Genomic DNA, 57671 nt, shown 5'->3' with positions numbered 1-57671 from the left:
CAGCGGCGCACCCTGGCCGAAGCGGCACTGCGCTCGATTGCTGCCTCAACGGCGCAGGCACGCGGCGACGATTTCCTGCGCATCCTGGTGCGCGAACTGGCCGAAGCACTCGATGTGCAGTATGTGCTTGCCGGCCAGCTGATCGGCCAGCTTGATGGCGGGGAAGGCATCCGCACGCTGGCCTTCTGGGGTGGCAAGGGCTACCGGGACAATATCGAATACAGCCTGCAGCACACACCCTGCGAAGAGGTAACGCAGCAGGACATGTGTTTTCATGGAAACGATATCCAGCGCCGCTTTCCGCTCGATGCCATGCTGGCCGACATGCGCGCCGAGAGCTATATCGGCATGCCGCTGCTCGATACGGAAGGACGCACCCTGGGCATCCTGTCGGCCATCGACACGCGGCCCATCGACGAAGACAAGCGTCTGCTGGCGCTGTTGCTGCTGTCGATTTTTTCGGCCCGTGGTGCGGCCGAGCTGCAGCACCAGGAACGCACGCGCCAGCTCGAAGATATCGTGCGCCAGCGCAGTGAATCGCTGCTGGCGGCCCAGGCAAGCTTGCTGGAGCAGGAGCAGATGGCGGCACTCGGCTCGCTGGTGGCCGGTGTCTCGCACGAAGTCAATACGCCGATCGGCGTGGCGCTGACGGCGGCGTCGAGCATGGGCAGCTATGCCGACCAACTGGTGTGCATGCTGTCGGCGCCGAAGGTCAGCCGTACCGAGCTGATCGACATCGCCAAGGCTTTGACGGGCGCCGCCGCGCTGGTCGAGCGCAACCTGACGCGGGCGGCTGAGCTGATCGGTAATTTCAAGCAACTGGCGGTGGACCAGGCCAGCGAATACGTCACCGATCTGGTGCTGCACGACTATGTGCACGGCCTGGTTTCGGCGCACAGCCCCGAGTTGCGCAAGTCGACCTTGCAGGTGCACATCGAGATCGATCCGGCTTGCCGGGTGCGCCTTGAATCAGGCAAGTTGTCGCAGATACTGTCGAACCTGCTGATGAACAGCGCCCGGCATGGCTACCCGAATGGTGGCCCCGGGCAAATCACCATCCGCGCCAGCCTGGAGGCACCGGTGAACGGCATACCATGGCTGTCACTCGAATTTTGCGATGACGGCATCGGCCTGGCGCCAGCCGTGCGCGAACACATGTTCGAACCGTTTTTCACCACCAAGCGCGGCAAGGGCGGCTCGGGCCTGGGCATGCATATCGTGCATACCATCGTGCAGCAGCTGGGCGGCCAGGTGCGCGCCATCGACGGCGCTGCCGGCTGCCATATTCACATCAGGCTGCCGCTGGCAGCCTGATGGCTGGTCTTATTTGGCGGCTGCGATAGCCAGCGCCACCGCTTCGGCCACCTTGATGCCATCGACCGCCGCCGACAGAATGCCGCCGGCGTAGCCCGCGCCTTCGCCGGCCGGAAACAGGCCGCGTGTGTTCAGGCTTTGCAGGTCATCGTCGCGGCGCTTGATGCGGATCGGCGACGAGGTGCGTGTTTCCACCCCCGTCAGCACGGCGTCGGCCTTGTAATAACCCTTGATCTGCTTGTTAAAGGCCGGAAACGCTTCGCGCAGCGCCGTGATGGCATATTCGGGCAGGGCCGGCGCCAGGTCGGTCAGGTGCACCGCCGGCTTGTAGGACGGCACCACGCTGCCGAACTCGGTCGAGGCGCGGCCGGCCACGAAGTCGCCCACCAGCTGGCCCGGCGCGTCGTAGTTGCCGCCGCCCAGTGCGAACGCGCGTTCTTCCAGCTCGCGCTGCAGCGCGATGCCGGCCAGCGGGTCACCGGGATAGTCGGCCGGGGTGATGCCGACCACGATGGCGCTGTTGGCATTGCGTTCATTGCGCGAATACTGGCTCATGCCGTTCGTTACCAAACGGCCCGGCTCGGACGCGGCTGCCACCACCGTGCCGCCCGGGCACATGCAGAAGCTGTAGACCGAGCGGCCATTGCTGGCGTGGTGCACCAGCTTGTAGTCGGCCGCGCCGAGGATAGGGTGGCCGGCGCTGGGGCCGAAGCGGCAGCTGTCGATCAGGGATTGCGGGTGTTCGACGCGAAAACCGATCGAAAACGGTTTTGCTTCGATATACACGCCGCGCTGGTGCAGCATTTCAAAGGTGTCGCGCGCGCTATGGCCGATCGCCAGCACCACATGGTTGCTGGCGATGGTCTCGCCGCTGGCCAGCACCACGCCGCGCACCTGGCCGCCGTCCGGACCTGGCACGATATCGATATCGACCACCTTGCTCTCGAAACGGTATTCGCCGCCCAGCTGCTCGATATTGGCGCGCATTGCTTCCACCATTTTCACCAGGCGGAAGGTGCCGATATGCGGCTTGCTGACATACATGATCTCTTCCGGTGCGCCGGCCTTGACGAATTCTGTCAGCACCTTGCGCCCGTAATGTTTCGGATCCTTGATCTGGCTGTACAGCTTGCCGTCCGAAAAGGTGCCGGCGCCGCCTTCGCCGAACTGCACGTTCGACTCCGGGTTCAGTTCGCGCTTGCGCCAGAAACCAAAGGTGTCCACGGTGCGCTCGCGCACCTGCTTGCCGCGCTCGAGGATGATCGGGCGCAGGCCCATTTGCGCCAGGATCAGTGCGACGAACAGGCCGCAGGGGCCAGTGCCTATGACGATCGGACGCGGCTGCTTGCTATGGCCGGCCAGCTGCTCGCCGCCGGCGACGAATTTGTACTCGGTGTCGGGCGCCGGCATCAGATGGATGTCGTGTTTCAGGCGCGCCAGCACGGTTGCTTCATTGCGCACGTCGACGTGCAGCGAATAGATCAGCACCACCGCGCTGCGCTTGCGCGCGTCGTAGCTGCGCTTGAAGACGGTAAAGCCGAGCAAATCGGTGGCCGGAATGGCCAGGCGAGCCAGGATGGCGGCGCTCAAGGCCGCTTCGTCGTGTTCGAGGGGGAGTTTTAATTCGTTCAGTCGCAACATGATATATGTCTGAAAAATTGCCGGGCTCCGTAGTTAGCGGAGAATCTGCGGACCCGATTGCCGGGCGGTGCATGCCGCGCTGCAACATGGTCCAGAACCCCTATTTTAACCCGCAACGCCCAGCCCCAGAAGTGCGCCGTTGCCGTTGCCGTTGGAATATGTGGAAAATCTTTGTTGCCCCTCGCTTGGATGAATGCACCAAAGCGGTGAAAATACTATCCATTGCAGTGCTTTAATAGTAAATAGCGCACCATCATAATGCGTCGATTTTTTTTGCATTGCAACAACTGTTGTTTTTACATCTGTATCAATTTGTTTCGTTGACATGCAAACCCTCTCCGTGATTTGATGAAGTATTGTTACAGGCTGATCGTTTAATTAATTGGTGAAGTGAAGTATTAAAAACTGCATATTTATATAAGAAATTTATTTCCTCGCATATCTCGTTCATATTAAATCGCCTGTTGATGTTATATCCATCGTCTGTTGTCGTTGCATGATGTAATGCGTCTGAATATGGCATTATTACAGTGTTTTCTTGATTGATGCGTGCCGTTTTTCTGGCGGCACGCATTCGCCTTTCTCTGCCCGCTTTCCTTTTTTTATTTCAATGTTGCGCAAATGGAACAGTCGTTCATGCGTTATTGACCAGTTGGCTGCAATATGTTCCGATGTGACCTTGGTTATATTTAATTGCAGATATAACCGTTGAATGCCTTGCTTGCAAAGCAGAGCAGGATAAAATGGTGTTGGCAACAACTGGCTTTAATATGAACGCGTAAAAACGCATAAGGCGCAAACAAGACTGCTTTATAAAAGCGGTAATGCCGTGCTCATAACTATATATAGGGAACCACATGTTAAGAAAAACTGTTTTAGTACGGGCTTTGTCGATCGCATTCAGCGCTTCGGTGCTGGCAACTGCAATCGTGCCGGTCGTCATGGCGCAGTCGAACGCTACCGGTAACATCATCGGTAAAGTCGCGCCGGACGCCAGCGCGTCCATCTCGATTGTCGGTACCGACAACGGGCTGAAACGGGTAATTTCACCCGATGCGAGCGGCAGCTTCCGCATCACTTCTTTGCCTGTTGGTAACTATAAAGTGACCTTGCTGAAAGGCAGTTCCGTGGTTGGCGCGCAAGACGTGGAAGTACGCATCGGCCAGGAAAGCGAGGTGTCCCTGCAGCCGTCGGCGCAACAGGTGCAGACTGTCAACGTGACAAGTCGACGACGCGCCATCGACGTCACCAGTTCCAACTCCGGTTCCTCGTTCAATTCGCGCGAGTTGGCCACCTTGCCATTGGCGCCATCGGTCGCCAATATCGTCCAGCTCGCCGGCGGCACCACCCGTGCCGACTCGCGCTACGGCAACAACGCTGCCAGCTTCGGCGGCTCAAGCGCCTCCGAGAACGCGGCCTACATCAACGGTTTCCCCGTTACCAGCAGCCTGTACCAGGTCGGTTACTCCTCGCTGCCATTCGGTTCGATCGCGGAGGCACAGATCATCACCGGCGGCTACGGCGCGGAATTTGGCCGTTCGACTGGCGGCGTGGTCAATATCACCACCAAAAGTGGCACCAACAACTGGGAATTCGGCGCGGGCTTCACGTATGCCCCCGATTCCCTGCGCGGTACGGCGAAGAACATCAAGTTCCAGAATACGGGTGCCAATCCGAATACCGATGGCACAATCTACAACTACAAGGCAGGCGACAAACAAACCGAGCGCGTCTACAACGCCTTTGTCAGCGGCCCGCTGATCAAGGACAAGCTGTTCATCTACCTGGGTGGCGAGTTCACCAAGATGGACCGCGAAACGGCCCGCCTGGCGTCGACCAGCACGGTCAATGGCCAAACCGGCTGGCTGGTGCAGAAATCGGAAGTTCCACGCTATATCGCCAAAATTGATTGGAATATTACCGACAACAACCGCCTGGAATACACGCATATTGCGGATGAGTCGAATGTCGATGATGCCTACTATGGTTTCGACTACGGTACCAAGCAGCGCGGCTATGTACAGAACGGCGGCGCCAAGTTCAAGAACTATTCGGCCGGTATCCTCGGCCTGACCGCTACCGGCGCCGCACTGGCGGCAGCACAGGGTTCGAACGTCGATATCCTCAAATACACCGGGTACATCACCGACGATTTCACGGTACAGGCCCTGATCGGCCAAGCCAAGACAGAACGCGTGCAAGATCCGTTCGGTTATATCGCCGGCCTGCGTCCGATTGTCGCCTCTCCTGGCAACCAGGTGCCTGGTGTGAACTACAATCCATCGCAGGTACAAGGTTTCAGCTCGGCCTTGCTGCGCGAAGGTGCCAATGATGTCAACAAGGGCTACCGTCTTGACCTCGAGTACAAGCTGAACAAACAGCACACCATCCGTGGTGGTCTCGATCACAACAAGATCACGGCTTTGAACGGCACCGAATCGGCTGGCGGCGGCACCTGGACCTACCTGAAGACCAATCCGAATACCGTTTTGTCCGGCCACAATATTTCCCCGGCAGCGGGTGGTGGCTACGGCGTCGGAGGTTACTATGTGCGTGAAAATATCCAGCGCGGCGGCTCGACCCCAACCGTCAAACAGTCGGCGCAATACCTGGAAGACCGCTATCAGGTGACCGATGACCTGGTCGTGACCCTGGGTGTGCGCAATGAGTCGTTCGACAACCTGAACGGTAGCGGCGAAACCTTTGTCAAACAGAAAAACATGGTGGCGCCACGCCTGAACGCGGCCTGGAATGTATATGGCGACGGTTCGCTGAAATTGTTCGGTACGGCCGGCCGCTACTTCATGCAGCTGCCAGCCAACATGGCCGTGCGTTTCGCCGGTGCGTCGCTCAATACCGACCGTTTCTACACCTACACCGGCGTCGATCCTGTCACCGGCGCGCCGATCGGCCTGAACCCGATCAGTAATGTTTTGTCGGCGAACAATGAGTTTGGCCAGGAAAAACGCGCCAATGAATTGTCGGCAACCAACCTGAAAGCCCACTACCAGGACGAGATCAACCTGGGCTTTGAAAAAGTGCTGTCGGCCAAGTTCAACGGCGGTATCAAACTGACCTACCGCAAGCTGAAAAACACCATCGATGATTATTCTGACCCACGCGCCATCTCCGCCAAGCTGACCGGTGCCGAGAAAGAATACTTCGATGACCATGGCTGGAACGGCGCACTGTTCAATCCGGGCAAAGACAATACCTTCATGATCCCGGTCGGCCCGAACGGCGCCCAGCGCGCAGTGACCATCACTGCCGCCGATGCCGGTTTCCCGGAAAAAGCCAAACGCACCTATACCTCGCTGGAATTCATGCTCGAGCATCCGATGCGCGATGGCTGGTACGGCAAGGCGAACTACACCTGGTCGCGCAGCGAAGGCAACCAGGAAGGCCAGACCAAGTCGGACAACGGCCAGGCTGACGTGGGCTTCAGCTCCGGCTGGGACTTCCCTGAAACCATGTTGAACGCCAGCGGCTTGTTGCCGAATAACCGTACCCACCAGTTCAAGGCCTACGGTTACTACGAGTTCACCAACCAGTTTGGCATGGGCGGCAATTTGCTGGTCGCCAGCGGCCGTCCAAAATCGCGGACATGTAATATTCCGTCGGCGCTCGACCAGGATGGCCTGGGCCTTTCCCAGTACGGTTCGATCTTCTTCCTGTGCCCGGATGGCGCCAACGGCCGTGGCGCCCTGGGTACCTTGCCGACGGAAGCGCGCCTGGACTTGAACTTCATGTACAAGCCACAGCAGTTGAACGGTCTGGTGTTCAAGGTTGATGTGCTCAACGTGACCAACCGCCAGGTGGCGCAAGCGATCGATGAAGGCTACAACACCAGCGCCGCCGGTACCGCCATCAGCCCGACCGCCCTGATGGAAACGGCCTACTCGGCACCGCGCAGCGTGCGTCTGTCGGCCCAGTACAGCCACAAGTTCTGATGTAGTCAAACCGCCGGCAACTGCCGGCGGCAGCCTGAAAGACAACGCCCCGCCAGCTGCGAAGCTGGCGGGGCGTTTGCCTCTATGCCGACGATGGCCCTTTTACATGCCGCTCCACGAGGCGCCGAGGATGGCCAGCGCCGCCAGTCCCGCCGTTTCCGTGCGCAGGATACGTGGACCCATCGACAAACCGACAGCGCCTGCCGCCATGGCCGCACTTTCTTCGGCCTCGGTAAACCCGCCTTCCGGCCCGACCATCAGTGTGACTGCCTGCGGTGGCTGCTGGCGTGCCCAGTCGGCCAGCGACTGTTCCGCACGCGGCGTCAGGATGATGCGCTGGTGCAGGTCCTGTTGACGGCTCCATTGGTTAAAGTCCTGCAGCGGTGCGAGTTGCGCCACGCGGTTGCGCCCGCTTTGTTCCGAGGCCGAGACGATGATGGCCTGCCAGTGCGCCAGCTTCTTTTCCGCCCGCTCGGCGGACAAGCGCACCACGCAGCGCTGGGCCGCCAGCGGCACGATGCCGGCCGCGCCCAGTTCGATCGCTTTTTCGATGATCCAGTCCATTTTCGACGCTTCGGGCAGGGCTTGCGCCAGGGTTACGGCATACGGCAGCTCGACCTCGCGCGCAATATGGGCTTGCACCTCGGCGGTCACGCTGCGCTTGGCGACCGAGACGATGCTGGCTTGCACTTCGCCGCCCTCGCCATTGAAGAGGGTGATCAGTTCACCGGGCGCCAGACGCACTACGGCGATATGGTGGGCGACGGCTTCCGGCAGGGCGATGGTGGTGCCGGGGATTAGTGGCTGGGGGCAGTAAAAACGTGACATGCAATTCCTGGATAGGGCTGATTGAAGATCAATAAGGCGGCAAAGTATAGCGAGTTAGCGTGGCAGTACGCTGCAATTCTAATTTGCACGCCCCCAGTCTGGTAAAATACTTGACTACAAAAGCGGCCGGCCGCCTGTCCGCGCTGCTGCAAACGAATTCCAAACTCGCGACTGACCCACACCACCATGACAACTTTGCCCCCAACGAACAAAATGGCCAATGCGATCCGCGCACTGGCAATGGACGCTGTACAAAAGGCTAACTCCGGCCATCCTGGCATGCCGATGGGCATGGCCGAGATCGCAGTTGCCCTGTGGAGTGGGCATTACCGCCACAACCCGGCCAATCCGAAATGGCCTAACCGCGACCGTTTCCTGCTGTCCAACGGCCACGGCTCGATGCTGCATTATTCGCTGCTGCACCTGACCGGCTACGAGCTGTCGATGGATGACATCAAGGCCTTCCGCCAGATGCATTCGAAAACCCCGGGCCACCCGGAAGTCGACATCACGCCCGGCATTGAAACGACCACCGGCCCGCTGGGCCAGGGGCTGGCCAACGCCGTCGGCATGGCGCTGTCCGAGCAGTTGCTGGCCGCCGAGTTCAACAAACCGGGCCACGACATCGTCAACCACTACACCTACGCATTCGTTGGCGACGGCTGCCTGATGGAAGGCATTTCGCACGAAGTGTGCGCGCTGGCCGGCACGCTGGGCCTGAACAAGCTGATCGCCCTGTACGACGATAACGGCATTTCCATCGACGGCAAGGTTGAAGGCTGGTTTACCGACGATACCCCGGCCCGTTTCGAAGCCTATGGCTGGAACGTGATCCGCGCCGTCGACGGTCATGACGTCGCTGCTGTCGACGCCGCCATTACCAGCGCCAAAACTTCCTCGAAGCCGACCCTGATCTGCTGCAAGACCATTATCGGCAAGGGTTCGCCGAACCTGCAAGGTGGCGACAAGGTCCATGGCGCCGCCCTGGGCGACAAGGAAATCGCCGCCGTGCGCGAATACATCGGCTGGGATTCTGCCCCGTTCGAGATCCCTGCGGACCTGTACACGGCCTGGGATGCGAAAGAGCAAGGCGCGGTGCTGGAAAATGACTGGAACGAGCGTTTCGCCGCCTACAGCACGGAATTCCCGCAACAGGCAGCCGAACTGTCGCGCCGCATGAAGGGCGACTTGCCGGAAGCGTTTGAAACCGCACTGGCCGCAGCGATCGCTTCCTGCGTCGAGAAAAAAGAAAACATCGCCACCCGCAAGGCCAGCCAGAACGCCATCCAGGCACTGGCCTCGTCGCTGCCGGAATTCCTCGGCGGCTCGGCCGACCTGACCAGCTCGAACCTGACCAACTGGAAAGAATCGATTCCTGTGCGTTCGGGCAAACCGGGCAACCACGTCAACTATGGCGTGCGCGAATTCGGCATGAGCGCCATCATGAACGGCATCACCCTGCACGGCGGCTATATTCCGTTCGGTGCAACGTTCCTGACGTTCTCCGACTACAGCCGCAATGCGCTGCGCATGGCCGCGCTGATGAAACTGCGTTCGATCTTCGTGTTTACCCACGATTCGATCGGCCTGGGCGAAGACGGCCCGACCCACCAGTCGGTAGAGCACATCTCGTCGATGCGCCTGATCCCGAACCTGGACAACTGGCGTCCGTGCGACACGGTTGAATCGGCCGTGGCCTGGGGCGCTGCTGTACGCCGCAAGGATGGCCCGTCGACCCTGATCTTCTCGCGCCAGAACCTGCCGTACCAGGAACGGTCCAATGAAACGATCGCCAATATCTTCCGCGGCGGCTATGTGCTGAACGATGTGGCTGACGCAAAAGCAATCCTGATCGCCACCGGTTCCGAAGTGGAACTGGCGGTCGCCGCCGCCAGCGCGCTGGCCTCGGAAGGCATCAATGTGCGCGTGGTCTCGATGCCGTCAACCGACGTGTATGACCGCCAGGACGCTGCTTACAAAGCAAGTGTCCTGACCAAAGGCGTGCCGCGCGTTGCCATCGAAGCGGGCGTGACCAGCTTCTGGTACAAATATGTCGGCCTGGAAGGCGCCGTGGTCGGTATCGATACCTTCGGCGAGTCGGCTCCGGCCGGCGTGCTGTTCAAGCATTTCGGTTTCACCGTCGAGAACGTCGTGGCGAAGGTCAAGGCGGTGATCGCCGGCTAATGTAGTTGCGCCGCCAGCGTCCCGCAGATGGGCGCGGCGGCGAGCAGATTTTTAATGTGCCAAGTCCTTTCTATTTCAATCAGGAGCAGAGTATGACGATCAAAGTTGCAATCAATGGCTACGGCCGCATCGGCCGCAATGTATTGCGCGCTTTCTACGAAGGCGGCAAGAAACAGGACATCCAGATCGTTGCCATCAACGACCTGGGCGATGCCAAATCGAACGCCCACCTGACCCGCTACGACACCGCGCACGGCAAGTTCCCGGGCACTGTGACCGTTGAAGGCGACAACATGATCGTCAACGGCGATCCGATCCGCGTTTTTGCACAGCGCAATCCTGCTGAAATTCCTTGGGGCGAGCTGGGTGTGGACGTGGTTCTGGAGTGCACCGGCTTCTTCACCACCAAGGAAAAAGCGTCGGCCCACCTGAAGGGCGGCGCCAAGAAAGTCATTATCTCGGCACCAGGCGGCAAGGACGTTGACGCCACCATCGTGTTCGGCGTGAACCAGGACGTATTGAAATCGACCGACACCGTCATCTCGAACGCCTCGTGCACCACCAACTGCCTGGCCCCGCTGGTCAAGCCGCTGAACGACGCCATCGGCCTGGAAACCGGCCTGATGACCACCGTGCACGCCTACACCAACGACCAGGTGCTGAGCGACGTGATGCATGAAGACCTGCGCCGCGCCCGTTCGGCCACCATGAGCATGATCCCGACCAAGACCGGCGCCGCCGCTGCAGTTGGCCTGGTGCTGCCAGAGCTGAACGGCAAGCTGGACGGTTTCGCGATTCGCGTGCCGACCATTAACGTCTCGCTGGTTGACCTGTCCTTTATCGCCAAGCGCGACACTACGGTCGAAGAAGTCAATGCCCTGATGAAGGCCGCTGCCGAAGGTCCTTTGGCTGGCATCCTGACCTACCAGACCGAACCGCTGGTATCGATCGACTTCAACCACAACCCGGCTTCGTCGAATTTCGATTCGACCCTGACCAAAGTGTCGGGCCGCCTGGTGAAAGTATCGTCGTGGTACGACAATGAGTGGGGTTTCTCGAACCGCATGCTCGACACCACCGTCGCGCTGATGTCGGCCAAGTAAGTCTTTCTCGTACTTTCCAGGAACCCGGGCTAGCCCGGGTTTTTTTTCGTCCTGAGCATTCTGTTAGTGCATCGACTCAAAATCAATGCAAACCGTTTATTCGGTATGTATTGAAAAAAACTTGTTGCAAAAAGTTAATTTTCATTAAAAATGCAACAGAAAATGGCCGATTTAGTTGGAGATAATCGAAATTCTGCGATTTCCTTGGTTCTTCTTGACAAGATTTTTCACGTTACAGATACTTACATGTGTCAAAAATATGACAACAAGAGTGCAAGTGTCTGTGATCCAGCCGCTTGATTTTCACAAAAATAACGAGTTGAGGTTGGTAAAATAATGATAGTGAAAAAGCCAAAGTTAAGCCGTGTAAGCCAAGCGGTGTTTATCGCGCTGAGCACGCTGGCCGCAAGCAGCCATGCACAGACCAGCACCGCCGCTTCAGAGCCAGTCATGCAACGTGTGGAAATAACGGGCTCGAACATCAAGCGCATGGATACAGAAACAGCGTCGCCGGTCACGGTGGTACGACGCGACGAGATCAAGGCTACCGGCGCCAACACGGTGCGCGAGGTCCTCGATACCCTGACCTCGTTTGATACTGGCACTTTGCGCGACGACGGCTCGTCCAACAGCTTTGCAAGCGGTGCTTCGGGTGCTTCCATGCGCGGCTTGGGCAAGGGTGCAACTTTGGTACTGGTCAACGGCAAGCGCGTATCGAATTACGCCTTCGCCGATGGTGGCAAAGAGACCTTCGTCAACCTCGATGCGATTCCAGCCGATGCTGTCGAGCGCATCGAAGTGGTCAAGGACGGTGCCTCGGCCGTGTATGGTTCCGACGCCCTGGCCGGCGTAATCAATATCATTACCCGCAAAAGCTATCAAGGCGTGACCGTTAGCGCCAACTACCAGCAAGCGCTGGAGAAAAGCATCGGCAAGCAATCCACGGTTGGCCTGCTGGCCGGTTACGGCGACCTGGAAAAGGATGGCTATAACGTGTTCTTCAACGTGGAAGGCTACAAGCGCGACGGCTACAAGCTGGCCAAGGTGATCGACATGTACCCGTCATGGCACAAGGATGTGTACAGCCCGGCATTCGGCGACCCCAGCCTGTATTCTTTCCCTGGCAACCTGAACCAGGCGGCCAGTGGCGGCAACCCTGCCGTGCGTCAGGCCGTCAAAGGCTGCGCGGTAACCAATTCGAGCAACTTGTGCACGTCTGACCTCACGGGCATCAATCCATGGTCCGATGGTGCGGAACGCGTCAACCTGTACAGCGCGCTGCATTTCAAGCTCAGCGATACAACGCGTGGTTTTGCCGAGGTATCGTATTCGGAAACGCGCACGGACTATGAACCACTGCCGTTTGCCATGGCTGCCGGCTCGCCATGGAGCTGGTTCGATGGTAACAAAAAGCAATCGCAACTCGTGCAAAAACCGCGTTTGCCCGCCAACTCCGCCTATAATCCCTACAACTTCCCGGTGGGTCTCGACTATCGCTTCCTGGACTCGAACCTCGATTGGTCGGCGCCATCGAAGGCCACTCAGTATCGCGTGATGGCTGGCTTGGAAGGCAGTTTCGGTGCGTGGGAATGGAAATCGACCATCGGTCGCACCGGCGGTGACGGTACCTCGCGCAGCCGCGGTCCGCACCGCGATCGCATGCCTGCCGCCATCGTTAGTGGCGAATACAAACTTGGCGGGCCCAATAGCGACGCCTTGTTGAACAGCATGTTCCCGGTGATCGGCACGGATGCCGAATTGTCTACCAATTTTATCGACGGTCAGCTGAACCGGGAACTGATGCAACTTCCAGGCGGAGCGTTGTCTCTGGCATTGGGCGCCGAACTGCGTCAGGAAAAAATGTACATCAAGTCGCTCGACAACGTGATGAACGCCGAAATCATCGGCCAGGGTTCGCTGTGGATCGATGGCCAGCGCAATCTGAAAGCGGCCTATGCCGAGTTGAATGCGCCCGTACTGAAAGGCCTGGAACTGAATGCCGCCGTGCGCGTGGACAAGGCTCCAGGTTTCTCGTCGCACTTGTCGCCGAAATTCGGCGCGATGTGGAAAGTGACGCCCAAGCTGATGTTGCGTGGTACGGTCGCCGGTGGTTTCCGCGCGCCGAATATTCCTGAAACCCTGGGCAAGGTTGGCCTGACCGGCTTCTTTAACTCGCAGCTTGATCCGAAGCGTTGCGATACTGCCACCAAGATCCGCGATATCTTGCGCACCGGTACCGCCGCTGACCGTTCGGACGCCACTACGGCCTACAACTCGGGTTGCCTGACATCGATTCCCGTCATGATTTCGTCGAGCTCGACCTTGAAACCTGAAACCTCGCGCAGCATCACGCTGGGCTTCGTCGCCGAGCCGATCAAGAACTGGAGCGTTGCACTTGATTATTTCAAGATCGAACGCAAGGACGAGATCAATTACCGAGATGTATCGTACGTGCTGGCGCGTGAAGACAATGCGGGTTATTCGGACAAACTTGTGCGTAATACGATCAGCGATACCGACCGCCGCTTTGCCGCTCGTGCCAATGAACTCAGGCCCGGTTCGAACATTAGCTGGGGCGTCGGCACCCTTCAGTCGATGCTGTTGAGCTATGAGAACTTCGGCAAGACGGACACACAAGGCATCGATATCGACCTGAACGGTCGTATTTCGGCCGGCGACTACGGCACCGTGACGCTGGGCCTGGCAACCACCTATGCGCTCAAGCTGCGTTACTGGGATATCGATGCCAATCAGTACCGTCCGAACACCATCGGTCTGCTGGGCAACCCGCGTGTTGTGTCGGTCTTCAGCACCGCATGGCGCAATGGTCCGCTGACGGCCGGCGTGCGCGTCAACTATACTTCCAAGCAAGCGCTGAACTACGATGAAACGGACCAGGAGACTTGGGGCGAAGCAGGTTGCCGTGCCCGCCTTGAAGGCGTTGGCCGTACCAACCTGCCATGCAACGTGGCCAGCGATGTACGTACCGACCTGAACTTTGCTTACACGGGCATCAAGAACCTGCGTCTGCTGGCCAACATCAACAATGTCTTTGATCGCGACCGTCCGATCAACGTGCGTACCGGCTATTCGCTGCGTCCACGCACGCTGAAAGTCGGCGCGGAATACACGTTCTAAGGTTGCGAGTATCAGCCTGCTTGCAGGCTGAGTGACGGAACAAAAGCGCAGTGTGGTTTTCCACACTGCGCTTTTTATTTCCTGGTGCCGAACTGGCGCCGGTGAAAACGCCACAGCATGCGCAAGTCATGCCAGACGGGCATGCCGGCTACGGTGGCCAGCACGCCGGCCAGGATGATGGTGGCGGCGGGAAAGCCGATATGCTTGAAGGCCAGCGCGCCGCTGACGCCGCCGATAAAAAAGCAGGCGATCAGGGCGCTGTGCGTGAGCAGCTTGGCGCGGTTGACGCGCACCATGTCGCCAGGTAGTTGGCGGCGGTTGTAATACAGCATTTTTCCCATTTCAATGCCGATATCGGTCGACAGGCCCGTCACATGCGTGGTGCGGATGGCGGCGCCCGAGATCTTGGTGATAATGGCGTTCTGCAAGCCCATCACAAAGCACAGCAGCAAGATGGTGACGGGGCCCAGCACATTCGGCATGGCCGCCAGGTAGTTGCCCGTCAGGCCGAAGACCAGCAACAGCAGCGCTTCGAGCAGCAAGCTCAGCGCGAACTGGCTGTGCAAGCGCCGCCGGCGGCCCCAATTCACCATGATGGCGGTCACGGCAGCGCCGCTGACGAACGCCAGCCAGGCGCCGAACGCGGCCAGCGCCACCGTCACATTGCCCAGCGCCAGGTCGTCGGCCATGCCCGAGATAATGCCCGTCATGTGCGAGGTGTAGCCGCCGATGGCCAGGAAGCCGCCGGCATTGACAGCGCCGGCCACCAGCGCCAGCACGCAGCCCAGTTGCAAATTCGCTCGCGCGTCGCGCGTTGCCCCGCTCAGCCGTATCAGGTAGTCGAGGGGCATGCGGGGCGGGGCGTGCGGCTTACTTGTAGATGCCGGAGCCGACGATCATATTGTCGACCCGTTCGATATAGCCCGATTTTTGCTCGACTACCTTGGTGGTGGGGTTGGGCCACTTGAAGTCGACCCAGCCGCGTCCTTCCTTGCTGCCGGCGGTGGCGATCAGCGCGCGGATCACGGCCTTGCCTTCGTTGTCCTTCATGTCGATCAGGTTTTTGCCGACCATCTTGGGATTGTTGCCGTGTGCCAGGGTGACACCATTCATGTCATATACATAGATATACAGGTCGCGGTCATGGAAGCTGGTGTTGGCCGGGTCGGAAATCGCCGCAAACGCTTTTTCCTTGCCGTCGGCCTTGATCATGGCCACCGCGCGCTTGGTCATGGCGATGGCTTCATCGGCCGTGCCCTTGGGCGCCGCCCATGCCGCCGCGCTGGCGCACACCATGAAGCCGGCGAGAAGGGCGTGCACGCCCGCTTTTACACATGTATTCATTGCAGTCTCCTGGAATAATTTACCACCCCGTGGGCAACCCCGGCGCGGCCTGTACGGCACTACTGGGAGGTAGGATTGCCTGTTTGTATCATACGCGGCTATAGCGGTTATGCAATCACGCTGGCAAAGATGGTGTGCCATAAATGCATCACCTGGTCGGCATGCACTTGCACGCGCTCGGGCGCCACGCGCGCCAGGTCGTGCCCTTGCAGGCGCAACTGGTGCTGCAGCTTGCGCAGCGTGCGGTAGGCGTCGGCCACGCCAGCGGCCAGGGTGGCGTCGATCAGTCCCAGTTCGCCGCACAGGCGCAGCAGGGCAATGTTGCCCGAGTTGGCTGTCAGCTGCGGATACTGCGCCGCATGCTGCAGCACCAGGTATTGCACCATGAACTCGATATCGATCATGCCGCCCGGATCCTGTTTCAGGTCAAAACTGCCGGGGCGCGGCGGATGGGCGTCGATCATGCGCTTGCGCATCGCCACCACCTCGCCCTTGAGCGGGCCGTTTTCCGGCCGCTCCTTGCGCAGGATGGTGTTGCGGATGCGCTCGAAATGCTTGCCGATGGTGACGTCGCCGGCGCAAAAGCGCGCCCGCGTCAGTGCCTGGTGCTCCCACACCCAGGCCGCGCTGCTTTGATAGCGCTCGAACGCCTGCACGCTCGACACCAGCATGCCGGAGGCGCCGTCCGGGCGCAGCGCGATATCGATATCGAACAGGATGCCGGCCGAGGTGTGCGACGTCATCCAGGTAATAAAGCGCTGCGCCAGCTTGGCGTACAGGCCGGGCGCTTCCTGGTCGTCGTCGTCGAACAGGAAAATGACGTCGAGGTCGGACACATAGCCCAGCTCCTTGCCACCGAGCTTGCCATACGCGATGACGGCGAATTTCGGTACCTCGCGGTGGCGCGTGGGCAGGGTTTGCCAGACGGCCTGTACCGTGGCGGCAACGATGATGTCGGCCAGCTGCGACAGATAATCGGCCAGTTTTTCCACGCTCAGTTCGCCTGCCAGGTCTTGCGCCAGGCACTGGAACAGCTGGGCGTGGTGGGTTTCGCGCAAGATATCCATCTGCCGCTCGGTGTCGCCTGGTGCGTCGTCGAGCTGGCGCTGCAGGTCTTGCGCCAGCGCGGCCGGGTCCGGCACGCTGTGGCGGATGCGTTCATCGAGCAATTCGTCGAGCAGGATGGGGTGCTGCGTGAGGAAGGTTGCGGCCCAGCCGCTGGCGCACACCATGCGCACCACGCGCTCCAGGGTATGCGGGTATTCGGTCAGCAGCGACAGATAGGCCGAACGGCGCGCGATGGCCTCGAGGAAATCGAGCAGCCGGCCCAGCGTGGCCAGCTGGCTGGCGTTGCCGTTCGACGCAGAGCAGTCAGTGATCAAAGGCAGGGCCGAATTGACCAGCGCGACCAGGCGCGTGCGGCTCGCTTCGGGCAGCGACTGCAGGCGTGGCGCCTGCCAGGTGGCCAGCAGCCGGCGCGCGCACGAGGCTGGCTCGTGAAAGCCGAGGGCGGCAAAGCGCGCCTCGATGGCTTCCTGCTGGTCCGAGGCGGCGCAGTCGTTCGAGGCCTGCGGGTCGATGCCGGTATCGGCCGGCGGCGCGCCGCTGGTCTTGTCGCTGAACATTTCATCGAACTGGCCAGCCACAAACACGCGGTGCGCTTCAAGCCGGGCCAGCAGCGTGGCCGTATCTGGCAGGCCCATCATCTGCGCCACGATCAATCGGTCGTCCTCGCTGGCGGGCAGGGTATGGGTCTGCGCATCATCGAGGTATTGCAGCCGGTGTTCCAGGTTGCGCAGGAAGCTGTACGAGGCCAGCAGTTTTTCCACGATGGCCGGCTCCAGATAGCCTTTTTCTGCCACCGTGCGCAAGGTGGCGCGCGTGGAGCGCTCGCGCAGCTCGGCGTCGCGCCCGCCGCGTATCAACTGGAATACCTGCGCCAGGAATTCGATTTCGCGGATGCCGCCGCGCCCCAGCTTGACGTTGTTGCTGCGGTCCGGGTGCAGCCGCTCCTGGCGGTTGACCTCGGCGCGGATCTGGCCATGCATGTTGCGGATTGCATCGATCACGCCGAAGTCCAGGTAGCGGCGGAATACGAACGGGCGCACGATGGCGTCGAGCGCAGCGATGTCCTCCGGCTTGCCAGTGACGGCGCGCGCCTTGACCCAGGCATAGCGCTCCCATTCGCGGCCTTGCACGATCAGATATTGCTCGACCATCCCCAGGCTGGCCGCCAGCGGCCCCGAGTTGCCGTTCGGCCGCAGCGCCATGTCGACGCGGAAGGTGAAGCCGTCCTGCGTGATTTCGGCCAGGGCGGCGATCAGCTTTTTGCCCATGCGAATGAAAAACTCGTGGTTCGACAGGCTGCGTTGGCCCGGCTGCGTGGCCTGCGTGTCGCCGTCTTCCGGGTAGACGAAGATCAGGTCGATGTCTGACGAGACATTGAGTTCGCCACCACCCTGCTTGCCCATCGCCAGCACCATCAGTTCCTGCTGCTGGCCCGATTCTTCGCCCACCGGCATGCCATGCGCGGCCACCATCTCGGCCATGATGGCCGCGCAGTGGCGGCCGATGGCAAAGTCGGCAAATTCGGTCATGGCGGTGACCACCTCGTGCAGATCGGCCTGGCCGTCCAGGTCACGCGCGATCAGGCTGCATACCAGCAGGTTACGCAGCTGGCGCATGGCGCGTGCCAGCGGCAATGGGGGTGTCACGGCATTGGCAAGGCGCTCCAGTTCAGCGGCAAAATCGAGCCCGTCGAGTGGCGCGCTGACCAATTGCGCGGCTTGCGCGGCGCGTTCCGGGGCGGCATTCTTCCAGCGTTGGTAAAAGCGCGAGGCGGAAGTCAGGGACGGGTGGCTCATGGCGGCGGTTTCTATGGTGTTGATCGGTTATCGTGGCTAAACTGCGTACTTTGTCGCCGGGCTTGCCTGCGCACGGCAGCCGATGCGGTAAAATTGGGCCGCTGCACAGTTTGCCCGGCACTGCCTGGCAGTGTGCGTGCTGTGCCGGACGATGGTAAGGGAGGCGCAGTCGGGATGCAAGCGCAAGCATGACGCCAGCAGCATGGCAAACCCCAGGAAACCAGGCGATTTTGCCATTATTTGACGCCAGGCCAGTTTATTAGCTTATTGATGCAAAAATCGCCAGAAGCAAGCCCGACAGAACATATGCCGCTGGCCCTGCGCTGGCGGCGGCTGCGCGCCGCCTGGCGCATGGCCAACCTGGCCACCCACCATCTGCTCGGTTTTGCCGTCAAAGCGGTGGTGCTGGCGTATTTCGCGTTTGCCGTGCTGTTCCTGTTTCTGCGCTACGCCATCTTGCCGAATATCGATTATTACAAAGGTGATATCGAAAAGGCCGCCAGCCGGGCGTTGGGCAACCCTGTCAGCATCGCCCGCGTGTATGCCTCCTGGCATGGTTTGCGGCCCAATCTGTTCTTCGGCGATGTTACCCTGCGCGACCAGGCGGGCCGGCCGGCCTTGAGCGTGCCCAGTATTTCGGCCACCGTGTCGTGGTGGAGCGTACTCGGTTCGGTGCGTTTCGAACGGCTGGAAATCACGCGTCCCGACCTGGCAGTACGGCGCAGCAAGGATGGCACCCTGTATGTGGCCGGCGTACTGATCGACAACAAGCAACAGGGCGACGGCAAGGGCGCAGACTGGCTGCTGTCGCAGCATGACATCATTATTCGCGACGGCCGTGTGCGCTGGACGGACGAGCTGCGCGGCACGCCCGAACTGGCGCTCGGGCAGGTCAACCTGCTGCTGCGCAACCGTTGGCGCAGCCACCGCCTGGGCCTGCATGCCACGCCGCCGGTCAGCCTGGCTGCGCCTATCGATGTGCGCGCCCACTTCACCCATCCCGCCTTCAGCACGCGCATTTCCGATGTGTCGATGTGGAAGGGCGAATTGTATGCCGACCTGAAAAATGCCGACCTTGCCGCCTGGCGCGCTTATCTCGACTATCCATTCGAACTGAGTCAGGGCAAGGGCGCCTTGCGCGCCTGGCTGAACCTCGACCATGCGCGCCTGGCCGGCTTCACGGCCGATGCCAGCCTGACCGATGTGCAGGCCCGGCTGGGCAAGGACATTCCCGCGCTCGACCTGCTGCGCGTCAGCGGACGCGTCTCGGCCAGGGAAAACCTGTCGGCCTCGGCGCCCGACGGCAAGCCTACTTTTGGCGCCAACGGGCATCAGGTGGAACTGGCCAATTTCGCGCTGGAAACGCGTGACGGCCTGAGCCTGCCACCGACCACCTTGTCCGAACGCTATGTGGCCGCCACCCGACGCCAGCCGGCACAGACGCAGATCACGGCCAGGGCGCTGGACTTGCAGACCCTGGCCGCGCTGGCCGAAAAATTGCCCTTGAGCGTGGCGCAGCGCGCACAGCTGGCGGCCCTGGCGCCGCGTGGCCGCCTGCAGGATTTTTCGGCCGAGTGGCACGGCGATGTCGCCAGCGCCAGCAGCTACCGGCTGCGCGGCCGGCTGCTGGGGCTGGGGCTGAACGCCCAGCCGGCGCGCCTGGCGAGGGAAAAAACCGCCAGCAGCCCGGCGCAGGCGGCCGCGCCGGCGATTCCCGGCTTTGACAATCTCAGCGGCAGCATTGACGCCAGCGAGCAGGGCGGCCAGATCGAGATCGATGCGCAGGACTTGTTGCTGCAGTTTCCTACCTACCTGCTCGATCCGGCCTTGCCGTTCGAACAATTCCAGATGAAGGCGCACTGGTCTTTCGAAGCGGACAATATGCTGCAGGTAGACCTGGCGCAGCTGACGTTCAGGCAGCAGGGCTTGCGCGCCAGCCTGCGCGGCACGCACCGCATGCCGCTCGACGGCAAGAACCTCGGCCAGGTCGACCTGACCGGCATGCTGGACAACTTTGAAATCAATACCATCGGCCGCTACTTGCCGCTGCAAACCCCCGAGCACCTGCGCCACTGGCTGACCGGGGCGCTCGAAGGCGGCGTGGCACGCGACGTCAGCCTGCGCTTGCGCGGCGAACTGGAACACTTTCCGTTCAAGGGCGACACGCCCGCCCAGCGCAAGCAAGGCGAATTCCGCGTGGCCGGCAAGCTTGACAATGGCAGGCTCAACTATGCGCCCGGTGAGTTTGCCGAAAGTGGCCCCCTGGCCGGCAAGGCACCGCTGTGGCCGCAAGCGGAAAAGATCAAGGGCAGTTTTGTATTTGAGCGCGGGCGCATGGAAATTCACGGCGACACCGCCACCACCGGCGGCGTGGCGCTGACCAACGTGAAAGCCGTGATTCCCGACCTGACCGTGTTCGACACCCTGCTCGATATCGAAGGCAATGCGGCCGGGCCTATGCAGGAGTTGCTCAAGTACGTGAGCGCCAGCCCGGTGCTGGGCTGGATCGACCATTTTACCGATGAAACGACGGCTAGCGGCAATGCCAGGCTTGCATTGAAACTGCACCTGCCGATCGAGCGCATGCTGGACGCGAAAGTGCAGGGCGGCTTGCAACTGGCCGGCAACGACGTGGTGCTGTTCAATGACATGCCGCCCGTGCTCGGCGTGCAGGGCAAGATCGAGTTCAATGAAAAAGGTGTCAACCTCAATGGACTGAACGGTAATTTGCTCGGTGGGCCGCTGGCCATTTCGGGTGGCAGCCAGCCTGACGGCTCGATCCAGGTCAGGCTGGCCGGCGCCATGACGGTCGACGGCTTGCGCAAAACCTACCCCACACCCGTGGTACAACGGCTGGCCAAACACCTTAATGGCAGCGCACGCTACAACGGCCTGATCACGGCGCGCGACCATCAACTGGTGGTCAGCGTCGACAGCAGCCTGGCCGGCCTGGGCCTGGACTTCCCGGCGCCGTTGAAGAAACCGGCCGCCGACAGCATGCCCGTCAAATTTACCCTGGCGGCCAATGCCGCCAATGCGGCCGGCTTGCGCACCGACGAGATCCGCATCGCATTGGGTAGCGGCCTGGCTGCGCGCTACCAGCGCCAGAAGCAGGGCAAGGAAGCATGGCGCCTGGTACGTGGCGGCATCGGCGTCAACACGCCCGCGCCCGAACCGGACTCCGGGATGATGCTCAATGTGAACCTGAAGAGTTTTGATGTCGACAGCTGGATCGCTGCCGGCAGCGCGATTGCCGGCAGCGGCGGCGCCGACAGTGCAGCGGACACCGGCGACGCGCCCGATATTGCCCAATACATCGTGCCCGACATGATGGCCGCGCGCGCCGGCGAACTGATGCTGGGCGAGCGCAAGCTGGAAAACGTGGTGGTCGGCGCGACCCATCAAAAAGACGTGTGGCAGGCCAATATCGACGCCAGACAGGTGTCTGGCTATGTCACCTGGGTGGAAACGCCGTCCGGCCTGGGCAAGATGACGGCGCGCCTGTCGTCGCTCATCATTCCCGAGTCGGCCGCCAATGACGTGAAAGACCTGCTTGAAGGTAAAAGCAGCGCGCAATCGATCCCTTCGCTCGATATCGTTGCCGAACGTTTTGAATTGTTCAACAAGCAGATCGGCCGGCTGGAATTGCAGGCCTATAACACCATGGCCGCCAGCGGACGCGAGTGGCGCATTGGCAAGTTATTGCTGGCCAATACCGATGGCGCCTTGAGCGGCAACGGCAAATGGGTAGTCAAGGATGGGCAAAGCACCACCAGCCTGCGCTTTGGCCTCGATATCATCGATGCCGGCAAACTGCTCGACCGTTTCGGCTTTGCCGACACCGTGCGCCGTGGCAAGGGAAAAATGAGTGGCGACATCGCCTGGAATGGCTTGCCCTATGCGCTCGACATTCCGAGCCTGTCGGGCCAGATCGAGATGAACGTGGAATCGGGGCAGTTCCTCAAGCAGGATCCGGGTGCGGCCAAGCTGCTGGGCGTGCTCAGCCTGCAAGCCCTGCCGCGTTTGCTGAAACTCGATTTCCACGATGTGTTTTCGGAAGGGCTGGCGTTTGACGGCATCACCGCCAACGCCAGCATCAAGCGCGGCGTGGTGACCACCGACAACCTCAAAATGCATGGCGTGGCCGCCACCGTGCTAATGCATGGCTCGGCCGATATCGCCAACGAAACCACCAATCTGCACGTGGTGGTGATTCCCGAATTCAACCTGGGCACGGGGCCGCTGGTGTATGCGCTGGCGGTCAACCCGGTCATCGGCCTGGGCAGTTTTCTCGCGCAATTGTTCCTGCGCGCGCCCATGATGAAGGCGCTGACCTATCATATGCAGATCGCCGGACCGTGGAAGTCACCCGTGGTGACCAAGCTTGACGGTGGCAAATTGGAGCCTGTCGCGACGCCATTGCCGGCAGCGGCGGCGGTACAGTAGTCGAACACCAAGCAGGGGATATCGATGCACACAGTGGCCGCAATACAAATGATTTCCACGCCATCGGTCAGCGAAAACCTGGCCACCGCCAAACGCCTGGTGGCGCAGGCGGCCAGCCAGGGAGCGATGCTGGTGGTGCTGCCCGAATACTGGGCCGTCATGGGCCAGCATGAAACCGACAAATTGAGCCACGCCGAGCAGCCCGGTAGCGGTACCATCCAGGACGCCATGGCGCAGATGGCGCGCGAGCACGGCGTCTGGCTGATCGGCGGCACCTTGCCCCTGGTCTCGCACGAGGCCGGCAAAGTGCTCAACACCACCCTGGTGTACGACCCACAAGGCGCACCTGCCGGCCGCTATGACAAGATCCATCTGTTCGGTTTTACCCGCGACGCGGAGTCCTACAATGAGTCGCGCACCATCGTCGCCGGCGCCGAGGTGCGCAGCATCGATACGCCCCTGGGCAGAGTCGGCCTGTCGATCTGCTACGACCTGCGCTTTCCCGAGCTGTACCGGGCGCTGGGCGAGTGTGCGCTGATTGTGGTGCCGGCCGCCTTTACCCACACCACTGGCCGCGCCCACTGGGAGGTGCTGCTGCGCGCGCGGGCGATCGAAAACCAGTGCTATGTGCTGGCCTCGGCCCAGGGTGGCGTGCACCCGAACGGCCGCCGCACCTGGGGCCACAGCATGCTGATCGATCCGTGGGGCGAGGTGAAAGCCGTGCTGGACGAAGGCGAAGGCGTGGTGAGCGGACAGATCGATCCCGTGTTCCTGGCCGGCGTGCGTGAATCCTTGCCCGCGCTGGCGCACCGCACCATGTAATTGTGTTGGAGAGTAAACCATGATCCCGTTTGAACCGAATCTGTCCAGCCTGGCCGTGGCGCGCGACATTTTGCTCACGCCCTTTGGCCTCGACGAAGACAAGCTGCTCAAGGCGCTGGGCACGATGTTTGCGCACAAGGTCGATTACGCCGACCTGTATTTCCAGTCGACCCGCAGCGAAGGCTGGAGCCTGGAAGAGGGCATTGTCAAGACCGGCAGTTTTTCCATCGACCAGGGCGTGGGCGTGCGCGCTGTTTCCGGCGACAAGACGGCGTTTTCGTATTCCGACGAGATCTCCGAGCGGGCCCTGCTGGAAGCGGCGGCGGCCACGCGCACGATAGCGCGCGTCGGCACCGGGAAAATAAAAATCGCCGGCAGCATGCAGCCGCAGGGCGGCCGTTCCTTGTACCTGCCCAACGATCCGCTGGCCTCACTGGACGCTACGGCCAAGGTGCAACTATTGGAACGCGTGGAAAAGATGGCGCGCGCAAAAGACCCGCGCGTGGTGCAGGTGATGGCAGGCCTGGCCGGCGAGTACGACGTGGTCCTGGTGCTGCGCAGCGACGGCGTGCTGGCGGCCGATATCCGCCCGCTGGTGCGCGTGTCGCTGACCGTGATCGCCGAGCAGAATGGCCGCCGCGAAACGGGATCGGCTGGCGGCGGTGGACGCTACAGCTATGACTATTTCAGCGACGAGGTGCTGGAGCAGTATGCGTCCGACGCAGTCAGCTCGGCCCTGATCAACCTGGAAGCGCGGCCCGCACCGGCCGGTCCGATGACCATCGTGCTGGGACCGGGCTGGCCCGGCATCCTGCTGCACGAAGCGATCGGCCATGGCCTGGAAGGCGATTTCAACCGCAAGGGTTCGTCTGCCTTTGCCGGCTGCATCGGCCAACGGGTGGCGGCGAAAGGCGTGACGGTGGTTGACGACGGTACGTTGCAAGGCCGGCGCGGCTCGCTCAATATCGACGACGAGGGCAACCCCACCCAGTGCACCACCCTGATCGAGGACGGCATCCTGAAGGGTTATATCCAGGATACCATGAACGCGCGCCTGATGAAAATGCCGGTGACGGGCAACGCGCGCCGCGAATCGTTCGCCCACCTGCCGATGCCGCGCATGACCAATACCTATATGCTCGGCGGCGACAAGGACCCGGGCGAGATCCTGGCGTCGGTGAAAAACGGCCTGTACGCCGTCAATTTCGGCGGCGGCCAGGTCGACATTACCAATGGCAAGTTCGTCTTTTCGGCCAGCGAGGCCTACATGATCGAAAACGGCAAGCTCAGCTACCCGGTCAAGGGCGCCACCCTGATCGGCAATGGCCCCGATGTGCTCAACCGCGTCTCCATGATCGGCAACGACATGCGCCTGGACTCGGGTGTAGGCGTGTGCGGCAAGGAAGGCCAGAGCGTGCCGGTGGGGGTGGGGCAGCCGACCCTGCGCCTTGACGGCGTGACGGTCGGCGGCACCGCCTGAACAAGCCGGCTACACGCCGGCTTGTACCTGGCTTCAGAATTTGTACGAGGCCTTCACGTACAGGGTGCGACCCAGCGGGTCCGTGTAGCGCGGATCGTAGCCGGTCTGGAATACCGTGCCCTGGTTGGTGAACGGCGGGTTCTTGTCGAACAGGTTTTTCACGCCGACCGTGACGTCGGTGTTTTTCCAGCCCGAATAGGCACCCGACAGCGAGAAAGTCGAATACGCTTTCACGTTCTGCTCAAAGCCGGCGTCGACAAAATTCTGGTCGCGGTAGCCGCTCATGAACTTGTTAGACAGGTTGGCGCTCCAGTCGCCCAGCGCCCACGTCAGCGAGGCGTTGTGTTTCCAGCGGAAGACAGGATTGTTGTCCGCATACACGCCAACGTTTTCGATATACTCGCCGCCGGTTTCGTTCTGGTATTTGTAGCTGTGCACCCAACTGCCGTCGAACTGGAAGGTGAAGTTGCCGTAGCTGCTACGCGGCAAGCGCCAGGTGAAGCTGGTGTCGATGCCCGAGGTATGCACTTCGCCCAGGTTGTCGAGCACGGCGTTCACATATTGCAGCGTCTTGCCATCGGCCGAATACACAAAGGTCGACTGGTATTTCTGGAAGTTGTCGAACAGCGTCTGTTCGGCCACGGTGCCGATCTTGTCGCGAATCTTGATATTGAAATAATCAAGCGACATGGTCACCGAATTGACGGGTTCGAACACGATGCCGGCGCTGAAGGTTTTCGATTTTTCCGGCTTCAGGTTGGCATTGCCGCCGCTGCGGATAAATTGCTGCTGGCCGCAGGCCACGTTCGGGTTGGCGCCGGCCACGGCCGTGCCGCCCGGGCACAGCGCCGGATCGTCATATGAGTTGTTGGTGAACGTGGTGGTGGCCGGGCCATGCAGGTCATACAGGGTCGGCGCGCGGAAACCGGTGTTGTACGAGCTGCGCAGCAATACCTGTTTCGTCGGCTGCCATCGCAGGCCGACCTTCGGATTGAAGCTGCCGCCCACATCGTTGTAGTGGTCGTAGCGGGCCGCCAGCGACAGTTCCAGGTCCTTGTGCAGCGGCACGCTCAGTTCCGAATACACGGCGGCGATATTGCGCGAGCCGGCCTGGTCCTGCGCGTCAGCGTAGCCCGAGCTTTGCGCCTGCGAGGCCAGGTCGCGGTTGACGCTGTATTGCGCCTTGTCATGGCGGAACTCGGTACCGACGGCAAAGCCGACTGCGCCGGCCGGCAGGTTGTAGATTTCGCGGCTGACCTTGGCATCGACGCCGGTGCTGGTCATCTTCGCGCCCAGGTATTCACCGTGCAGCTGTGCCGCGTCCAGGTAGGCCGCGCCAGCAACCGATTGTTCGCCGAACGGGTTCAGGGTGCCGTCGAGTACGCCGGCTTTTACCAGGCTGTCGTTGGTGTAGCCGTTGACAAACGCGCTGGCGGCCTTGCTGATCGAATATGTCAGGCCGACGTTGTAGTCCCAGCCGCCTATCAGGCCTTCGGAAGCGAGCACCAGGCGATCCGAGGTACTGGTGTCAAACCCCGTGCGCTTGCCGGCTGCCACCGTGCGCCAGTTGAGCGTCAGGTCTTCGCCGGTCAGGCCGGCCACGCCCGGCACATTGCCGTTGCCCGGGTAATACGGGCTGGCCGAGGTCATGCTGATGCCCGTCAAGGGTGACGGCGCGATGTTCGAAGTGCTGGTGCTGCGCGAATGCAGGTATTCGACGGTGGCGATATTATCCTGGCTCAGCTTGAAGGTGGCCTTGCCCAGCAGGGATTCCTGCTTGGTTTCCGGAATGTCGTCGATGTACTTGGTGGTGTCGGTGCGGCAGGTGCCGCTGGCGGTGGTGATCAGGCCCGTGCCGGGGCAGTTCGAGGCCGCGTACGGATTGCCCGTTACGCCATTGTCCGAAAAGAAGTTGGCTGGCTGCGAGGTGCCGCTGCTGTTGTCGACGCCACGGCTGGGGATCACGCTGGTGCTGGAAAATGCGCGCGAGGCGGCCGCCAGCGACGACTGCTTGTGCACGTCGGCGACGCCGAAGAAATTGTAGCCGTCGGTGGACAGGTTGCCGAAGCCGCCCGACAGGTTGATGCGCGACTCTTCGCCACCGCCGCTTTTGGTCGGCGCATAGTGTTCGACGCTGACGGTGGCGCCCTGTACCGAACGCTTGGTGATGAAGTTGATCACGCCGCCGATGGCATCGGTGCCGTAGATGGCCGAGGCGCCGTCGCGCAGCACTTCGACCCGGTCCAGCGCCGACAGCGGGATGATGTTCAGGTCGACGGCAGCGCCGTTGAACGGATGGCTGGCGATGCGCCGACCATTGAGCAGCACCAGGGTCTTGTCGCTGCCCAGGCCGCGCAGGTCGGCGCTCGACATGCCGCCCGTGCCGGCGCCCACCGACTGGCTGCTGCCGACCGAGCTCTGGTTCATCGGGATGGTGTTCATCACTTCCTGCGCGGTGGTCAAGCCTTGCTTGATGAAGTCTTCTGCCTTGATCGAGGTGATCGGCAGCGCTGTTTGCGATGACAACCGCTTGATGCTGGAGCCAGTCACTTCCACTTTTTGCATCTCGCCGTCGGCCTCGCCGGCCAGGCTTTGTGCCTGGGCGGCATGCATGCCCAGCGCCAGCGAACTGGCAAACATGAGGCGCAGAGATCGGGACAACGCGCTTTCTATCATCATGGCTAACACTCCTGAGGTAATTCTTGAGTTTGATTGTTCGGCTAGGCGGATACGTCGCCGATGCGATGTGCTTGCCATCCTCCTGGGATAGCGAACGCAGCCATCAAAACATGTGAAAAGTGACGCAGCAATGACCAGAAAATCAAGTGTGAAAACGAACAACAGTCGCCAAATATCACAGATGTAAAGAGGGATTCGTGCAGCAAGGCCCGCGCACGGCAAAGCACCAGGGCATTGCAGAATGGCTGGCGCTGGCAGCATGCGGGGTGCGGGGTAGCTTTAATAGTTGAAATGCAACGCTTACATTTGGACACAGTTCACATGGTTTTTTTGCGCCAGGCATTGGCTGGCGCGAATGTAAAGTTAGGTAAGGAAAGAGAATAGTGCGCAACTTTTTGCGGTTTTCTTCCCACTTTGCCACCTGAAACGCCAGCCAACTGCGGCTTTGCCGACAAATATGCTTGCCAAGCTTTGCGGTATGGGTTTATAGTCGTTCATCACTTACGGATGACTCGCATGTTCGCTCGCCACTTTTTTACCGCCTATTTTTACTTTAGCAATTCCAACCCAAAGGCGGTGGAGTAGCGGTCGGTTCACGTAGCAGCAAAAACGAGATCCCAGCAAATTCTGAAAAACCGCCACTGATGGCGGTTTTTTTTTACCCAGATGTTTTACCCCTGTTCAAATTTTGGAGAAAATAATGCCCCGCACCGATGATTTGCGTATTCGCGAAATGAAGGAATTGACTCCGCCGTCCCACCTGATCCGCGAATTTGCCTGCTCGGAAGCTGCTGCCCAGACGGCGGCCAATTCCCGCGTGGCGCTGCACCGCATCCTGCATGGCCAGGACGACCGCCTGATGGTGGTGATCGGACCCTGCTCGATCCACGACACCAAGGCGGCGATGGAATATGCGCGCCTGCTGGTCAAGGAACGCGTGCGTTTCGCCGGCGAACTGGAAATCGTCATGCGCGTGTATTTCGAAAAGCCGCGCACCACGGTTGGCTGGAAGGGCCTGATCAACGACCCGTACATGGACAACAGCTTCCGCATCAACGATGGCCTGCGCATGGCGCGCGAACTGCTGCGCGACATCAACGAACTGGGCCTGCCGGCCGGCACGGAATTTCTCGATGTGATCAGCCCACAATATATTGCCGACCTGATCAGCTGGGGCGCGATCGGCGCGCGTACCACCGAGTCGCAGGTGCACCGCGAACTGGCGTCGGGGCTGTCGTGTCCGGTCGGTTTCAAGAACGGCACCGACGGCAATGTGAAAATCGCCGTGGAAGCGATCAAGGCCGCCTCGCAGCCGCACCATTTCCTGTCCGTTACCAAGGGCGGCCACTCGGCCATCGTCTCGACCAATGGCAATGAAGACTGCCATATCATCCTGCGCGGCGGCAAGACGCCCAACTACGACGCGGCCAGCGTGGAAGAAGCTTGCAAGGCGATCGCCGCGCAAGGCCTGGCGTCGCGCCTGATGATCGACGCCTCGCATGCGAACAGCTCGAAAAAGCCGGAAAACCAGGTGCCCGTCTGTGCCAATATCGCCGCGCAAGTGGCCGGCGGCGACGACCGCATCGTCGGCGTGATGGTCGAATCGCACCTGGTGTCGGGGCGCCAGGACCTGGTGCCGGGCAAGGAACTGGTGTACGGCCAGTCGGTGACCGACGGCTGCATCGACTGGAGCGCCAGCGTGGCGGTGCTGGAAAACCTGGCGGCAGCGGTGAAGCAGCGCCGCTTGCACGGCGACAAGGAGTAATCGCGCCAGCATGAAAAAAGCCCGGGAAGCATGAGAGCTTCCCGGGCTTTTTTAGTTCTTCGCCGGTATCGGCTTAGAATTTGTACGTGGCGCGCACGTAGAAGGTACGGCCCAGCGGATCGGCAAAGCGCGGATCGTAGCCGGTCTGGAAGGTACCAATCTGGTTACTGAACGGTGGATCTTCGTTCAGCAGGTTCTTCACGCCCACGGTCAGTTCCGTGTTCTTGAAGCCCGAGTAGGCGCCCGACAGCGACCAGACCGAGTACGCTTTCACGTTCTGTTCGTATTGCGCGTCGACATAGTTCTGGTCGCGGTAGCCGCTCATGTACTTGTTCGACAGGGTGGCGTTCCATTTGTCCAGGTTCCATTGCAGCGAAGCATTATGCCTCCAGCGGAACACCGGTGCGTTGTCGCCATACACGCCGACGTTCTGCACGAATTCGCCGCCGCGCTCGTTCTGGTACTCATACTTCCTGACCCAGGTGCCGTCAAAATTGAAGGTAAAAGTACCGTACTGGCTGCGTGGCAGTTTCCAGTTCAGGCCCAGGTCGATGCCCGAGGTATGCATTTCGCCCAGGTTGTCCAGCGTCGCCACCACGTATTCGAGCTTGGTGCCGCCGTTCGAATAGATGAAGTTGTCCTTGTACTTGTCGTAGTTGTCGAACAGCGTCTGTTCGGCCACGGTACCGATCTTGTCGCGCAGCTTGATCTGGAAGTAGTCTAGCGACACCGTCAGCGACTTGACTGGCTCGATGACGATACCGGCGCTGAAGGTTTTCGATTTTTCAGGGCCGACGTCCGGATTGCCGCCGGAGCGGATATATTGCTGCGCGCCGCAGGCCACGTTGCCGTTGGCGCCAGGGGCTGCCACGCCGCCCGGGCACAGGCGCGGATCGTCGTACTTGTTGGCGGTGAAGGTCTTGCTTTGCGGGCCATGCAGGTCATACAAGGTCGGTGCGCGGAAGCCGGTGTTGTACGAGCTGCGGAACAGCACTTCGCTCGTTGGCTGCCAGCGTACGCCCACTTTCGGATTGAAGCTGCCGCCGACATCGTTGTAGTGGTCATAGCGCGCTGCCAGCGACAGTTCCAGGTTCTTGACGACAGGAACACTCAGCTCGGAGAAAATCGCGCTGATGTTGCGGCTGCCTGACTGGTTCTGCGCTTCGGCGTAGCCGGAGCTCGATGCCTGGCCAGCCAGGGCGGTGTCGACATTGTATTCAGCCTTGTCCCGGCGGAACTCGGTACCGACGGCAAAACCGACGGCGCCTGCCGGCAGGGTGAACAGTTCGCGGCTGATCTTGGCGTCAATCGCCGTGCTGGTCATCTTGGCGTCAAGGTACTTGCCTTTCAGCAGGGAATCGTTCAGATAGGCCTGGCCGGCGGCGCTTTGCTCGCCGAACGGGTTCAGCAGGCCACTGCCGATGCCGTCGATGATGCGCTGGTCGGCCAGGTAGCCGCCGGTAAAGGCACTGGTGGCCTTGCTGATCGAATGGCTCAGGCCAGCGTTGTAGTCCCAGCTGCCCAGCACGCCTTCGGATGCCAGTACCAGGCGGTCCGAGGTACTGGTGTCAAAGCCGCTGCGCTGGCCCGAGGCCACCGGACGCCAGCTGATGTCAAGCGGGCCGCCGGACAAGCCAGGCACGGCTGGCACGCCAGCGCTGCCGCCCGGGTAGTAAGGCGAGCTCGACGGCATCAGCGCGCCGATGTTCGACATCGGCGGCGGCGAAATGCGTGCTTCGTTGGTGCTGCGCGCATGCAGGTATTCGACGGTGGCCAGGTGATCCTGGTTCAGCTTGAAGCTGGCCTTGCCGAGGAAGGACTCCTGCTTGGTTTTCGGAATTGTCTGCATGTACGGCGTGACATCCATCGCACAGGTGCTCTTGCCCGAGGTGTTCTTGTACAGGTTAGGGCCGACGCAACCGGCGGCGAACGCCGGGTTGCCGGACACGCCATTGCCGGTGTCGTAGAAGTTGGCAGGGAAGGGCGTGCTGCTCAGGTTGTCGACACCCTTGCCCGGGATATAGCCGCTGGCCGAGAAGTCGCGGTCGCTGGCGTTCAATGCCGCCTGGCGATGCACGTCGACGACGCCGAAGACATTGAAGCCATCCTTGTTCAGGTCGCCGTAACCGGCCGACAGGTTGATGCGCGACTCGTCGCCGCCACCCGATTTTTGCGGTTCGTAATGTTCTACCGTGACCGAGCCGCCCTTGACCGAGCGCTTGGTGATGAAGTTGATGACGCCGCCGATGGCGTCGGTGCCGTAGATGGCCGAGGCGCCGTCGCGCAATACTTCCACGCGTTCCAGGGCCGAGATCGGAATGATGTTCAGGTCGACCGACGAGCCGTTGAACGGATGGCTGGCGATGCGACGGCCGTTCAGCAGCACCAGGGTCTTGTCGCCACCGATGCCGCGCAGATCCGCCTGCGACTGGCCGCCCGTGCCGGAGCCGACCGACTGCGAGCTGCTTTGCGTGCTCTGGTTCATCGAGATCGTCGACAGCACTTCCTGCGCTGTCGTCAGGCCCTGCTTGGCGAAGTCATCGGCCTTGATCGAGGTGATCGGCAATGCCGTCTCCGACGCCAGGCGCTTGATGCTCGAGCCCGTTACTTCCACGCGCTGCATTGGCGCTTCTGTTGTTTCTTGCGCATAGGCGGCATGCATGCCAAGAGCAATGCTGCCAGCAAACATGAGACGCACAGTGCGCGACATTACATTTTCGACCATTATCGTTAATTCCTTATTTTTGTAATAAATGCGGCAATTATTTTGAGATAACTTGTTGCCCATCGATAATTAATTTGCTTGAGTTCAATTAGACCAATGAAAATTTGGAGTTTTTTCAGGCTCGTCATCAAAACATTCACGCCATAAATTGTCAAATTCGCGCAGGATTTTTGGACAAAACGCAACATTTTTTTGTTAGTTTTACATTGCTTCAGTAATAAATTATCGCGCGCCCTTGTCAGGCCAGCTCAGGCGCGTAAAATAAAACGGCGACTGGCATCACTGTCGGCGCCGTCCTGTTGTTCAGCCCTTCCGTATTGATCCCGCCCCCGCTCGCTTTAAAACGTATGCCGCCACGCCACTACCAGGCGCTTGAACGTTGACCAATAAAAAAGGCGGTGATCGCTCACCGCCTTGCAGGCTTGTTACTGAATGCCGGAACTTAGTTGAACGTGTAGCTGGCGCCCAGTTTGAAGTAGCGGCCAATCGCGCCGCTGGCGTCCATCGGGTTGTAGCTCATGCCGCCATACGTCAGCGGATCAAGCGGTGCGATCTTGTCGGTCACGTTGTTGATCGACGCGTACAGTTGCACGTGCTTGCTGACGTTCCAGCGCGTCGACAGGTCGAGCGTGGTGAACGAGGCGATCTTGCAACCGTTAGGCGCATCGGCACCGCTGGCCAGTTTCGAAGCGCAACCTTCGCCGGTAAACAAGGTGTTTTTCATCTCCGAACGGTAGTTGACGACGCCACTGAGATTCCAGTTGCCGATGTCCCACGAGCCAGTCAGGTTGATCTTGTTTTTCGGCGTGCCGGCGCAGTTCGACGTGTCGCAATTGCCGTGCGTGCCGGCATACTGATAGCGTACCGTGTCCGACTCGGCGCGCACCCACGATGCCACGTGGGTCCAGGTCAGGCCGAACATGGCGCGGCCGTAGTCGCCCAGGCGCACGCGCTGTTTGAGGTCGAGGTCAACGCCCTTGATTTCCGTGAAGCTGGAATTGCGATACGGCGCTTTCGTGATCAAGAGAGTACCCGTGCCTGGCACGACGACACCATTGATGGTCAGGTTGTTGTCGGCGCGAATCGCGGTCGGCAGCGCCGCAGCCTGGTTGTACGGCAGCGGGTTGATCTCGTCTTCACGCTTGATCTTCCAGCCGTCCAGCGACAGGCTGGTGCCGTCAAACGGATCCCACACCAGGCCCAGGGTATAGCCCTTCGATTGCTCGGGCTTCAGGCTGGGGTCGCCGATCTTGACCGCTGCCACGGAAGCGGAGCAGTCGGTCGAGGTGGCGCCAGGCAGCGGTGTGCCATTCGGGCAGCGGATCGGGTCACGCACCGTCGAGGTGCCGGTCGATTGCGAGTCGGCATTGCTTTCGGCCGGACCCGGGGCGCGGAAGCCTTCCGAATAGGTGCCGCGCAAGGCGAAGGTTTTCAGTGGCGTCCACTTGGCGCCCAGTTTCGGCGTGGTCGACGAGAAACGGTCGTATTTGTCGTAACGCACGGCGCCCGACAGTTCCACCGTCTTGATCACCGGCGCCAGTACTTCCAGGTACACGGCCGAGACCTTGCTGTCGCCTTTGGCGGCCACATAGCTCGAGTTGATCTGGCCGGTTTGCGTGCCGGACAGCGATGGATTGTCCAGCTTGTCGCGGCGGTGCTCGGCGCCAACTGCCAGGCCCATGGCGCCACCTGGCAACTGCATCAGTTCGCGCGTGGCCTTGAAGTCGATGATGTCGAGCTTGGTGGTCGAGTCCGAGGTGGCATTGGTCACCATCGCCGCGTACAGCGAGGCGGGGTTCCTGCCGGCCTGCGCGCCGATATAGTAGGGGAAGTACGGGCTGTTCGGATTGCCCAGCGCATCCTTGACGACCGCCATGTTCAGCATGTTGCTGTAGTCGAGGTGCAGCTTCGATTCCGAGTGCGTGTAGCCGGCGTCATAGTCCCAGCCGGCCGCCGTACCCTTGATGCCGAGCACGATGCGGTTGAACTCGTTGTTGGCCTGGCGCGTGCTGGCGCCGACGTCGAAGGCCTGGTAGCGCACGCGCACCGGCACGCCATACGGATTTTGCGGATGGTTGGCCGCCAGCACCATGGTGGTGCCGGCGCCCGAGCCGTAGTTGATCACGCCGTTGGGATTGGTCGCGTTGGGCGGGAAGGCGATGGTCGGCGTGATCGAGGGCGGGATCAGGGTAAAGGCGGTGTCGCGTTGCGAGTAGCCCGCCTCTGCGTACACCTGGGTATCGGCATTGACTTGCCAGGTACCGCGCGTGTACAGGTTGATCGAGTCGATCTTCGGCTGCATCGAACGGAACTGGTCGTGGTGCCAGACGCAGCCGCCCTTCGGATCTTGCGGCGATGACGCCGACAGGCTGGCGCAGCCTGGCAGCGACACGTAGTTGAGCGTGTTCGGATCACGGATCAGGCCAGTCGGCGAGGCATTTGCATCATTGGTGCCATTGATGTAGCCGCCGGCAAACTGCGTGCCGATCGGATAGCCATACGGACGCAAATCGGCCTGGCCTATCCATTTGCGGTCGGCGCGGTCACTGTTCATCAGCATGTCCGACTTGCTGTATTCGGCATTGAAAACGAAGTTGTATTTGTCGTTTTCCAGGTCGCCCTTGCCGAAGGTCATCGAGGCGCGGTGTTGCTTTGCATCGCCGTCGCCGGAGATGCCGGTGTCCGCTTTCAGCGCGACGCCCTGGAAGTCCTTGCGCAGGATAATGTTGACTACGCCGGCGATCGCATCGGCGCCATACGTCGACGAGGCACCGTCTTTCAGGATTTCGATCCGTTCGACGATCTGCATCGGCACGGAGGACAGGTCGGTAAAGCTTTTCTGGCCATCGTCGGCGCGCGCAAACGGCGCCATGCGGCGACCATTGAGCAGCACCAGGGTCGAGGTGGCGCCCAGGCCGCGCAGCGATATCGCTGTCGAGCCGGCCGCAAAGCCATTGCCGAAACCGGTAGGCAGGGAACCGGCGCCGTCGGCGGTCAGCGTTTGCAGGTATTCGGCCACGGTGGCCTTGCCTGATTTCATCAAGTCGTCACGACCGATAATCTGCACTGGCGAGGCGGTCTCTGCCGTCGCGCGCTTGATGCTGGAGCCGGTTACTTCAACACGCTGGACGTTACCGTCCTGTGCCATTGCCGGTGCCATCAGGCCCAGCGTAACCGCTGCCACGCTGCCTGAGCAGATCAAGGCGTACCGAGCGGGACATCACTGTTTCCATCATCATTCTCAATCTCCTGAAGGGTCACTGGTTGGCCGGTGTACGGCCAACTATTGCTTTGTTATGAGTCATGACTGCTGCGTCGGCAGTCGTTAATGTTGCACGGCGTCTTTTAAAACGCCGGGGTCATCAGACCACTAGGCGAGAAGTCCTGTCAACGCGGTGCGATGCACATTCATCATGGAAACAACAGCCAAATGTGAAAATAATTTGGTTTATGTTTTTGCAATTAAGGGAAATGTTGCAATGCGATAAGGAATTTCTTGCACGAGCCCGAAATTCTTTTCATTCTTGCATGTAAGGGTTTCTACATATGACCCATTTTGCTCCGATGGCACTTCACTGCTGCAGTGCACAATATTTTTCTTGCGGGGCATGGCGAGCGGCTGGGGCGCGTTCATGGGCGTGCGGCTTTTTGCCTGGCGGGCACAATATGCGTTATCGTTACGCGTTTTTCGAACAGTCAGGAAAGCTGCTGCGGCGCCTGAAGACAAGGCACAGATCTTGCGAGGATGGACTGGTTTTGGCGGTGGACTCCTGTATCCCAGGGCGAAGCCAGTACAAGCGCACCGATACGGTGCGAAAGATAATCGAGATGAAGGGTATTACATGAAGTCACCATGGATGCGGCGCCTGGCGCTGCTCGCCTGCCTGAGTTCCCTGCCGCTGCTGGCCCTTGCCGACGCCCCTGCCGGCGCCGGGCCTGCCAAGACGCTGCGCTACATCCTGCCGGCCGCCGAGACGGGTTTTGATCCGGCCACCGCACGCGACCTGTATTCGAACCACATTACGCAGGCCGTGTTCGATACCTTGTATACCTATGACTACCTGGCGCGACCCGTCAAGGTGGTGCCGCAAGCGGCGGCCGCCATGCCGGAAGTGTCCAGCGACGGCAAGACGTACACCATTCGCCTGAAAAAAGGCATCCTGTACACGCCCGACGCCGCATTCGGCGGCAAGCGCCGCGAGCTGACCATGGCTGACTACGTGTATTCGTGGAAGCGTTTGTTCGATCCGCGCCTGGCCTCGCCGCATACTTGGCTGTTCGAAGGCAAGATTGTCGGCCTCGACGACGTCGCAAAGGAAGCGGCCAAAACCAACAAGTTTGACTACAGCAAGAAGGTGGCGGGGCTGGAAATTCTCGACCCTTACACCTTGCGCATCACCCTGACCAAGACCGATTTCAATTTCCCCATGATCCTGGCCTATGTGCCGACTGCCGCCGTGGCGCGCGAAGTGGTGGAAAAATACGGCGACGTGAAGGGCGAGGTGGGTTCAAACCCGGTCGGTACCGGTTACTACACCTTGGGCGAATGGACGCGCGGCAACCGCATCGTTCTCAATAAAAACCCGCAGCACCTGCCCGAGACCTGGAATTTCCTGGCCGGCGACGATCCCGAAGACCAGCGCATCGTGCGCCAGATGCAGGGCAAGTCGATTCCGGCCATCGACCGCATCGAGATTACCGTGATGATCGAAGACCAGTCGCGCTGGCTGTCGTTCCAGAGCGGTGGCACCGATGTGTTCTGGCTCGACGGTCCGCTGGCGCCAAAAGCGCTGCTCAACGGCAAGCTGCGCCCGGAGCTGGCCGAGAAGGGCGTGCAGCTGTCGCGCCTGCTGGACCCGGAAATCAGCTATTACTACTGGAATATGGAAGACCCGGTACTCGGTGGCTTCAGCAAGGAAAAAATTGCTCTGCGCCGCGCGATTGCCATGGCGCACAATATCGATGAAGAAATCCGCATTATCTGGAACGGCCAGGCCAAGCGCCTCGACTATCCGATACCGCCGGGCGTGGTCGGCTACGATCCGCACTACAAGAGTTTGCTGCAATACGATCCCGTGCTGGCCAACAAGCTGCTCGACAAGTTCGGCTACAAGAAGGGCGCCGACGGCTGGCGTACTTTGCCGGACGGCAAGCCATTAGTCATCCGCTACGCTTCGCGCAATGAAGCCAATGGCGTGCTGCAGGCCGAAATGTGGCGCAAGACGTATAACTCGCTGGGCATCCGCATGGAAAATGACCGCATGATTTTTTCCGATATTTTGAAAACGGAAAAGCAGTGCAAGATGCAGACGCGCACCGCGCCATGGCTGGCCGATTATCCGGACGGCGACAACTTCATGCAGCTGTTCTACGGCCCGAACACGCACCAGAACAACAATGGCTGCTACCAGGATCCGGAATACGACAAATGGTATGCGGCCAGCCAGGCCATGCCGGCCAGCCCCGAGCGCGACGCGCTGTACCATAAAATGGCGCGCCGCCTGGAAGTGAATGCTGGCGCCCTGATCGGCTACGCGCGCTACCGCAATATGCTGGCGCAAAAATCGGTGCTCGGCTACAAGAAGCATCCTATCCTGTTCCAGGAATGGGCCTTCATGGACATCGACAGCACGGGCGCACCGGCCACACCTGCCGCCCCCGCTAAAAAATAAGCGCAACTTATAACAACAAGGAATCATTATGTTCGCTTATATCCTGCGCCGCTTGTGGCAGATGCTGCCGACCATGCTGGGCGTGGTGCTGCTGGTGTTTATATTGTTTAACTGGGTCGGCGGCGACCCGGCGTATATCCTGGCCGGCAAGATGTCGAGTGCCGAAAGCATCGCCAATATCCGCCGCCAGCTTGGTGTCGACCAGCCGTATTACGTGCAGCTGTGGATCTTCATCAAGCAGATCGTCACGTTCGATTTCGGCCAGAGCTGGGCCACCGGCGAGACCGTCTCTCACATCATCACCTCGCGCCTGGGGCCGTCGATGATGGTGCTCATTCCGCTGACCGTGCTGGAAACGTTTTTCGGCGTGGCGCTGGCGCTGGCCATCGCCTTCGTGCGCGGTTCGCTGACGGACCGCATGGTGATGATCGCCTGCACGGTTGGCATGTCGATTTCCATCCTGGTCTACATCATCGTGTTCCAGTACGGCTTTGCCTACAAACTGGGCCTGTTCCCGGTGCAGGGCTGGGGCGACAGCTTCTGGGAAAACCTGCTGCGCTATTCCACCTTGCCGATCCTGATCGGCCTGGCCGTATCGATCGCGCCGACCCTGCGGCTGTTCCGCACCTTCGTGCTCGACGAAGCGAACCAGGACTATGTACGCACGGCGCGCGCCAAGGGCCTGAAAGAAGGGCGCATCATGTGGGTCCACGTGCTGCGCAATGCCGCCATTCCCATCATTACCTACGTGATGTCCAACCTGCCGGCGCTGCTGATCGGGGCCTTTTTGCTGGAACGCTTCTTCGGCATTCCCGGCATCGGGCGTGAAGTGATTCTGGCGGTCGAGCGCAGCGATTTTCCGGTGATCAAGGCGATCACCGTGTATGTTGCCGCTGCCACCATGCTCTTCAACCTGCTGACCGACCTGATGTACCAGGCGGTCGACCCACGTGTCCAACTGAAGTAGAAAGTGACGATGTCGAAACCTCATACATCGCCGGGCCTGTGGGCCCTGGCATGGCGCCGTTTGCGCGGCGACAAAATTGCAATGGTATCGCTGGCCGTGGTCGGCGCGTTTTTCCTGCTGGTACTGGCGTCCGCCAGCGGCCTGGTGGGCGCGAACTGGGAAGATGAAGTGGCCGTCAGCTATGCGCCGCCGACCTTTGCCGGCGCCGACCCGGTGGTTGCCGGTATCGACGGCGCCATTCCGGTGGCCGACGATCACAGCCTGCCCACGCCCGTCAATGTGCTCGACCCGCTGGCCGACGATATCGCCGAACTGCGCGCCCAGATGGGGAGTAACCCGTCCGCTGGCGTCGAGATGTACGGCGTGACGGACCCGCTTGCCGACGATATCACCGCCTTGCGCGGCAGCATGGGCAAGACCAAAAAAGTGATTGCCCACAAGGCGGCCACCTTGCCCTTCGGCGCCGACAAATGGGGCCACGACGTGCTGCAGAAAACCATCAAGGGCGGTGAAACGTCGATCGTGGTGGGCCTGGTGGCAGCCTTGCTGGCGGTCGTGCTGGGCACGATTTTTGGCGCCGTGTCCGGCTACTTCGGCGGCCTGGTCGACGATTTCTTCAACTGGTTCTACAGCATCTTCACCTCGATTCCGTCGATCCTGATGATTTTGACGGTGGCCGCCGTGCTGCAACAGAAGGGCGTGCTGACCATCGTGCTGATCCTGGGCCTGACCGGCTGGACCGGGCCCTACCGTTTGATACGTGCCGAATATATCAAGCACAAGGCGCGTGAATACGTGATGGCGGCCGACGCGATTGGCGCTTCGCACTGGCGCAAGATGTTCTCGCATATCTTCCCGAACGTCAGCCATGTGGCGCTGGTGCAGATGTCGATCCTGGTGGTCGGTTTCATCAAGGCCGAAGTGATCCTGAGTTTTCTCGGCTTTGGCGTGCCGGTCGGTACCGTCTCGTGGGGCAGCATGCTCAACGAGGCACAAAATGAACTGATCCTGGGTAAATGGTGGCAGCTGACGGCAGCGGCAGCGGCGATGGCCGTGCTGGTGACGGCGTTCTCGCTGTTTACCGATGCCTTGCGCGATGCGCTCGACCCCAAAGTGAAATAGGAGTTGCTCATGGACCAGAATAACCTGTTGGAAGTGCGTGACCTGCGCGTCACTTTCCGTCTCGACAAGAAGACCACGTTCGAAGCCGTCAAGGGCATTTCCTTCAACGTACCGCGCAACAGCACGGTGGCGCTGGTGGGCGAATCGGGCAGCGGCAAGTCGGTCAGCTCGCTGGCCGTGATGGGCTTGCTGCCGCCGGACAACACGATCATCGCCCCGCAATCGGGCATTTTCTTTGGCGGGCGCGACCTCTTGAAGCTGTCGATCGCCGAGCGGCGCGAGATGTGCGGCAAGGATATCTCGATGATCTTCCAGGAGCCGATGTCGTCGCTGAACCCGGTGTTTACAGTCGGCTTCCAGATCGCCGAAGTGCTGCGCCAGCACATGGGCATGAACCGCAAGCAGGCGCGCTCGCGCACCCTGGAACTGCTCGATGAAGTCGGCATTCCTGATCCTGCCAACAAGATCGATGCGTATCCGAGCCAGATGTCGGGCGGCCAGCAGCAGCGCGTGATGATCGCCATGGCGATCGCCTGCGAGCCGAAACTGCTGATTGCCGACGAGCCGACCACAGCGCTCGACGTGACGATCCAGAAGCAGATCATGGACCTGATCGCCGCGCTGCAAAAGAAACATCAGATGTCGGTGCTGTTCATTACCCACGACCTGGGCCTGGTGGGCGAGATCGCCGACCACGTGATCGTCATGCGCCACGGCGAAGTGCGCGAGACGGGGGAAGTGCGCCAGGTGTTCGAAGCACCAAACGATGCTTATACCAAGGCGTTGCTGCATTGCCGTCCGTCACTGGACGAGCGCCCATGGCGCTTGCCGGTGATTGCCGACTACATGGATGGCAAGGCCGGTCCAGGCGTGGAAATCAAACAACGCTCGCGCGGCTATACACCAGGCGACGAACCGGTGCTGGTGGTCAACAATCTGAGCAAGAGTTTTTATATGCGCGAGGGCCTGTTCGGCAAGCGCGAATTCCAGGCTGTCAAGGATGTGTCGTTCACCCTGCCGCGCGGCAAGACCCTGGGCGTGGTCGGTGAATCCGGTTCCGGCAAGACCACGGTTGGCTTGACGCTATTGCGGCTGCACCAGGCCACCGGCGGCACGGCCATGTTCCACGGCAAGGATCTGATTTCCATGCCGAACAAGGAGTATCTGCCCTATAAACGCCGCATCCAGATCATCTTCCAGAATCCGTATGCGTCGCTGAACCCACGCTTTACGGTGGGGCAGATTTTGCTCGAACCGATGCGCATCCACAAGATCGGCGCGAACGACCAGGAACGCATCGCCAAGGCCTACTGGCTGCTCGATAAAGTCGGCTTGCCGGAACAGGCTTTCCACCGCTATCCGCACGAATTTTCGGGCGGCCAGCGCCAGCGCATCGCGATTGCGCGCTGCCTGACCATGCAGCCGGAAATCCTGGTCTGCGACGAATCGGTGTCGGCGCTGGACGTGTCGGTGCAGGCGCAGGTGCTCAATCTGCTGCAGGACTTGCAGGATGAATTCGGCCTGTCCTACATCTTTATTTCGCACGACTTGTCGGTGGTGAAATATATTGCCGACCAAGTGATGGTGATGCACCAGGGCAAAGTGGTGGAACTGGCCGATTCGGACGAGCTGTACCGCAATCCGGTCCATCCCTATACCCGTACTCTCCTCAGTGCCATACCAAGAGGCGTGCAAGTGTAACCGTCCTTTTGCGGTAAGATAGCGCATGCCCAACCTTATCTTCCTGCTTGAACATTACGGTATCCTGATTGTCTTCGGGATCGTGCTGGTGGAGCAGCTCGGCTTGCCGATTCCTGCCTTTCCTATCCTGGTAGTGGCGGGCGCGCTGTCGGTCGATGGCGACATGAACGGTGCGCTGGTGCTGGCGGCAGGCTTGACGGCCTGTCTGCTCAGCGACCTGACCTGGTTCAGGGCAGGGCGCCACTTCGGCAAGCGCATCTTGCGCCTGTTGTGCCGCATCTCGCTGTCGCCCGACTATTGCGTCAGCCAGACGGAAGACAAATTCAGGCGCTGGGGCCCGAAAGCCCTGATCGTCTCCAAGTTCGTGCCCGGTTTTAATACCATCGCTGCGCCGATGTCCGGCGCCATGGGCACGCCGGCGTCGCGCTTCTTCATGTATGCAGGCCTGGGCGGCTTGCTGTGGTGCAGCACCGGCATCCTGATCGGCGTCATCTTCCACGCCAGCGTGGAAAAAGTGCTCGATCTGCTCAGCACCATGGGCAGCACGGCTTTGCTGGTGCTGGCAACCTTGCTGGGCATGTTCTTGCTGTATAAATACCTGGAGCGCCGGCGTTTTCGCCAGGCCTTGCAGGTTGAACGCATCAGCATCAAGGAATTGCTGGAGCTGATCGAACAGGGCCATGAACCGCTGCTGGTCGACGCGCGCAGCGCCACGGCGCAGTCTTTGGAGCCGGCCGTGCCGGGCGCCTTGTTCTTCAATGGCAAGGAACCGGTGCCAGCCTTGATCGGCCTCGACAAGGACCGCCATATTATCGTCTATTGCAGCTGCCCCAACGACGTGACTGCCGCGCAAGTGGCCAAGCTGCTTAATGAGCATGGTTTTCACCGCGCCAGGCCCCTGCATGGCGGCCTCGACGCCTGGAATGCCGTCTACCGTTCCGACGCGCCCGCCAGTCCCGGCTTGCTTAACGAAGGTCTGGCTTCCTGATTTGTTGTCGGAATTTGGTAGTAATCCTACGAAAGCAGAGCTAACTCGTCATTACGGCAAGCACGGCGCTTGCCTCCCAAATACAGTGCAAGCAAGTGGTGGTTCTGCTGCTACGCAGCATGGTTTATTGATGTGTGGTGAGTGCGTGCACTTACTTCGGTTGTTTGCCTGGTGACTGTATGTCGCATTTGGAGTGGAACTACCGATAAATGCCGCTTTTGCTGTACTTAAACTACAAACTTTGCTTGCCTCTAAGCTCGTTCTTCCTTTAAGCTTGGCGTCCCATGCGTCCCACTTACACTTAAAATCATGAGCGCTTCGTCTACTCCCTCATTGCCTACCTCCGCCTACGCCGATGGTCCGCGCCTGCTGGCCGATGTGGGCGGCACGAATGCCCGTTTTGCCCTGGAAGTGGCTGCCGGCCAGGTTTGCCTTGCGGAAGTGCTGCCTTGTGCCGATTATCCTAGCCTGTCGAGCGCCCTGCAAGCCTACCTGGCGCTGCCGCAGATAGTCGCCGCCGGTGGCCAGGCCGTGCGCCACGCCGTGATCGCCATCGCCAACCCGGTGTCGGGTGACTTCCTCAGCATGACCAACCATCACTGGTCGTTCTCGATCCGCGCCATGCGCGAAGAGTGCGGCTTCACCACGCTCGAAGTGGTCAACGATTTCACCGCCCTGGCGCGCGCCGTGCCGATGCTGTCGAGCAGCGAAAAGCACCAGGTCGGCGCCGGTACCGCGCGCCCGAATACGGCCATCGGCCTGATCGGCGCCGGCACGGGCCTGGGCGTGTCGGGCCTGATTCCTTCGCACGGCGGCTGGATCGCGCTGCAAAGCGAAGGCGGCCATGTCAACTTCGCGCCCTTCAATGAGCTGGAAGTGGCTATCCTGCAGTTTGCCTGGCGCGAATTCGAACACGTCTCGGCCGAGCGCCTGATTTCCGGCGATGGGCTGGAACTGATCTACCGCGCGCTGGCCGACCGTGCCGGCGTGGCCGACGAAAAGTTGCCGGCCGCCGAGATCACGCGCCGCGCGCTGGCCGGCGAATCGCAGCTGTGCGACGACGTCATCGAAACCTTCTGCTGCATGCTGGGCACGGTGGCGGCCAACGTTGCCGTCACCCTGGGCGCACTGGGCGGCATCTATATCGGTGGCGGCATCGTGCCACGCCTGGGCGCACGCTTCGACCGCTCGGGTTTCCGCGCCCGTTTCGAGCGCAAGGGCCGCTTCGCCAATTATGTGTCCCAGGTGCCCACTTTCGTGATCACCGCGAAATACCCTGCCTTCCTCGGCACCTCGGCCATCCTGGCCGAGAAGCTGTCGTCGCACTAAGCGATCAAGCAGGTCAGCCCCGAGACAGGCTGGTCTGTAGCGTTTACGCCGGGCAACGAGCTGTTTTGCCCGGTTTTGCGCTTTTCCGCTTTTTATCGGGTACAATTGGCATCGTTGGATGAAACGACGACTGTCTCGCGCACGGCTTGTACGCCGTCACAAGCGAAGCAGCTGCTCAGGAGTTCGTTTCATTGCTGGTTATTTAAGGCCAGCGCCATGGATTGCAGGATTTTCATCGCATCCGCAAGATTCCCGCTTTGCGCGCTTAGGCCAAGGCGTCGGAAAAACAGCCTCAACTTGTAACCCAGCATGACATCGTCGAAGGTGCATGCCGTCTGTTACGTTGAAATGAACGTTTTGATTTATTTCTCTGCATACGAATTGCAATACATATCCGCACAGAATTGCCATGAACACCATTGAGGCCAAAAAAGTCCTCGAAACAGCGCTGCTGTGCGCGCGTGAAGCGCTGACGATCCACAGCCTGAAAAAGCTGTTTGTCGATGCCGATGACAATGGCCGCATGCGCGGTGTTGGTGTTGGCGCCGATACGATCAAGCAGCTGCTCGAGGAACTGCGGCAGGAGTGGGAGGGGCGCGGCATAGAGATAGTCAGCCTGGCGTCGGGCTGGCGCTTTCAAAGCCGCCCGGAAATGAAGATGTATCTCGACCGATTGACGCCCGAGCGGCCGCCGAAGTATTCACGGGCGACGCTGGAAACGCTGGCCATCATCGCCTACCGCCAGCCCGTCACGCGCGGCGACATCGAAGAAATTCGCGGCGTGGCCGTCAATTCGCAGACGATCAAGATGCTCGAAGACCGCGGCTGGGTCGATGCGATCGGCTACCGCGACGTGGTGGGGCGGCCGGCCTTGCTGGCCACCACCAAACAATTTTTGGACGACCTGGGTTTGAGTTCGCTGTCCCAGCTGCCGCCTTTGCAGCAAATCAGCGAAATGCAGGGCAACGGGCTCGAAGCCCTGGAAGCCGCCCTGCAAGAAAATTTTGACAAAGCAAGCAATGACATTGCAGCACCGCTTGGTGCAGGTAGCAGTACGGCTGTGACAGTAGTGACAGCAAGCCCTGATGCCGGCCCCGATGCTTCGCCCACGGACGAAGCCTACACTCACGACCCTGCGCCAGAACTAACGGCTGACGCTGCGCCAGGTCAGCACAGCCAAGAAACGAACAATGAATAATCCGAATACACCCGAGACAGTTACCGCCACCGACGACGCTGTCGTTGCCAAGCCCAAGCGCCGCACCAAGGCTCAGATCGAAGCCGCTGCAGCAGCTGCCCCCGTTGCGCCAGCCGCAGCTGCAAGTACCGATGCCGCGCCAGCCGCCAAGCCGAAGCGCCGCACCAAGGCAGAGATCGAAGCCGATGCTGCTGCCGCCGCACCCGCCGTTGACGTTGCCGAGGCAGCGCCCGCCGTGAAAAAACCCCGCGCCAAGGCCGCGCTGAAAGCACCGGCCGATGCCGTGACCGCTGATGCTGGCGAAGCGCCTGCCGCACCGGCGCCGCGTCCGCCGCGCGCCCGCGCTGCCGCCAAGGCGGCCGCCGTGGAAGCCGAAACCGCTCCCGAAGCTGTTGCTGAAAAAACCGAAGAAGCCCGCACTACCCGTGGTCCGCGCCAGATGCGTGGCGTGCAAGCCGAGCGCGCGTTGCGCCAGCCGCCGCGTCCGAAGGCCGAGAAAGCTGCAAGGCCTGCCGTCGCGCCGCAGGAAGCAGCCGTGGAAGCTGCCGCACCGGTCGCCGATGTGTTCGATGCCGAAGGCAATCTGGTGTCGTCGGCGCCGCAAGGTCGCCAGCCGCGCCAGCCGCGCAATGACATGCCGGGTACCGGCAAGAACGCCGGCAAGAGCCGTAAAAAAGGCAAGGGCCGCCAGGGCGCACCAGGCAAAGTGAATGATGCCGATGCGATCTTCTCGTTCGTCACCTCCGACGCGTTCGACAGCGAAGAGGGCGGCACCGGCCGCGTGCAGAAAACCGCCGTGCGCCGCGACCTGACCTCCGACGACGATGCACCGAAGCTGCACAAGGTGCTGGCCGAAGCCGGTCTCGGTTCGCGCCGCGACATGGAAGACCTGATCATTTCCGGCCGCGTATCCGTGAATGGCGAGCCGGCCCATATCGGCCAGCGCATCCTGCCGTCCGACCATGTGCGCATCAACGGCAAGCTGATACAGCGCCGCGTCAGCAAGAAGCCGCCGCGCGTGCTGGTGTACCACAAGCCAGCCGGCGAAATCGTCAGCCATAACGATCCGGACGGCCGTCCTTCCGTGTTCGACCGCCTGCCAACCATGAAGGCTGGCAAATGGCTGGCCGTTGGCCGTCTTGACTTCAATACCGAAGGCCTGCTGCTGTTTACCACCTCCGGTGACCTGGCCAACCGCCTGATGCACCCGCGTTATGGGATCGACCGCGAGTACGCCGTGCGTACCCTGGGCGAGCTGGAAGAAGGCATGCGCCAGAAACTGCTGGCCGGCGTCGAACTCGAAGACGGCCTGGCGCAGTTCTCGAAAATCGCCGATGGCGGCGGCGAAGGCATCAACAAGTGGTATCGCGTGGTGATCGGCGAAGGTCGTAACCGCGAAGTGCGCCGCATGTTCGAAGCGATCGGCCTGACCGTCTCGCGCCTGATCCGTACCCGCTACGGCGCGATGACCTTGCCGAGCGGCCTGAAACGCGGCCGCTGGGAAGAGATGGATGAAAACACCGTGCGCGACATGCTGACAGCCTACGGCATCGAAAAGAAAATGCCGGCCTCCGGTGATCCACGTGCCGCTGGCGCCGCCAAGGGCCGCGAAGCACGCAAGGTCGACCGCAAGGAGCGCGATGACGAGCCGAACGGCAACCGCATCGATGTCAGCAACCGCAACGCCGATCCGTTCCCGGTCGCACCGCGCCGTGGCCAGCCGGCCGGGCAGTTCGCCCGTCCGCAGGGCCAGGGCCGTCCGGGCGGCATGGGGCGTCCCGGCGAAGCGCGTGGTCCGGGCCGTGGCCAGCCGCAAGGTCCGTTCCAGGGTGGGCAGCCGCGTTCGGCTGCAGCTTTCGACGGCGCGCCGCAGGGCCGTGGCCCGCGTGTTGCCGGCCAGGGTGGCCAGGGCCAAGGCCGTCCGGGTGGCGAAGGCCGTGCACCACAGCGCGGTCCGCGTCAGCCTGATCCGCTGCAAACCACGTTCGGCTTTGCCAATACCGGCCCGCGCCGTACTGGCGGCGGTGGTGCCGGCCAGGTGCGTTCCGGTGGCCAGTCGCGTGGCGGCATGGACCAGGGCATGCCGCGTCGCCGTAGCAACAAACCGTAAGCAAGGCTTTCTTGTAGCGCACGCCGGGGTTTTGCCCCGGCTGCGCAGACTCTTGTAACTGTTGTAAGTCGGTCCTGCGCGCATGTGCGGCATTGCGGCGAAGTTAATAAGAGGTTATAATCTGCAGCCTAATAAAAGTTCTCCGCAGGGTTGTTCGGTGGGGAGTGCTTTCATCTGGTTGGGTAAATACAAGAAGATGGGCAGATGCCCATTTTTTTTTTGTTGAACCGTTTGTCATGGCTCCGCGAGGGGCCATATATGATTCAATGCGTGTTTTTGCAGGTGTATGGCGCTTTGCAGCGCGATATCGGGCAAAAGCGGGCCTTATTTCTGGAGAATTTCTTGCAGCAGTTGGGATTAATTGAAAAGACAGTCACAGGTCTGGGCTATGAGCTCGTTGATGTCGAACGTGCCGAGCGCGGAATGCTGCGCGTCTTTATTGATTTCAGCGCCGCAGATGCCGCTGAAAAAGGTCCGATCACGGTCGAAGACTGTGCCACGGTCAGTCACCAGTTGTCGCATGTGTTGACGGTAGAGAACGTTCCTTACGAGCGTCTCGAGATTTCTTCCCCGGGCCTGGACCGGCCGGTGCGCAAGCTGGAAGATTTTGTCCGTTTCGCAGGCCAGGAAATCATCGTCAAGCTGCGCGAGGCGATGCCGGGTACGAACAACCGGAAATCGTTCCAGGGGATCTTGCAAGAACCCGTGGGCGAGAATTTGTCGTTGGAATTTGAAGGTAAGGATGGTCCGGCGATGTTGGAATTTACGCTCGCCGATGTGGATAAGGCACGCTTGGTGCCGCAGGTGGTTTTTAAGGGACGCAAAGCATGAGTCGCGAAGTTTTATTATTGGTTGACGCGCTGGCGCGTGAAAAAAACGTCGATAAGGATGTCGTTTTCGGCGCCCTTGAATTCGCATTGGCGCAAGCCACGAAGAAACGATATGAGGGTGAAGTGGACATCCGCGTTTCGATCGACCGCGATTCGGGCGAATTCGAATCGTTCCGTCGCTGGCACGTGGTACCTGACGAAGCCGGCCTGCAGTTGCCGGATCAGGAGATCCTGCACTTCGAGGCGAAAGAACAGATCGCCGACATCGAAATCGATGATCACATCGAAGAACCGATCGAGTCCGTCGAATTCGGCCGCCGCTTTGCGCAAGACACCAAACAGGTGGTCCTGCAGCGCGTGCGTGACGCCGAGCGCGAACAGATCCTGGTCGACTTCCTGGAACGTGGCGACTCGCTCGTCACCGGCACAATCAAGCGCATGGAACGCGGCGATGCAATCGTCGAGTCCGGCAAAATCGAAGCGCGTTTGCCACGCGACCAGATGATCCCGAAAGAGAATCTGCGTATCGGCGACCGCGTGCGTGCTTTTATCTTGCGCATCGACCGCAATATGCGTGGCCCGCAGGTGATTCTGTCGCGCACTGCACCAGACTTCATCATGAAGCTGTTCGAACTGGAAGTGCCGGAAATCGAACAAGGCATGCTGGAAATTAAATCGGCCGCCCGCGATGCCGGCGTACGCGCCAAGATCGCCGTCTATACGGCTGACAAGCGCATCGACCCGATCGGTACTTGCGTCGGCATGCGCGGTTCGCGCGTGCAGGCCGTTACCGGTGAGTTGGGCGGCGAGCGCGTCGACATCGTGTTGTGGTCGGAAGACCCTGCACAGTTCGTGATTGGCGCCCTGGCGCCGGCGAACGTGTCTTCGATCATGGTCGATGAAGAAAAACATGCGATGGACGTCGTCGTCGACGAAGAAAACCTGGCCATCGCGATCGGCCGTTCGGGCCAGAACGTGCGCCTGGCTGCCGACCTGACCGGTTGGAAGATCAACATCATGACGGCCGAAGAATCGGCCGACAAAGCTGCCCAGGAAACGGCTGCCGTGCGCATCCTGTTCATGGAAAAGCTCGATGTCGATCAAGAAGTTGCAGACATTCTGGTGGAAGAAGGTTTCGCCAGTCTGGAAGAAATCGCTTACGTGCCAATTTCCGAAATGCTGGAAATCGAATCGTTTGATGAAGATACCGTCAATGAACTCCGTACCCGTGCGCGTGATGCGCTCGTTACCGAAGCGATCGCTTCGGAAGAAGGTCTGGAAGGCATGGACGAGGCGTTGGTTGGTCTGGAAGGCATGGACCGCATCACCGCTGGCAAGCTGGGTCTGGCTGGTATCAAGACCGTTGAAGCATTTGCAGCACTGGCATACGACGAATTTGGCGCAATCCTGGCCCTGTCTGCGGACCGTGCGCGTGAACTGATTACAAGTGAATTTAAAGATGTGACCGACGATGAGATGAAGTTGGTTGACTCGAAATACGACGATCGTGCCAAGGCTTTGCTTGCCAAGGCATGGAGTCAGGCTGAATCCGCAAAGGCTTAATTTGAGTATCTTTATCATCTGTCGCGACACCAAGAAAAGAGGACTGAATGGCGAGTAACAACGTAGCCCAATTTGCCACCGAACTGAAGATGCCTGCAGATTTGCTGCTGACGCAGCTGCGTTCTGCCGGCGTCGAGAAAAGTTCGACGTCAGATCCATTGTCGAAAGATGATAAGGACAAGCTTTTGGATCATCTGCGCCGCACCCATGGCGCAGCGGCTGACACAGAAAAGAAGAAAATCACCGTGACCCGCAAGGAAACGACTGAGATCAAGCAAGCCGATGCAACCGGCAAATCGCGCACCATCCAGGTTGAAGTGCGCAAGAAACGTACCTTCGTCCAGCGTGACGAAGCGGCGCCTGTTGCTGCGCCTGAACCGGTCGCGCCTGCCGCACCGGTGATCGACCCTGCCGAAGTGGCGCGCCGTGAAGAAGAAGTTCGCAAGCAAGCTGAACTGATCGCACGCCAGGAAGCCGATCTGCGTGAAAAACAGGAGCGTCTGGCCAAGCTCGACGCGGAAAAAGAAGCCCAGGCGAAAGCCACGCAACAGGCTGAACTGACCGCCAAGAAAGAAGCCGAAGCCGAAGCGAAGAAAGCTGCCGCCAAGGCCGCCGCCGCGCCGGTCGCCAGCGCTGCTGCGCCAGTGGCCGACGATGCCGCCGCCGAAGCGAAAAAAGCTGCTGCCGCCGAAGAAGCGAAGAAAAAAGTTGCCGCTGCTGCACAAGCTGCCAAGGAAGCTGCTGAAAAAGCCGAAGCCACCGACCGCGCCCGCAAGGCCGTGGCGGACGAGGTCGCCCAGATCAAGGCCATGATGAACGCGCCACGCCGCGCCATCAAGGCTCCTGAGCCAGTACCGGTGCCGGTCAAGCCGAAAGCGCCGGAAGGCACGCTGCACAAGCCGGCCGACAAGAAACCTGGCGACAAGCCGGGCGACAAGAAGCCTGCCGTGGCAGACAAAAAATCGATCAAGTCGGCCAATGTGTCGTCGACCTGGTCCGATGACGCGAAAAAACGCGGCACCACCGGTGGTCCGAAGCCACGCGGCAACAGCGGCCCTGCGGGTCGTGACAGCTGGCGTGGTGGTGCCAAGGGTCGTCGCCCGACGCACCATGACGACCGCGAAACGAATTTCCAGGCGCCTACCGAAGCCGTCATCAAAGATGTGCACGTGCCGGAAACCATCACGGTGGCCGAACTGGCGCACAAGATGTCCGTCAAGGCTTCCGAAGTCATCAAGCATTTGATGAAACTGGGCCAGATGTGCACCATCAACCAGGTGCTGGATCAGGAAACGGCCATGATTCTGGTCGAAGAAATGGGCCACAAGGCGTTTGCCGCCGAACTGGACGATCCGGAAGCACTGCTGGCCGACGTGGGCGAACACGCGCACTTCGAAACCAGGCCGCGCGCACCGGTGGTCACCGTCATGGGTCACGTCGACCACGGCAAGACCTCGCTGCTCGATTACATCCGCCGCGCCAAAGTGGCGTCGGGCGAAGCTGGTGGCATTACGCAGCATATCGGCGCTTACCACGTCGATACGCCACGCGGCATGATCACCTTCCTCGACACCCCGGGTCACGAAGCGTTTACCGCGATGCGTGCTCGTGGCGCCAAGGCAACCGACATCGTCATCCTGGTAGTTGCAGCTGACGATGGCGTGATGCCGCAAACGAAGGAAGCGATTGCCCACGCGAAAGCTGCTGGCGTACCGCTGGTGGTGGCGATCAACAAGGTCGACAAACCGGGCGGCAACGTTGACCGCGTGACGCAGGAACTGGTTGCCGAACAAGTGGTGCCGGAAGAATACGGTGGCGAATCGCCATTCGTGCCGGTCTCGGCCAAAACCGGCCAGGGTATCGACGACTTGCTCGAGCAAGTGCTGCTGCAGGCCGAGGTGCTGGAACTGACGGCTCCCGTCGATGCGCCGGCCCGTGGCCTGGTGGTCGAAGCCCGTCTGGACAAAGGCCGTGGCCCGGTCGCAACGATCCTGGTGCAATCGGGTACCTTGCGCCGTGGCGACGTGATCCTGGCTGGTTCTTCGTATGGCCGCGTACGCGCCATGCTGGACGAAAACGGCAAGGCGATTGCCGAAGCCGGTCCATCGATCCCGGTCGAGATTCAAGGCTTGACGGAAGTGCCGGTGGCCGGTGAAGAAGTGGTCGTGATGGCCGACGAGCGCAAGGCGCGTGAAATTGGTCTGTTCCGTCAAGGTAAGTTCCGCGACGTGAAACTGGCCAAGCAGCAAGCCGCGAAACTGGAAAACATGTTCGACCAGATGGCCGAAGGCGAAGTGAAAAACTTGCCTTTGATTATCAAAACCGACGTGCAAGGTTCGCAAGAAGCGCTGGTTGGTTCCTTGCAGAAACTGTCGACCTCCGAAGTGCGCGTACAAGTGGTACACGCGGCCGTCGGTGGCATCACGGAATCGGACGTCAACCTGGCAGTTGCCTCGAAAGCAGTCATCATCGGCTTTAACGCCCGTGCTGATGCCCAGGCACGCAAGCTGGCCGAGTCGAACGGCGTGGACATTCGCTACTACAACATCATTTACGATGCGATCGACGAGATCCGTTCGGCGTTGTCGGGCATGTTGGCACCAGAGAAACGCGAAACGGTCATCGGCCAGGTCGAGATCCGCCAGGTTATCCTGGTCTCGAAAGTCGGCGCGATTGCCGGTTGCCTGGTCACCGATGGTGTCGTCAAGCGTGCTTCTTCGGTCCGCCTGTTGCGCAACAACATCGTGGTATGGAGTGGCGAGATCGAGTCGCTGAAACGCTTCAAGGACGACGCAAAAGAAGTACGCGCCGGCCTCGAGTGCGGCCTGTCGCTGAAGAACTACAACGACATCCAGGTTGGTGACACCCTGGAAGTGTTTGAAGTCCAGGAAATAGCTCGTACCCTGTAATCTCAGCAAGAACGACAGCGCGGGCATATCGATGTCCGCGCACAACACGTGGGGCGCATTGGTCAACGGGCAACCGTTTGACTCATGCGCCCTGCGGCACTTAGGACACCATTATCATGGCCAAACATAGCAAAACCATGCCGGCGCGCGGCTTGCGCGTGGCAGACCAGATCCAGCGCGATCTGGCCGAAATCGTCGCCTACGAACTGAAAGACCCGCGCGTAGGCACGATGATCACCATCACCGAAGTCCAGATCACGCCCGACTACGCCCACGCCAAGGTGTTTTTCACGATGTTGAAAGACAGCAAGGAAGCCATCAAGAACACCACCGAAGGCCTGATGGCCGCTTCCGGCTTTATCCGTGGCCTGCTGGGCAAGCGCCTGCATATCCACACCTTGCCGATGCTGCATTTCGTGCACGACAGCTCGACCTCGCGCGGCATGGAAATGTCGCTGCTGATCGACAAGGCCAACGCTACGCGCGCGGCTGACGCCGAGCCGGACGTGAAACCAGAATCGGACGAGCAATAAGCGTGGCGGGACCGAAACGACCACCCGGCATCAAGCGCGTGCGCGACCTGGTCGACGGCGTGCTGTTGCTGGACAAGCCGGTTGGCTGGTCCAGCAACGATGCGCTGATCAAGTCCAAGCGCGTGCTGAACGCCAAAAAAGCGGGCCATACCGGCACGCTTGATCCGTTCGCCACCGGCTTGTTGCCGCTGTGCTTTGGCGAGGCCACCAAGTTCTCGCAAGACTTGCTCGAAGCCGACAAGACCTATGAAACCCTGGTGCACCTGGGCGTGACCACCGACACGGGTGACACCGAAGGCGCCGTGCTGGAAACGCGCGACGTCAACGTGACGATCGAACAGATCGAGGCCGTGCTGGCGCAGTTCCGTGGCCCTATCTTGCAGGTGCCGCCCATGTATTCGGCCCTCAAGCGCGACGGCAAGCCGCTGTATGAATATGCGCGTGCCGGCATCACCCTGGAGCGCGAAGCGCGCCCGGTGACCATCCACAAGCTGGAATTTTTAAGCTATGAGGCGCCGTTTTTGAAATTGTCGGTAATGTGCAGCAAAGGCACGTATATCCGCGTGCTGGGTGAAGAAATCGGCCACGCACTCGGCTGCGGAGCCCATCTGAACGCCCTGCGCCGCACGCAGGTGGGGGAGCTGACTTTGGACGGTGTGATCACGCTCGACGAATTGACGGCGCATGCCGAACCGTTGAGCCTGCTGGCACCGGTCGACGCCTTGCTGTCGAGTTTTCCTGCGGTGCAACTGACCGAAGAACTGGCCAAACGCTTTCTGCATGGCCAACGGATTGCGCTGGGCAAGGAAGAAGTCGCCGTGCCAGCCGAGCCGGGCAGGGTGCGTGTGTATCACGACGCCAGGCTGCTGGGCACCGGCCAGTTGCAGGAATACAGCATCCTGGCGCCCGAGCGCTTGATTGCCACCGCGCACCAGTAACTCACGAACTGCTGGGGTCAGACCCCCACGCCCGCTAGCGCAAGCCTCCGAGTTTGCGGCATTGAGGGTCTGACCCCGGTATTGTGTTGCATTTTCAAGATATCACCCGACGAGACTTCGAACCGCCAGCAATTTTAAATGGCGTCGCAACGCAACATGCTATACTACGCGGTTCCAGTTTCAGCCACTATCGAAACGAACCGTACACCCCGTACGCACCCTGCAGTTTTTCAGCAAATATAACGACCATGTCTACTACAAAACGCGCAATTCGTAATATCGCCATTATCGCCCACGTTGACCACGGCAAAACCACGCTGGTGGATCAGCTGCTGCGCCAGTCCGGCACCTTCCGTGAAAACCAAGCGGTCGACACCCGAGTCATGGACTCGAACGACCTGGAAAAGGAGCGCGGCATTACGATTCTGTCGAAGAACTGCGCTGTTGAGTACGAAGGCACCCACATCAATATCGTCGACACCCCAGGCCACGCCGACTTCGGCGGCGAAGTGGAACGCGTGCTGTCGATGGTTGACTCGGTTTTGCTGCTGATCGATGCACAAGAAGGCCCGATGCCACAAACCCGTTTCGTCACGCGCAAAGCGCTGGCACTGGGTCTGAAGCCTATCGTCATCGTCAACAAGATCGACCGTCCGGGCGCACGTCCTGACTGGGCGATTAACCAGACGTTCGAACTGTTCGACAAACTGGGCGCAACCGACGAGCAACTCGATTTCCCTATCATCTACGCTTCGGGCCTGAACGGCTATGCCGGCCTGACCGAAGATGTGCGCAGCGGCGACATGAAGCCGATGTTCGACGCCATCCTGGAACACGTGCCAGTGCGCGATGACAATCCGGAAGGCCCGCTGCAGATGCAGATCACCTCGCTCGACTACTCGTCGTACGTGGGCAAGATCGGCATTGGCCGCGTCAATCGCGGTACCGTCAAGGTTGGCCAGGACGTGCTGGTCATCAATGGCCCGGGCGCCACGCCAGTCAAAGGCCGCATCAACCAGGTGCTGAACTTCAAGGGCCTGGAGCGCGTGCTGGTAGACGAAGCCGTTGCCGGCGACATCTGCCTGATCAACGGTATCGACGAAATCGGCATCGGTTCGACCCTGTGCGCACCGGATACCCCGGACCCGCTGCCGATGCTGACCGTCGACGAGCCGACCCTGACCATGAACTTCATGGTCAACAACTCGCCACTGGCTGGCCGCGAAGGCAAGTTTGTTACCAGCCGTCAGCTGCGCGACCGTCTGGACCGCGAACTGAAAGCCAACGTTGCGCTGCGCGTTTCGCCTACCGACGACGACACGATCTTCGAAGTATCGGGCCGCGGCGAGCTGCACCTGACCATCCTGATCGAAAACATGCGTCGCGAAGGCTTCGAGCTGGCTGTGTCGCGTCCACGCGTGGTCTTCAAAATGGTCGATGGCGTGCGCCACGAGCCGTTTGAAAACCTGTCGGTTGACGTTGAAGAAGCCAACCAGGGCGGCGTGATGGAAGAACTGGGCCGTCGTCGTGGCGACCTGCAAAACATGGAATCGGATGGCAAGGGCCGTGTGCGTCTCGAGTATCTGATCCCGGCACGTGGCCTGATCGGCTTCCAGGGCGAATTCATGACCCTGACCCGCGGCACCGGCCTGATGAGCCATGTATTCCACGAATACGCACCAGTCGACAACACCCGTGGCGAAATGGCTGGCCGTCGCAACGGCGTGCTGATCTCGCAGGACGACGGCGCCGCTGTTGCCTACGCTATCTGGAAACTGCAAGACCGCGGCCGCATGTTCGTGTCGCACAACGATCCAGTGTACGAAGGCATGGTCATCGGCATCCACTCGCGCGACAACGACCTGGTCGTCAACCCGATCAAGGGCAAGCAGCTGACCAACGTGCGTTCCTCGGGTACCGATGAAGCGGTACGCCTGGTACCACCAATTCAGATGTCGCTGGAATACGCAGTTGAATTCATCGAGGACGACGAACTGGTCGAAATCACGCCAAAATCGATCCGCCTGCGCAAGCGCTTCCTGAAAGAGCACGAGCGTAAAAAAGCGTCGCGTGACGCGTAATATGTAGTGCAAGCATGGCCTCTCGGCCATGCTGCTTCCAGACCCGTTGCGCCGCATGACACTAACCGGTGATGCGCGCAGCGGGTTTGTCGTTTCCAGACCTGTTTTTCATAGCCGCCATGACTTCCTCTTCCTTGCCTTCCCGCCGCCTTTCCGTTGCCCCGATGATGGACTGGACCGACCGCCATTGCCGCAAGTTCCACCGCGAAATCACGCGCCATACCTGGCTGTACACGGAAATGGTCACCACCGGCGCGCTGGTGTATGGCGATGTGGAGCGCCACTTGCGCTTCAACGAGGAAGAACACCCGGTCGCGCTGCAGCTCGGTGGCAGCGATCCGAAGGACCTGGCCACCAGCGCCAAGCTGGGGCAGCAGTGGGGCTATGACGAGATCAATCTGAACTGCGGTTGCCCGTCCGAGCGCGTGCAAAAGGGCGCGTTCGGCGCCTGCCTGATGGCCGAGCCGCAACTGGTGGCCGATTGCGTGAAAGCCATGCGCGACGTGGTCGATATCGACGTTACCGTCAAGCACCGCATCGGCATCGACGACAGCGAGTCATACGACTTCGTGTGCGATTTTGTTGGTACGGTGGCCGAGGCCGGCTGCAAGACGTTTATCGTGCATGCGCGCAATGCCATCCTGAAGGGCCTGAGCCCGAAGGAAAACCGCGAAGTGCCGCCGCTGAAGTATGAGTACGCCTACCAGCTCAAGCGCGATTTTCCGCAATTCGAATTCATTATCAATGGCGGCATCAAGACGCTGGACGAAATCGACCTGCACCTGCAGCACTTGGACGGCGTGATGCTGGGCCGCGAGGCGTATCACAATCCGTATGTAATGGCGCAGTTCGACCAGCGCTATTATGGTGACGCGTCCGAAGTCAAAACACGCGAACAGGTGCTTGAAGCCATGATCCCCTATATCAGCGCGCAGCTGGCAAAAGAAGAGCGCCTGAAGCTCAACAGCATCACGCGTCATATGCTGGGTTTGATGCAGAACCTGCCCGGCGCACGCGGTTTCCGCCAGACTTTATCGGACTCCAAAAAACTGGCCTCCGGCGACCCACGCCTGCTGCTTGAAGCGGCTGCGCGCCTGTCTTCCACTACGCTGGCCTGATCGCCAGATTGACCTTCTGACGGCGATCTTGTCTATACAGCAAGACCTGTCGCCTGCCTTCCAGCCTTCCTTCCGCCTGCCATTTTTTGGTGAAAAAACGTGTCATTGCATGCCATTGCATCTTGACAATGTGCTGTTTTGGCACACCCATGCACAGTCGTGGGGCATTTCCACGGTGCAAGAAACGGCGTTGTTGTCATTTCCCCGAAGAAAGTTAATCTGCGCATTAGATGGGCAGTTATTGCTTGCTTTGAGGCAAAATTTACACCTATAATTGATTATAGACAAATATTTCTCATATGAATTTTATATGTCGCGATGGAATTAAT

The 57671-nt window shown here is 60.4% G+C and carries 34 protein-coding genes (1 of these 34 cut by a window edge); 24 read left to right on the top strand and 10 right to left on the bottom strand.

Translation table 11 applies throughout. From position 1 onward, the window contains the following. Positions 1-1314, top strand: the 3' portion of a protein-coding gene (locus tag ACQ4WM_RS12305) for a sensor histidine kinase (protein WP_436546953.1). 54 nt of this gene lie to the left of the window's left edge; the window shows 1314 of its 1368 coding nt (coding positions 55-1368); its start codon lies off the left edge, out of view; it ends in the stop codon at positions 1312-1314. 9 nt (positions 1315-1323) lie between these two features. On the opposite strand, the gene ACQ4WM_RS12300 is transcribed toward ACQ4WM_RS12305, so the two are convergent. Together ACQ4WM_RS12300 and ACQ4WM_RS12295 are read right to left on the bottom strand one after the other, a co-directional pair. After that, on the bottom strand, positions 1324-2955 hold the full coding sequence (locus ACQ4WM_RS12300) for an NAD(P)/FAD-dependent oxidoreductase (RefSeq protein WP_436546952.1): 1632 nt from the start codon (positions 2953-2955) through the stop codon (positions 1324-1326). A 105-nt stretch (positions 2956-3060) separates the two neighbouring features. Next, positions 3061-3282 (bottom strand): hypothetical protein, encoded by a 222-nt coding sequence (locus tag ACQ4WM_RS12295; protein WP_436546951.1) that lies wholly within the window; start codon positions 3280-3282, stop codon positions 3061-3063. Positions 3283-3812: 530 nt separating this feature from the next. On the opposite strand from ACQ4WM_RS12295, the gene ACQ4WM_RS12290 reads away from it, so the two are divergent. After that, positions 3813-6905, top strand: coding sequence for a TonB-dependent receptor (locus ACQ4WM_RS12290; protein ID WP_436546950.1), 3093 nt, complete (start codon positions 3813-3815; stop codon positions 6903-6905). A 102-nt stretch (positions 6906-7007) separates the two neighbouring features. Here ACQ4WM_RS12290 and ACQ4WM_RS12285 read toward each other — a convergent pair whose 3' ends face one another. After that, positions 7008-7733 (bottom strand): 16S rRNA (uracil(1498)-N(3))-methyltransferase, encoded by a 726-nt coding sequence (locus tag ACQ4WM_RS12285; protein WP_436546949.1) that lies wholly within the window; start codon positions 7731-7733, stop codon positions 7008-7010. Positions 7734-7946: 213 nt separating this feature from the next. Here ACQ4WM_RS12285 and tkt point away from each other — a divergent pair, with 213 nt between their 5' ends. The 3 genes from tkt to ACQ4WM_RS12270 all read left to right on the top strand — a co-directional run bounded on the left by tkt (position 7947) and on the right by ACQ4WM_RS12270 (position 14158). Continuing rightward, complete coding sequence (gene tkt / locus ACQ4WM_RS12280; RefSeq protein ID WP_436546948.1) at positions 7947-9917, top strand: transketolase; 1971 nt, start codon at positions 7947-7949, stop codon at positions 9915-9917. A 92-nt stretch (positions 9918-10009) separates the two neighbouring features. Next, complete coding sequence (gene gap, locus ACQ4WM_RS12275) at positions 10010-11020, top strand: type I glyceraldehyde-3-phosphate dehydrogenase (RefSeq protein ID WP_436546947.1); 1011 nt, start codon at positions 10010-10012, stop codon at positions 11018-11020. A gap of 450 nt (positions 11021-11470) precedes the next feature. Beyond that, entirely contained in the window at positions 11471-14158 is a 2688-nt protein-coding gene (locus ACQ4WM_RS12270; RefSeq protein WP_436546946.1) for a TonB-dependent receptor domain-containing protein, read from the top strand. A 74-nt stretch (positions 14159-14232) separates the two neighbouring features. Here ACQ4WM_RS12270 and ACQ4WM_RS12265 read toward each other — a convergent pair whose 3' ends face one another. The 3 genes from ACQ4WM_RS12265 to glnE form a co-directional block, all read right to left on the bottom strand. After that, the gene (locus ACQ4WM_RS12265; RefSeq protein WP_436546945.1) at positions 14233-15009 is read right to left on the bottom strand and encodes a YoaK family protein; all 777 of its coding nucleotides are present in this window, start codon (positions 15007-15009) and stop codon (positions 14233-14235) included. Positions 15010-15028: 19 nt separating this feature from the next. Beyond that, on the bottom strand, positions 15029-15502 hold the full coding sequence (locus ACQ4WM_RS12260) for a cache domain-containing protein (protein WP_436546944.1): 474 nt from the start codon (positions 15500-15502) through the stop codon (positions 15029-15031). Between the two features lie 107 nt (positions 15503-15609). After that, complete coding sequence (glnE, locus tag ACQ4WM_RS12255) at positions 15610-18366, bottom strand: bifunctional [glutamate--ammonia ligase]-adenylyl-L-tyrosine phosphorylase/[glutamate--ammonia-ligase] adenylyltransferase (protein ID WP_436546943.1); 2757 nt, start codon at positions 18364-18366, stop codon at positions 15610-15612. A gap of 270 nt (positions 18367-18636) precedes the next feature. On the opposite strand from glnE, the gene ACQ4WM_RS12250 reads away from it, so the two are divergent. From ACQ4WM_RS12250 to tldD, 3 genes are read left to right on the top strand one after another with little or no spacing between them, the layout of a single operon-like run. Further along, entirely contained in the window at positions 18637-22812 is a 4176-nt protein-coding gene (locus ACQ4WM_RS12250; protein ID WP_436546942.1) for a YhdP family protein, read from the top strand. A 24-nt stretch (positions 22813-22836) separates the two neighbouring features. Beyond that, positions 22837-23634 (top strand): carbon-nitrogen hydrolase family protein, encoded by a 798-nt coding sequence (locus tag ACQ4WM_RS12245; protein WP_436546941.1) that lies wholly within the window; start codon positions 22837-22839, stop codon positions 23632-23634. A 19-nt stretch (positions 23635-23653) separates the two neighbouring features. Next, positions 23654-25114: a metalloprotease TldD gene (tldD, locus tag ACQ4WM_RS12240; RefSeq protein ID WP_436546940.1), complete on the top strand. Its 1461-nt coding sequence runs from the start codon at positions 23654-23656 to the stop codon at positions 25112-25114. A 33-nt stretch (positions 25115-25147) separates the two neighbouring features. Here the strand turns inward: tldD and ACQ4WM_RS12235 are convergent, their stop codons facing one another. Further along, entirely contained in the window at positions 25148-27793 is a 2646-nt protein-coding gene (locus ACQ4WM_RS12235; RefSeq protein WP_436546939.1) for a TonB-dependent receptor, read from the bottom strand. Positions 27794-28493: 700 nt separating this feature from the next. Between ACQ4WM_RS12235 and aroG the strand changes: the two genes are divergently transcribed. Continuing rightward, on the top strand, positions 28494-29558 hold the full coding sequence (gene aroG / locus ACQ4WM_RS12230) for a 3-deoxy-7-phosphoheptulonate synthase AroG (protein WP_436546938.1): 1065 nt from the start codon (positions 28494-28496) through the stop codon (positions 29556-29558). A gap of 73 nt (positions 29559-29631) precedes the next feature. Here aroG and ACQ4WM_RS12225 read toward each other — a convergent pair whose 3' ends face one another. The 3 genes from ACQ4WM_RS12225 to ACQ4WM_RS12215 all read right to left on the bottom strand — a co-directional run bounded on the left by ACQ4WM_RS12225 (position 29632) and on the right by ACQ4WM_RS12215 (position 36010). Continuing rightward, positions 29632-32283 carry a TonB-dependent receptor gene (locus ACQ4WM_RS12225; protein WP_436546937.1) on the bottom strand — a complete coding sequence of 884 codons (2652 nt, stop codon included), beginning with the start codon at positions 32281-32283 and terminating at the stop codon, positions 29632-29634. A 442-nt stretch (positions 32284-32725) separates the two neighbouring features. Continuing rightward, complete coding sequence (locus ACQ4WM_RS12220) at positions 32726-35467, bottom strand: TonB-dependent receptor (RefSeq protein WP_436546936.1); 2742 nt, start codon at positions 35465-35467, stop codon at positions 32726-32728. A gap of 264 nt (positions 35468-35731) precedes the next feature. After that, positions 35732-36010: a hypothetical protein gene (locus ACQ4WM_RS12215; RefSeq protein ID WP_436546935.1), complete on the bottom strand. Its 279-nt coding sequence runs from the start codon at positions 36008-36010 to the stop codon at positions 35732-35734. Positions 36011-36125: 115 nt separating this feature from the next. Here ACQ4WM_RS12215 and ACQ4WM_RS12210 point away from each other — a divergent pair, with 115 nt between their 5' ends. The 15 genes from ACQ4WM_RS12210 to dusA all read left to right on the top strand — a co-directional run bounded on the left by ACQ4WM_RS12210 (position 36126) and on the right by dusA (position 57342). Next, positions 36126-37955 carry an ABC transporter substrate-binding protein gene (locus tag ACQ4WM_RS12210; RefSeq protein WP_436546934.1) on the top strand — a complete coding sequence of 610 codons (1830 nt, stop codon included), beginning with the start codon at positions 36126-36128 and terminating at the stop codon, positions 37953-37955. Between the two features lie 28 nt (positions 37956-37983). Next, positions 37984-38922 carry an ABC transporter permease gene (locus ACQ4WM_RS12205; protein ID WP_436546933.1) on the top strand — a complete coding sequence of 313 codons (939 nt, stop codon included), beginning with the start codon at positions 37984-37986 and terminating at the stop codon, positions 38920-38922. A gap of 9 nt (positions 38923-38931) precedes the next feature. Beyond that, positions 38932-40044, top strand: coding sequence for an ABC transporter permease (locus ACQ4WM_RS12200; protein WP_436546932.1), 1113 nt, complete (start codon positions 38932-38934; stop codon positions 40042-40044). A 9-nt stretch (positions 40045-40053) separates the two neighbouring features. Then, the gene (locus ACQ4WM_RS12195; protein WP_436546931.1) at positions 40054-41745 is read left to right on the top strand and encodes an ABC transporter ATP-binding protein; all 1692 of its coding nucleotides are present in this window, start codon (positions 40054-40056) and stop codon (positions 41743-41745) included. 25 nt (positions 41746-41770) lie between these two features. After that, entirely contained in the window at positions 41771-42733 is a 963-nt protein-coding gene (locus ACQ4WM_RS12190; RefSeq protein ID WP_436546930.1) for a DedA family protein/thiosulfate sulfurtransferase GlpE, read from the top strand. A 309-nt stretch (positions 42734-43042) separates the two neighbouring features. Then, positions 43043-44062: a glucokinase gene (locus tag ACQ4WM_RS12185; protein ID WP_436546929.1), complete on the top strand. Its 1020-nt coding sequence runs from the start codon at positions 43043-43045 to the stop codon at positions 44060-44062. A 409-nt stretch (positions 44063-44471) separates the two neighbouring features. Then, a complete protein-coding gene (scpB, locus tag ACQ4WM_RS12180; protein ID WP_436546928.1) occupies positions 44472-45260 on the top strand; it encodes an SMC-Scp complex subunit ScpB in 789 nt (262 codons plus the stop codon). Further along, positions 45253-47370 (top strand): 23S rRNA pseudouridine(2605) synthase RluB, encoded by a 2118-nt coding sequence (gene rluB, locus ACQ4WM_RS12175; RefSeq protein WP_436546927.1) that lies wholly within the window; start codon positions 45253-45255, stop codon positions 47368-47370. Before scpB ends, rluB begins: the two co-directional genes overlap by 8 nt. 342 nt (positions 47371-47712) lie before the next feature. Continuing rightward, positions 47713-48201 carry a ribosome maturation factor RimP gene (gene rimP, locus ACQ4WM_RS12170; RefSeq protein WP_065307322.1) on the top strand — a complete coding sequence of 163 codons (489 nt, stop codon included), beginning with the start codon at positions 47713-47715 and terminating at the stop codon, positions 48199-48201. Continuing rightward, positions 48198-49763 (top strand): transcription termination factor NusA, encoded by a 1566-nt coding sequence (gene nusA / locus ACQ4WM_RS12165; RefSeq protein ID WP_436546926.1) that lies wholly within the window; start codon positions 48198-48200, stop codon positions 49761-49763. Before rimP ends, nusA begins: the two co-directional genes overlap by 4 nt. A 47-nt stretch (positions 49764-49810) precedes the next feature. Next, on the top strand, positions 49811-52672 hold the full coding sequence (infB, locus tag ACQ4WM_RS12160; protein WP_436546925.1) for a translation initiation factor IF-2: 2862 nt from the start codon (positions 49811-49813) through the stop codon (positions 52670-52672). Positions 52673-52788: 116 nt separating this feature from the next. Next, on the top strand, positions 52789-53205 hold the full coding sequence (rbfA, locus tag ACQ4WM_RS12155) for a 30S ribosome-binding factor RbfA (protein WP_436546924.1): 417 nt from the start codon (positions 52789-52791) through the stop codon (positions 53203-53205). Positions 53206-53207: 2 nt separating this feature from the next. Continuing rightward, entirely contained in the window at positions 53208-54143 is a 936-nt protein-coding gene (gene truB / locus ACQ4WM_RS12150) for a tRNA pseudouridine(55) synthase TruB (RefSeq protein WP_436546923.1), read from the top strand. Between the two features lie 248 nt (positions 54144-54391). Then, complete coding sequence (gene typA / locus ACQ4WM_RS12145; protein ID WP_436546922.1) at positions 54392-56224, top strand: translational GTPase TypA; 1833 nt, start codon at positions 54392-54394, stop codon at positions 56222-56224. A 119-nt stretch (positions 56225-56343) separates the two neighbouring features. Beyond that, positions 56344-57342, top strand: coding sequence for a tRNA dihydrouridine(20/20a) synthase DusA (gene dusA, locus ACQ4WM_RS12140; protein ID WP_436546921.1), 999 nt, complete (start codon positions 56344-56346; stop codon positions 57340-57342). Positions 57343-57671: the final 329 nt, after the last annotated feature.

Origin of the sequence: Janthinobacterium longum (genome assembly GCF_051380735.1) — a bacterium.
Classification (GTDB): Bacteria; Pseudomonadota; Gammaproteobacteria; order Burkholderiales; family Burkholderiaceae_D; genus Janthinobacterium.
The sequence above is the reverse complement of the archived record's forward strand: the minus strand, read 5'-3'. Positions and strand labels throughout refer to the sequence as shown.

Coding starts and splice junctions, on each gene's coding strand:
- ACQ4WM_RS12300 (WP_436546952.1), bottom strand. CDS start 2,955: ATGTTGCGACTGAACGAATTAAAACTCCCCCTCGAACACGACGAAGCG.
- ACQ4WM_RS12295 (WP_436546951.1), bottom strand. CDS start 3,282: ATGTCAACGAAACAAATTGATACAGATGTAAAAACAACAGTTGTTGCA.
- ACQ4WM_RS12290 (WP_436546950.1), top strand. CDS start 3,813: ATGTTAAGAAAAACTGTTTTAGTACGGGCTTTGTCGATCGCATTCAGC.
- ACQ4WM_RS12285 (WP_436546949.1), bottom strand. CDS start 7,733: ATGTCACGTTTTTACTGCCCCCAGCCACTAATCCCCGGCACCACCATC.
- tkt (WP_436546948.1), top strand. CDS start 7,947: ATGGCCAATGCGATCCGCGCACTGGCAATGGACGCTGTACAAAAGGCT.
- gap (WP_436546947.1), top strand. CDS start 10,010: ATGACGATCAAAGTTGCAATCAATGGCTACGGCCGCATCGGCCGCAAT.
- ACQ4WM_RS12270 (WP_436546946.1), top strand. CDS start 11,471: ATGCAACGTGTGGAAATAACGGGCTCGAACATCAAGCGCATGGATACA.
- ACQ4WM_RS12265 (WP_436546945.1), bottom strand. CDS start 15,009: ATGCCCCTCGACTACCTGATACGGCTGAGCGGGGCAACGCGCGACGCG.
- ACQ4WM_RS12260 (WP_436546944.1), bottom strand. CDS start 15,502: ATGAATACATGTGTAAAAGCGGGCGTGCACGCCCTTCTCGCCGGCTTC.
- glnE (WP_436546943.1), bottom strand. CDS start 18,366: ATGAGCCACCCGTCCCTGACTTCCGCCTCGCGCTTTTACCAACGCTGG.
- ACQ4WM_RS12250 (WP_436546942.1), top strand. CDS start 18,637: ATGCAAAAATCGCCAGAAGCAAGCCCGACAGAACATATGCCGCTGGCC.
- ACQ4WM_RS12245 (WP_436546941.1), top strand. CDS start 22,837: ATGCACACAGTGGCCGCAATACAAATGATTTCCACGCCATCGGTCAGC.
- tldD (WP_436546940.1), top strand. CDS start 23,654: ATGATCCCGTTTGAACCGAATCTGTCCAGCCTGGCCGTGGCGCGCGAC.
- ACQ4WM_RS12235 (WP_436546939.1), bottom strand. CDS start 27,793: ATGATGATAGAAAGCGCGTTGTCCCGATCTCTGCGCCTCATGTTTGCC.
- aroG (WP_436546938.1), top strand. CDS start 28,494: ATGCCCCGCACCGATGATTTGCGTATTCGCGAAATGAAGGAATTGACT.
- ACQ4WM_RS12225 (WP_436546937.1), bottom strand. CDS start 32,283: ATGGTCGAAAATGTAATGTCGCGCACTGTGCGTCTCATGTTTGCTGGC.
- ACQ4WM_RS12210 (WP_436546934.1), top strand. CDS start 36,126: ATGAAGTCACCATGGATGCGGCGCCTGGCGCTGCTCGCCTGCCTGAGT.
- ACQ4WM_RS12205 (WP_436546933.1), top strand. CDS start 37,984: ATGTTCGCTTATATCCTGCGCCGCTTGTGGCAGATGCTGCCGACCATG.
- ACQ4WM_RS12200 (WP_436546932.1), top strand. CDS start 38,932: ATGTCGAAACCTCATACATCGCCGGGCCTGTGGGCCCTGGCATGGCGC.
- ACQ4WM_RS12195 (WP_436546931.1), top strand. CDS start 40,054: ATGGACCAGAATAACCTGTTGGAAGTGCGTGACCTGCGCGTCACTTTC.
- ACQ4WM_RS12190 (WP_436546930.1), top strand. CDS start 41,771: ATGCCCAACCTTATCTTCCTGCTTGAACATTACGGTATCCTGATTGTC.
- ACQ4WM_RS12185 (WP_436546929.1), top strand. CDS start 43,043: ATGAGCGCTTCGTCTACTCCCTCATTGCCTACCTCCGCCTACGCCGAT.
- scpB (WP_436546928.1), top strand. CDS start 44,472: ATGAACACCATTGAGGCCAAAAAAGTCCTCGAAACAGCGCTGCTGTGC.
- rluB (WP_436546927.1), top strand. CDS start 45,253: ATGAATAATCCGAATACACCCGAGACAGTTACCGCCACCGACGACGCT.
- nusA (WP_436546926.1), top strand. CDS start 48,198: ATGAGTCGCGAAGTTTTATTATTGGTTGACGCGCTGGCGCGTGAAAAA.
- infB (WP_436546925.1), top strand. CDS start 49,811: ATGGCGAGTAACAACGTAGCCCAATTTGCCACCGAACTGAAGATGCCT.
- rbfA (WP_436546924.1), top strand. CDS start 52,789: ATGGCCAAACATAGCAAAACCATGCCGGCGCGCGGCTTGCGCGTGGCA.
- typA (WP_436546922.1), top strand. CDS start 54,392: ATGTCTACTACAAAACGCGCAATTCGTAATATCGCCATTATCGCCCAC.
- dusA (WP_436546921.1), top strand. CDS start 56,344: ATGACTTCCTCTTCCTTGCCTTCCCGCCGCCTTTCCGTTGCCCCGATG.